The 57671-nt window shown below is 58.6% G+C and carries 50 protein-coding genes, 1 tRNA gene and 1 pseudogene (1 of these 52 running past the window's edge); 24 read left to right on the top strand and 28 right to left on the bottom strand.

Translation table 11 applies throughout. The features are described 5' to 3' along the window. Nucleotides 1-560: the 5' portion of a LysR family transcriptional regulator gene (locus C8N45_RS05365; protein ID WP_108385226.1), read on the bottom strand. The gene continues 364 nt to the left of window position 1, outside the view; only the first 560 of its 924 coding nucleotides appear in the window; its start codon is at nt 558-560; its stop codon lies beyond the left edge, outside the window. A gap of 102 nt (nt 561-662) precedes the next feature. Here C8N45_RS05365 and C8N45_RS05360 point away from each other — a divergent pair, with 102 nt between their 5' ends. Continuing rightward, on the top strand, nt 663-1649 hold the full coding sequence (locus C8N45_RS05360; RefSeq protein ID WP_108385731.1) for a sterol desaturase family protein: 987 nt from the start codon (nt 663-665) through the stop codon (nt 1647-1649). A 468-nt stretch (nt 1650-2117) separates the two neighbouring features. Here C8N45_RS05360 and C8N45_RS05355 read toward each other — a convergent pair whose 3' ends face one another. From C8N45_RS05355 to chvE, 8 genes are all read right to left on the bottom strand, one after another. Continuing rightward, on the bottom strand, nt 2118-3638 hold the full coding sequence (locus C8N45_RS05355) for an aldehyde dehydrogenase (NADP(+)) (RefSeq protein WP_108385225.1): 1521 nt from the start codon (nt 3636-3638) through the stop codon (nt 2118-2120). Nucleotides 3639-3648: 10 nt separating this feature from the next. Then, nucleotides 3649-4566 (bottom strand): dihydrodipicolinate synthase family protein, encoded by a 918-nt coding sequence (locus tag C8N45_RS05350; protein WP_108385224.1) that lies wholly within the window; start codon nt 4564-4566, stop codon nt 3649-3651. Continuing rightward, nucleotides 4563-5546 carry an aldose epimerase family protein gene (locus tag C8N45_RS05345; RefSeq protein WP_108385223.1) on the bottom strand — a complete coding sequence of 328 codons (984 nt, stop codon included), beginning with the start codon at nt 5544-5546 and terminating at the stop codon, nt 4563-4565. Before C8N45_RS05345 ends, C8N45_RS05350 begins: the two co-directional genes overlap by 4 nt. 7 nt (nt 5547-5553) lie before the next feature. Continuing rightward, nucleotides 5554-6477, bottom strand: a complete 924-nt coding sequence (locus tag C8N45_RS05340) for a Gfo/Idh/MocA family protein (protein ID WP_108385222.1) — start codon at nt 6475-6477, stop codon at nt 5554-5556. After that, nucleotides 6477-8219 carry an L-arabinonate dehydratase gene (araD, locus tag C8N45_RS05335; RefSeq protein ID WP_108385221.1) on the bottom strand — a complete coding sequence of 581 codons (1743 nt, stop codon included), beginning with the start codon at nt 8217-8219 and terminating at the stop codon, nt 6477-6479. The genes C8N45_RS05340 and araD overlap by 1 nt, the downstream gene beginning before the upstream one ends. Nucleotides 8220-8223: 4 nt before the next feature. Then, on the bottom strand, nt 8224-9453 hold the full coding sequence (gene mmsB, locus C8N45_RS05330; RefSeq protein ID WP_108385220.1) for a multiple monosaccharide ABC transporter permease: 1230 nt from the start codon (nt 9451-9453) through the stop codon (nt 8224-8226). A gap of 10 nt (nt 9454-9463) precedes the next feature. Beyond that, nucleotides 9464-10984, bottom strand: a complete 1521-nt coding sequence (gene mmsA, locus C8N45_RS05325; RefSeq protein WP_108385219.1) for a multiple monosaccharide ABC transporter ATP-binding protein — start codon at nt 10982-10984, stop codon at nt 9464-9466. Between the two features lie 112 nt (nt 10985-11096). Continuing rightward, entirely contained in the window at nt 11097-12152 is a 1056-nt protein-coding gene (gene chvE / locus C8N45_RS05320) for a multiple monosaccharide ABC transporter substrate-binding protein (protein WP_108385730.1), read from the bottom strand. Between the two features lie 127 nt (nt 12153-12279). Between chvE and C8N45_RS05315 the strand changes: the two genes are divergently transcribed. Continuing rightward, a complete protein-coding gene (locus C8N45_RS05315; protein ID WP_245882561.1) occupies nt 12280-13194 on the top strand; it encodes a LysR family transcriptional regulator in 915 nt (304 codons plus the stop codon). Next, a pseudogene (locus tag C8N45_RS23880) lies at nt 13082-13342 on the top strand (bifunctional hydroxymethylpyrimidine kinase/phosphomethylpyrimidine kinase); the annotation flags it as partial. The gene C8N45_RS05315 and the pseudogene C8N45_RS23880, both read left to right, overlap by 113 nt. Before the next feature lie 527 nt (nt 13343-13869). Here C8N45_RS23880 and C8N45_RS05300 read toward each other — a convergent pair. Next, nucleotides 13870-14778 carry a hypothetical protein gene (locus C8N45_RS05300; protein ID WP_108385217.1) on the bottom strand — a complete coding sequence of 303 codons (909 nt, stop codon included), beginning with the start codon at nt 14776-14778 and terminating at the stop codon, nt 13870-13872. Between the two features lie 224 nt (nt 14779-15002). On the opposite strand from C8N45_RS05300, the gene C8N45_RS05295 reads away from it, so the two are divergent. From C8N45_RS05295 to C8N45_RS05215, 16 genes are all read left to right on the top strand, one after another. After that, a complete protein-coding gene (locus C8N45_RS05295) occupies nt 15003-16478 on the top strand; it encodes an ABC transporter substrate-binding protein (protein WP_108385216.1) in 1476 nt (491 codons plus the stop codon). Between the two features lie 111 nt (nt 16479-16589). Beyond that, nucleotides 16590-17534: an ABC transporter permease gene (locus C8N45_RS05290; RefSeq protein WP_108385729.1), complete on the top strand. Its 945-nt coding sequence runs from the start codon at nt 16590-16592 to the stop codon at nt 17532-17534. Then, nucleotides 17531-18346, top strand: coding sequence for an ABC transporter permease (locus C8N45_RS05285; RefSeq protein ID WP_108385215.1), 816 nt, complete (start codon nt 17531-17533; stop codon nt 18344-18346). Before C8N45_RS05290 ends, C8N45_RS05285 begins: the two co-directional genes overlap by 4 nt. Then, complete coding sequence (locus C8N45_RS05280; RefSeq protein ID WP_108385214.1) at nt 18343-19938, top strand: ABC transporter ATP-binding protein; 1596 nt, start codon at nt 18343-18345, stop codon at nt 19936-19938. Before C8N45_RS05285 ends, C8N45_RS05280 begins: the two co-directional genes overlap by 4 nt. Continuing rightward, nucleotides 19919-21361, top strand: a complete 1443-nt coding sequence (locus tag C8N45_RS05275; protein WP_108385213.1) for an aldehyde dehydrogenase family protein — start codon at nt 19919-19921, stop codon at nt 21359-21361. Before C8N45_RS05280 ends, C8N45_RS05275 begins: the two co-directional genes overlap by 20 nt. A gap of 4 nt (nt 21362-21365) precedes the next feature. After that, on the top strand, nt 21366-22106 hold the full coding sequence (locus C8N45_RS05270; RefSeq protein ID WP_108385728.1) for a glucose 1-dehydrogenase: 741 nt from the start codon (nt 21366-21368) through the stop codon (nt 22104-22106). Next, nucleotides 22090-23106, top strand: a complete 1017-nt coding sequence (locus C8N45_RS05265; protein ID WP_108385212.1) for a P1 family peptidase — start codon at nt 22090-22092, stop codon at nt 23104-23106. Before C8N45_RS05270 ends, C8N45_RS05265 begins: the two co-directional genes overlap by 17 nt. Before the next feature lie 478 nt (nt 23107-23584). Beyond that, the gene (gene acs, locus C8N45_RS05260; protein WP_108385727.1) at nt 23585-25537 is read left to right on the top strand and encodes an acetate--CoA ligase; all 1953 of its coding nucleotides are present in this window, start codon (nt 23585-23587) and stop codon (nt 25535-25537) included. Continuing rightward, the gene (locus tag C8N45_RS05255; protein ID WP_108385726.1) at nt 25537-26223 is read left to right on the top strand and encodes an adenylate kinase; all 687 of its coding nucleotides are present in this window, start codon (nt 25537-25539) and stop codon (nt 26221-26223) included. Before acs ends, C8N45_RS05255 begins: the two co-directional genes overlap by 1 nt. Nucleotides 26224-26287: 64 nt before the next feature. Beyond that, the gene (locus tag C8N45_RS05250) at nt 26288-26569 is read left to right on the top strand and encodes a DUF4212 domain-containing protein (protein WP_108385211.1); all 282 of its coding nucleotides are present in this window, start codon (nt 26288-26290) and stop codon (nt 26567-26569) included. A 3-nt stretch (nt 26570-26572) separates the two neighbouring features. Further along, nucleotides 26573-28372 carry a sodium:solute symporter family protein gene (locus tag C8N45_RS05245; protein WP_108385210.1) on the top strand — a complete coding sequence of 600 codons (1800 nt, stop codon included), beginning with the start codon at nt 26573-26575 and terminating at the stop codon, nt 28370-28372. A gap of 74 nt (nt 28373-28446) precedes the next feature. Beyond that, nucleotides 28447-30273: a DUF294 nucleotidyltransferase-like domain-containing protein gene (locus C8N45_RS05240; protein WP_108385725.1), complete on the top strand. Its 1827-nt coding sequence runs from the start codon at nt 28447-28449 to the stop codon at nt 30271-30273. Between the two features lie 25 nt (nt 30274-30298). Then, nucleotides 30299-30820, top strand: a complete 522-nt coding sequence (locus tag C8N45_RS05235; RefSeq protein ID WP_108385209.1) for a hypothetical protein — start codon at nt 30299-30301, stop codon at nt 30818-30820. 1 nt (nt 30821) lies between these two features. Continuing rightward, nucleotides 30822-32207: a 3'-5' exonuclease gene (locus C8N45_RS05230; RefSeq protein ID WP_108385208.1), complete on the top strand. Its 1386-nt coding sequence runs from the start codon at nt 30822-30824 to the stop codon at nt 32205-32207. 172 nt (nt 32208-32379) lie between these two features. After that, the gene (locus C8N45_RS05225; RefSeq protein ID WP_108385207.1) at nt 32380-33120 is read left to right on the top strand and encodes a class II aldolase and adducin N-terminal domain-containing protein; all 741 of its coding nucleotides are present in this window, start codon (nt 32380-32382) and stop codon (nt 33118-33120) included. 278 nt (nt 33121-33398) lie between these two features. Then, a complete protein-coding gene (locus C8N45_RS05215) occupies nt 33399-34259 on the top strand; it encodes an SDR family oxidoreductase (RefSeq protein ID WP_108385205.1) in 861 nt (286 codons plus the stop codon). On the opposite strand, the gene C8N45_RS05210 is transcribed toward C8N45_RS05215, so the two are convergent. The 7 genes from C8N45_RS05210 to C8N45_RS05180 all read right to left on the bottom strand — a co-directional run bounded on the left by C8N45_RS05210 (nt 34225) and on the right by C8N45_RS05180 (nt 40307). Then, complete coding sequence (locus tag C8N45_RS05210; RefSeq protein ID WP_108385204.1) at nt 34225-34878, bottom strand: androgen-induced gene 1 family protein; 654 nt, start codon at nt 34876-34878, stop codon at nt 34225-34227. The genes C8N45_RS05215 and C8N45_RS05210 overlap by 35 nt on opposite strands. Nucleotides 34879-34943: 65 nt before the next feature. Then, complete coding sequence (gene dxs / locus C8N45_RS05205; protein ID WP_108385203.1) at nt 34944-36860, bottom strand: 1-deoxy-D-xylulose-5-phosphate synthase; 1917 nt, start codon at nt 36858-36860, stop codon at nt 34944-34946. 12 nt (nt 36861-36872) lie between these two features. Continuing rightward, nucleotides 36873-37772: a polyprenyl synthetase family protein gene (locus tag C8N45_RS05200; RefSeq protein WP_108385202.1), complete on the bottom strand. Its 900-nt coding sequence runs from the start codon at nt 37770-37772 to the stop codon at nt 36873-36875. Continuing rightward, nucleotides 37765-37998 (bottom strand): exodeoxyribonuclease VII small subunit, encoded by a 234-nt coding sequence (locus C8N45_RS05195; RefSeq protein WP_108385201.1) that lies wholly within the window; start codon nt 37996-37998, stop codon nt 37765-37767. The genes C8N45_RS05200 and C8N45_RS05195 overlap by 8 nt, the downstream gene beginning before the upstream one ends. Beyond that, on the bottom strand, nt 37995-38918 hold the full coding sequence (locus C8N45_RS05190; protein WP_108385200.1) for a histone deacetylase family protein: 924 nt from the start codon (nt 38916-38918) through the stop codon (nt 37995-37997). The genes C8N45_RS05195 and C8N45_RS05190 overlap by 4 nt, the downstream gene beginning before the upstream one ends. A gap of 184 nt (nt 38919-39102) precedes the next feature. After that, nucleotides 39103-39804, bottom strand: a complete 702-nt coding sequence (locus C8N45_RS05185; protein ID WP_108385199.1) for a response regulator — start codon at nt 39802-39804, stop codon at nt 39103-39105. Further along, a complete protein-coding gene (locus C8N45_RS05180) occupies nt 39801-40307 on the bottom strand; it encodes a MarR family winged helix-turn-helix transcriptional regulator (RefSeq protein WP_108385198.1) in 507 nt (168 codons plus the stop codon). Before C8N45_RS05180 ends, C8N45_RS05185 begins: the two co-directional genes overlap by 4 nt. Nucleotides 40308-40453: 146 nt before the next feature. Between C8N45_RS05180 and C8N45_RS05175 the strand changes: the two genes are divergently transcribed. After that, complete coding sequence (locus tag C8N45_RS05175) at nt 40454-41323, top strand: branched-chain amino acid aminotransferase (RefSeq protein ID WP_108385197.1); 870 nt, start codon at nt 40454-40456, stop codon at nt 41321-41323. A 54-nt stretch (nt 41324-41377) separates the two neighbouring features. Here the strand turns inward: C8N45_RS05175 and C8N45_RS05170 are convergent, their stop codons facing one another. Continuing rightward, complete coding sequence (locus tag C8N45_RS05170) at nt 41378-41566, bottom strand: hypothetical protein (RefSeq protein ID WP_108385196.1); 189 nt, start codon at nt 41564-41566, stop codon at nt 41378-41380. Between the two features lie 220 nt (nt 41567-41786). On the opposite strand from C8N45_RS05170, the gene C8N45_RS05165 reads away from it, so the two are divergent. After that, entirely contained in the window at nt 41787-42410 is a 624-nt protein-coding gene (locus C8N45_RS05165) for a hypothetical protein (protein ID WP_108385195.1), read from the top strand. 1 nt (nt 42411) lies between these two features. Here the strand turns inward: C8N45_RS05165 and C8N45_RS05160 are convergent, their stop codons facing one another. From C8N45_RS05160 to C8N45_RS05120, 9 genes are all read right to left on the bottom strand, one after another. Then, a complete protein-coding gene (locus tag C8N45_RS05160) occupies nt 42412-43332 on the bottom strand; it encodes a DMT family transporter (protein WP_108385194.1) in 921 nt (306 codons plus the stop codon). Nucleotides 43333-43344: 12 nt separating this feature from the next. Next, entirely contained in the window at nt 43345-44493 is a 1149-nt protein-coding gene (locus C8N45_RS05155; RefSeq protein WP_108385193.1) for a PQQ-dependent sugar dehydrogenase, read from the bottom strand. A gap of 1 nt (nt 44494) precedes the next feature. Beyond that, nucleotides 44495-45523, bottom strand: coding sequence for a tRNA epoxyqueuosine(34) reductase QueG (gene queG, locus C8N45_RS05150; RefSeq protein ID WP_108385192.1), 1029 nt, complete (start codon nt 45521-45523; stop codon nt 44495-44497). A gap of 57 nt (nt 45524-45580) precedes the next feature. Continuing rightward, a complete protein-coding gene (fzlA, locus tag C8N45_RS05145; protein WP_108385191.1) occupies nt 45581-46246 on the bottom strand; it encodes an FtsZ-binding protein FzlA in 666 nt (221 codons plus the stop codon). Nucleotides 46247-46314: 68 nt separating this feature from the next. After that, nucleotides 46315-47070: a monofunctional biosynthetic peptidoglycan transglycosylase gene (mtgA, locus tag C8N45_RS05140; protein WP_108385190.1), complete on the bottom strand. Its 756-nt coding sequence runs from the start codon at nt 47068-47070 to the stop codon at nt 46315-46317. A gap of 282 nt (nt 47071-47352) precedes the next feature. After that, nucleotides 47353-51885 (bottom strand): glutamate synthase large subunit, encoded by a 4533-nt coding sequence (gltB, locus tag C8N45_RS05135; RefSeq protein WP_108385189.1) that lies wholly within the window; start codon nt 51883-51885, stop codon nt 47353-47355. Beyond that, nucleotides 51872-52582: a hypothetical protein gene (locus C8N45_RS05130; protein WP_108385188.1), complete on the bottom strand. Its 711-nt coding sequence runs from the start codon at nt 52580-52582 to the stop codon at nt 51872-51874. The genes gltB and C8N45_RS05130 overlap by 14 nt, the downstream gene beginning before the upstream one ends. Beyond that, nucleotides 52579-53250 carry a hypothetical protein gene (locus C8N45_RS05125; protein ID WP_108385187.1) on the bottom strand — a complete coding sequence of 224 codons (672 nt, stop codon included), beginning with the start codon at nt 53248-53250 and terminating at the stop codon, nt 52579-52581. Before C8N45_RS05125 ends, C8N45_RS05130 begins: the two co-directional genes overlap by 4 nt. 73 nt (nt 53251-53323) lie before the next feature. Further along, a complete protein-coding gene (locus C8N45_RS05120; protein ID WP_108385186.1) occupies nt 53324-54751 on the bottom strand; it encodes an NAD(P)-dependent oxidoreductase in 1428 nt (475 codons plus the stop codon). A 217-nt stretch (nt 54752-54968) separates the two neighbouring features. Between C8N45_RS05120 and C8N45_RS05115 the strand changes: the two genes are divergently transcribed. Next, nucleotides 54969-55772 carry an undecaprenyl-diphosphate phosphatase gene (locus C8N45_RS05115; RefSeq protein ID WP_108385185.1) on the top strand — a complete coding sequence of 268 codons (804 nt, stop codon included), beginning with the start codon at nt 54969-54971 and terminating at the stop codon, nt 55770-55772. A 10-nt stretch (nt 55773-55782) separates the two neighbouring features. On the opposite strand, the gene C8N45_RS05110 is transcribed toward C8N45_RS05115, so the two are convergent. Next, on the bottom strand, nt 55783-56763 hold the full coding sequence (locus C8N45_RS05110; protein ID WP_108385184.1) for a complex I NDUFA9 subunit family protein: 981 nt from the start codon (nt 56761-56763) through the stop codon (nt 55783-55785). A gap of 156 nt (nt 56764-56919) precedes the next feature. Here C8N45_RS05110 and C8N45_RS05105 point away from each other — a divergent pair. Next, nucleotides 56920-57006 (top strand) — tRNA-Leu (locus C8N45_RS05105). 164 nt (nt 57007-57170) lie between these two features. After that, nucleotides 57171-57608 carry an Arm DNA-binding domain-containing protein gene (locus C8N45_RS05100; protein ID WP_108385183.1) on the top strand — a complete coding sequence of 146 codons (438 nt, stop codon included), beginning with the start codon at nt 57171-57173 and terminating at the stop codon, nt 57606-57608. The last annotated feature ends 63 nt before the right edge of the window (nt 57609-57671 follow it).

The following is a 57671-nucleotide window of genomic DNA, read 5'->3' as shown; positions in this document are numbered from 1 at the left end:
GCCATTGATACTGTTGCATGTTGGGCCAACGGGTGCGTTGCCGGCAACAAGCAATAGGGCGGTGCAGCAATCAATGGATCGTATTTGACGGCTGGTCGAACATCCTCGGCGACGAACAAGATGACGTCGTATTTACCGTTCAACAGACCGTCCTGCGCTTGATCGTTGTCGCATTCTTCCAATGCAAATCTGACTTCCGTGTCTTTCGGGAGGAAGGCATCAAGGATTTGGGGCAAGAACGCAGGTGCGATGGGCGCGTAGTACCCGATCCGCAGTGTCCCGCTCAGCGCGTGCCTGAGGTCTGTCCCTTCCGCCAACAATGCACGATACTCCTCCAGAAGGCGTTCGCATTTGTGTTTCACCTCGCGGCCACTTGCGTTGGCTTGAATACCGCGGGCACGTTGCCGGGTCACGAGCGTGAGATCAAATTCTGCCTCGACCTGATCTATCGCTGTTGCGACCGCAGAGGCCGCAATATTCAGCTCTGTTGCAGCCTTGGCAATGTTGCCATGGCGCAGTGCTGTGGTGAAATATTCCATTGCTTTGATGGTAAGCGCCATTCAAACCTCTGCTTTTCAGTCTTTAATGATCGCTTAATACTGTTTTTCGAATGAGCGTAAACATGACAGATTTCCCGTATCTGAAGCTCTATGAGGTCTCCTGTGTCCGACGCACCGCTCAAAGGCTGGAACCACACTCCGAATGTGCCGCTCCAGGTCTCGCCATTTTTCCAGTGGCCACCGCGCCCTTTGCGGATGCTGGCATGGGTCTGGGGCTCTTGGTTCTTCATCACCGAGCGGCTGATCATCGTCGCGATTGCCTGCATCTCGTTCTACTGGTTCCAACCTCCGCTCGCGCAAACACAGTCCTTCGCTTTCGGTTGGATCGCAGAGATGTTCATCCGCAACGTGGTCCTGATGACGTGCGTGGCAGGTGGCCTGCATCTCTATTTTTACACTTTCACCAAGCAGGGACAGAAGCTGAAGTACGACCCCCGTCCGTTGATGAAGAACGGGCGCCAGTTCACACTGGGTGGTCAGATCCGGGACAACATGTTCTGGACCATCGCCAGCGGTGTAACCGTATGGACGGCCTATGAAGTCTTGATGTTCTGGGCGCTGGCCAATGGCTATGCCCCGATGCTGACATGGGCAGCGCACCCTGTCTGGTTCGTCGCCTTGTTTCTGCTGATCCCGGTCTGGGAGAGCTTCTACTTCTACTGGATCCACCGCTTCCTGCACATTCCGTTCTTTTACAGACATGTGCACGCATTGCATCATCGTAACATCAACGTCGGCCCTTGGTCCGGCATGGCAATGCACCCGGTCGAACACCTGATCTTTCTCGGTTCGGTTCTGATCCACTTTGTTGTCGCCGCACATCCCGTCCACATTCTGTTCCACCTCCAGTACTATGCCCTGACCGCAGCGACGACCCACACCGGGTTTGAGGGGATGGTGATCAAAGACAGGAACCGGTTGAAGCTGGGCACGTTCCACCACCAAATGCACCACCGATATTTTGAGTGTAACTATGGCTCCCTTGAATTGCCGTGGGACAAGTGGTTTGGGTCTTTCCATGATGGCACTGTCGAGTCCGACGCCAAGATACGCGAACGGCGCAAAAAGTTCACAAATGGCGTAAAGTAAGATGGGCAGGATGACAGGCAAAAGGTCGCTGCAGGAATTGCCCAGCTGTCTGACCTGACCCTATCTTACCGCGTCTGAATGGGTTTCGCTTTCCACGTGAGGTCGCAGCCCACGCGATCCGGGCGTCAGTTTGCAGACTGCATCCGGCGCGACCGGCCAACCCGAAAGGGTGAAAATATATTTGGACGGTTCCAATCGATACAACATGCACTGAGATTTCGATCAGCCCGTGATCCGGTCACCCTGATCTGCCCCCCCGTCGTTACCAACTCACTTCAAGCTTCTATCGCCACGCGCGCAACCATGCCTTCAGCCGATGGGGCGATGACACTGCTGAAATGGCAGCCAGAGGTGAGCCAATTGCCAGACCGCCACCCACTGCAAACAGCTTGGCAATACCGTGCGAACCCATTCAGCGGGGCAGGATCACCAGCGGGCGGTCTAAAAAACAACCAGCCCGCCTGAACATCAGCTGGGCTGAAGATCGTCGGGCAATAGCGCGTCAGGCATGTCCTGATAGCAGACCGGGCGCAGGAAACGACGAATGGCAAGCGTGCCAACCGACGTTGCACCAAAATTCGTTGAGGCCGGATACGGACCGCCATGCACCATGGCGTCCGCCACTTCGACACCTGTAGGGAACCCGTTGACGAGAAGCCTGCCTGCCTTGCGTTCCAGCACGGGGACAAAGGGCTTGGCCACCTCGATATCGGCGTCATCCAGTTGTAGCGTTGCCGTCAATTGGCCGCGCAGACTCTGTGCGACTTCAAGCATTTGCGCGGGCCCCGTCGCTGTCACCAGAATACCCATTGGGCCGAATACCTCCTCGGCGAGCGCCTCATTCGCGAGCCACGCATCGGCAGTCACCTTATAGACCGCGGGGGCGGCATTGCGGCGGTCGCATGTGGCGGTCAGCAATTCCTGTACACCGTTGGCCGATGCGACTTCGGCGACGCCGTGACGGTACGCCTCGGCAATGCCGTCGGTCAGCATCACCGCTTCACCCGCATCCGACAAGGCCGCGATGGCGGCGTCGGTGAATGCCTCGAGCGCGGGACCTTCGGGTGCTACCACGATGCCGGGGTTGGTACAGAACTGACCGACCCCCATGGTCAGCGATCCCGCCCACGCAGTGCCAAGCGCGGCCCCTCGGGCGGTCAATGCCTCTGGTAGAATGAAAACCGGATTGACTGACCCCAGTTCGCCGAAAAAGGGGATCGGCTCTGGCCGTGCGGCGCAAAGATCAAACAACGCACGCCCCGCCCCCAGCGATCCCGTGAAGCCGACGGCACGTATCAGCGGGTGCTCCACCATTGCTCCGCCAAGTTCGTGACTGATCCCCTGGATCAGCGAAAAGGTGCCCGCGGGCATTCCGGCACGCGCGATTGCCGCCGCAATCGCATCAGCTACGATTTCTCCGGTGGCAGGGTGTGCAGGATGGCCCTTGACCACCACAGGACAACCGGCTGCCAACGCCGACGCGGTGTCACCGCCCGCAGTTGAAAAGGCCAGCGGGAAATTCGACGCGCCAAAAACGGCCACAGGGCCGATGGGTCGCTGCACCAGCTTGAGATCAGGTCGGGGGAGGGGCGCGCGGTCGGGCAATGCCACATCGTGACGCCGGTCAAGGTAATCCCCCTTGCGGATATGATCGGCGAACATGCGCAATTGTCCGGTCGTGCGGCCCCGCTCGCCCTGCAGGCGGGCGGCGGGAAGGCCGGTTTCGGCACAACCCAGCCGCGTGATATCATCTCCGCGCGCGTCGATCTCTTCGGCGATGGCCTCAAGAAATGCGGCTCGGTCCGCGCGGCTGGTCCAGCCATAGGTGGCAAATGCCGCTTCGGCGGCTTGGGCCGCGCGGTCGACTTCGCTTGCGCCACCTGACGAAACCGTCAGGGCATCGCCGCTGACGGGTTGCGATGAGAATGTCTGTGAAGATGTGATCCATTCACCTGCAATCAGGTGTTTTCCGTGTGGTTGATATGTCATGCGTGTCCTCTTATTTTCCCCAGCGCAATGCGATGACATCGCGCTCTTTCGCCAGTTGCAGCAGTCGTGTGCGGGTGCGCGCAGACATCGGTTTGAGCGGATGGCGCACATGATCGGATCCGATCACGCCGCCTTCTTTCATCACCACCTTGGCGGCCCGCAGTCCGCACTGGCGGTTTTCGTGGTTGATCAGTGGCAGGCAATCACGCCAGTGGTTCAGCGCCGCGTCGATGTTGCCCGCAAGATATTCGGTGACAATCGGTTTGATCAGTTCGGGTTGCAGCGCGGACGTCATCGTGCCGGTGCAGCCCGCATCCAGATCGGCAAGCAGTGTGACTGCTTCCTCACCGTCAAACGGGCCGATGATGTCCGTGCCCCCCGCTTCGATCAGCGCGGCCAGTTTATCGGCAGCAAAGGGCGTTTCCATCTTGAAGTAGCTGACATTTGCAATTTCCTTGGCCATACGCACCAGCAGGGGCACCGGCAGCGACACGCCTGACAGTGGCGCATCCTGCACCATGATCGGGATCGAGATCGCGTCTGAGACAGCAGCAAATTGTTCAAATATGCCCGCTTCGGACGGGACCAGTCCGACGCCGTGATAAGGCGGCATCATCATCAGCATGGCGGCGCCCATGTCCTGTGCCGCGCGCGCGCGATCGATTACAAGCTGCGTGCTGAAATGACTGACCGTGACAATCACCGGCACACGGCCGGCCACATATTCCAGCGACACACGCGTCAGCCGGTCGCGTTCTGCGTCCGACAGGACGAACTGTTCGGAATAGTTGGCAAGGATGCAGATGGCATCGACGCTCTGGTCGATCATGCAGTCCAGCACGCGGCACATGCCAGCTTCATCAACCGCGCCATCATCGTGGAACGGTGTCGGGGCGACAGGCAGAATGCCTTTCAATGCGTCAGTCATGAAATCTCCTTGCGGATGAGGCGAAAGCGCGCGGTCTGCCGATAAGTTTCACCGGGGCGCAGCGAGATGGATGGATAGGATGGATGATGTGGTGCATCGGGCCAGAACTGGGGTTCAAGCGCGATGCCGGAATAATGCCCGTAGATGTGACCTTCATGGCCCGCGTCAGGTGACGTATTCAGCCGTGCGGCATCATAGACCTGAAGGCCTGGTGCATCAGTTTCGATGACCAGTGCCAGCGCGTCGGTTTCAAGCCGCAAAACCGGACGCAAACCTTCACCATTGAGGCAGAAGTTGTGGTCGATCTGGCTATCGTCCGCGATGCGGGCCGGGGTCCGGAAATCAAACGCCGTGCCAGCAACCGGGGCCGGATCACCCAGTGGTATCGCGGCATCGTCCACCGGCAAATAGTGATCTGCACTGATTTGCATGGTGTGCCCGGTCAGGCCGCCTGACCCGTCCAATGTCCAAAAGCCGTGGAATGCTGGATTGCAGAGCGTGTGCACGTCTGCCGCACCCGTCAAGTCGATCCGCAGCGCGCCGTCATCCTCAATCGTGTATGTCGCCGTCAGATGAAGAGGGCCGGGATAGCCGCTGTCCCCATCGGGCCAGGTCAGCACGAACCGTGCGTAGCTGGGGCCGTGATCGGCAAGGTGCCAGTTTCGGGTCGACAGCCCAGCGGGTCCGCCATGCAGTGCGTTGGCCCCTTCGTTCGGTACAAGCCGAAGCGTGGTATCGCCCAAGGGTGCCCTTGCGCCGGCGATCCGGTTTGCCACCGGCCCCACAATCGCGCCGAAATAGCGCATCGTGTCGCGGTAGGGGGCAATGTCAGGACTGCCAAGGATCAGCGAATGGTCAAACCCGTCCATGCGCAATTCGGTCACCGCCACACCCAGCGTCATCAGCGAGGCGCGCACAGGCCCGTTGGCAATCTGCACGCGGGTGATGTCGGCGGCATCGGGAAGCGGTGGCACATCCATTATGGACTCAGTCCTCGAACGGGTCTGTCGCCACACGGCGACCAAGGGCCAGCGCGTCGGTGACAAGGGTGAGGGGACGCAGGTCCATATCGATCCCGCCGGTCGTGACAAGTTGCGCCATCTGCGCATAAAGACGCGGGTATTCACCGCCCAGCGGCGCGGCTTGGCCCGATACGGTGCCATCCACCTCCATCACCGCGCCGCCGTCGCGCAGTGTGAGCGTGCCGCTGTCGGTGACAGCTTCGATTTCCCATGTCTGGTCACCCTGCTGGCGCCAGTCGAACACAGCAGACACATCTGCCCCGTCGGGGTGATGAAAGGCGATTTCCGCCGCAATCGGCGTCTGACAATTCGACGGCACCTCAAGCGTGGCCCCGGTGACGTGGATTTGCGCGGGCAATATCTCTGTTACGATGGAAAGCGCGTTGATACCGGGGTCAAACACGCCCAGTCCGCCGGGTTCCCAGATCCATGCCTGACCCGGATGCCAGCGGCGCACGTCCTCTTTCCAGGTCACGCGCAATGCGCGCAACATTTTGTCGGAAAGCCAGCTTTTCGCCGCGCCAACCATGTCGGCGTGCCGCGAATGCCATGTGGCATAAAGCGTCAGGCCCGCCGCGCGCGCGGCCGCATCCAGCGCATGACACTCGGCAAGTGTCGCGCCGGGGGGCTTTTCGAGCATGACGTGACGACCGGCTTCAAGTGCCTGCATCGCATAGGCGAACCGCGGCACCGGCGGCAGGCAAAGGGACACGACGCGAATGTCGGGCCGTGCCTGCAGCATCTTGCCCATATCGGTAAAGGCCTCGACCCCATCCACCGATCCGTGACGGCTGACCGTTGCAGCCAGTTCCCATTCGGCGCTGTCCGCAATTGCAGGGACATGCTGATCAACGGCAATCTTGCCTATACCTACCAAAGCGGTTTTCATCAGTGACTATCCTTTCCGACTGCCGCACCGCGGCATCCTTTGAGAAAATCAAGGTCGGCACCGGTGTCGGCCCCCTCGACGTGTTGTTGGTGAAGCCATGCATAGCCGCTATCGGGGCGCACGTGCGCCGGGTGCCATGCGGCGAGGCGTGCTGACATATCCGCATCGCTGATATCGACGTGCAAACGGCGTTCATCCACGTCTACCTCGATGATGTCGCCGCTCTGGATGACGGCAAGGGGGCCGCCTGCTGCCGCCTCCGGCGAGGTGTGCAGGATGACCGTGCCATAGGCCGTGCCCGACATGCGTGCGTCCGAAATGCGGATCATATCGGTGATCCCTTTCCTGAGCACTTTGGGTGGCAGGCCCATATTGCCGACCTCGGCCATGCCCGGATACCCTTTGGGCCCGCAATTCTTGAGAACCATCACACAGGTTTCATCAATGTCCAGCGTGTCGTCATTGATGCGTGCCTTGTAGTCGTCGATATCTTCAAAGACGACGGCACGGCCACGGTGCCGCATCAGATGCGGTGACGCAGCAGAGGGTTTCAGAACCGCGCCATTGGGCGCGAGATTACCGCGCAGCACGACAATGCCGCCCGACTGCGCCAGCGCCTTGTCGGCTGGTAGGATCACGTCCTCATTGTGGTTCTGCACCTGCGCGACTTCATCCCAGATCGGGCCGCCCGATACGGTCAGCGCATCCTTGTGCAGCTTGTCTGCCTCGCCCAGTCGCCGCAGGACCACAGGCAAACCGCCTGCATAATAAAATTCTTCCATCAGGTATTTCCCCGATGGCATCAGGTTGACGATGGTCGGGACGTCGCGCCCGCAACGGTCCCAGTCGTCAAGCGTGACATCGACACCCACCCGCCCCGCAATCGCCAGCAGGTGCACTACCGCGTTGGTCGACCCGCCAATCGCAGCATTGGTGCGGATCGCGTTTTCGAACGCGGGTTTGGTCATGATGTCCGACGGTTTCAGGTCGTCCTTGACCATCTGCACGATCCGGCGGCCGGTCATTTGCGCCATCACGCGGCGGCGGCTGTCGACCGCGGGGATCGCCGCGTTGCCCGACAGCGCCATGCCAAGCGCCTCTGACAGGCTCGCCATTGTGGACGCCGTGCCCATTGTATTGCATGTCCCGGTCGAGCGGGACATGGACGCCTCGGCCTCGAGGAAATCATCCTGTGTCATTTCGCCGGCTTTCACGGCTTCGGAGAATTTCCACAAGTGGGTGCCCGAGCCGACACGTTCGCCCCGGAAATAACCGTTCAGCATCGGCCCCCCGCTCAGCACAATCGACGGCAGGTCGCAGGATGCGGCGGCCATCAGCAAAGACGGTGTCGTCTTGTCGCAACCGACCAGCAGCACGCAGCCATCCATCGGCTGACCGCGAATTGCTTCTTCGGTGGCAAGAGCGGCAAGATTGCGAAACATCATCGCCGTGGGGCGGAAAGTATTCTCAGAGGCCGAAAACACCGGCACTTCCACCGGAAAACCACCGGCCTCATAGATGCCCGCCTTTACCTTCTCGGCCAGTTCACGCAGGTGCCCGTTGCAAGGGGTCAGATCCGACCATGTGTTCAGGATGCCGATGATCGGGCGCCCGTCGAACATGTCATGCGGCCAGCCCTGGTTTTTCATCCAGCCACGGTGATAGATCACATCGCGACTTGATCCTTCGTACCATTCCTGCGACCGCAGGCGGCGAGGCCATTTTGCCGGTTTGAATGTCATCCGATCACCCCTTCTTTTTGTTGTAGACGTCAAAGATGACAGCGGCCAGAAGGACAAGGCCCTTGATCATCTGCTGGTAATCAATGCCGATCCCCATGATCGACATGCCGTTGTTGAGCACCCCCATCAGAAACGCCCCAACGACAGCCCCCACGATCTTTCCTACGCCGCCGGACATGGACGCGCCACCGATAAAGACGGCTGCGATAACGTCGAGTTCAAGCGCGAAACCGGCCTTGGGCGTCGCTGTATTCAGGCGCGCGGCAAAGACCAGACCTGCGATGGCGGCAAGCGCGCCCATGTTCACAAAGGCAAGAAAGGTCAGACGCTCGGTCTTGATGCCGGATAGTTTCGCGGCCTTCTCGTTACCGCCCAACGCATAGACGCGGCGGCCCAGCACCGTGCGTTCAGTGATGAAGGCATAGATGATGGTGAGCACGCCCATCGTGAGCAACACGTTGGGCAGACCCCGGAATGTCGCCAGCTTGTACAGAATGAAGATCAGCGCAAAGGCGATGATCGCCGTGCGCGCCGCAAAGAAAGCGCGGGGCTCGTCCTCAATTCCGTAGGCCTTGTTGCTGGCCCTTTGGCGCAACCCCGACCAGACTACCCAGAACGCGGCGATCAGCCCAGTTGCAAGGGCCAGCATGTTGAAGTTGCGGGCACCCACAAGTTCTTTCATCGCGTCACCACCGGGCAGGATATCGGGGACAAAACCAGTGGCAATGACCTGAAATTCGCGTGGAAACGGACCGACCGACTGCCCTTCGAGCAGCCACAGCGACAGGCCGCGAAAGACCAGCATACCTGCCAGCGTGACGATAAATGACGGAATCTTCCAGTAGGCGATCCAATAGCCCTGTGCACCGCCGATGACCGCGCCCATGATGACACAGGTGACCATCGTCACCCCGATCGACATGTCCCAGTTCACCACCATCACAGCCGCCAGCGCCCCGACAAAGCCCATGACTGACCCCACCGACAGGTCGATATGCCCTGCCACGATGACAATCAGCATCCCCAGCGCCATAATGATGATATAGCTGTTCTGAAGCAGCAGATTGGTCAGGTTGATCGGCTTGAGCAGCGTGCCACCCGTGACGACCTGAAAGAATGCCATGATCGCGATCAGTGCAAACAGCAGCCCGTATTCGCGCAGGTGTGCCGCAAGATAGGTGCCGATTCTGCTGGAACCGCCTTCTTGGTTGGTTGAGTTTTCGGCCACAGACATGACGCGCTCCCTATTCGTTCACAATGAGCGACATGATACGCTCCTGACTGGCTTCAGCGGCGGGCATTTCGCCCACAAAAGCCCCTTCGTTCATCACATAAATCCGGTCGCACATGCCCAGTAGTTCGGGCATTTCGGACGAGATCATGACAACGCCTTTTCCGGCAGCGGCCAGATCATTGATCAGGCCATAGATTTCATATTTCGCACCTACGTCGATTCCGCGCGTCGGTTCATCAAGGATCAGCACCTCGGGCCCTGCAAAAAGCCATTTCGACAGCACGACCTTTTGCTGGTTGCCGCCCGACAGGTTCACGACCTTCTGGAACACACCCGGCGTGCGAATGCCCAAGTCCTTGCGGTATTTCTCTGCTACCTGCGCCTCTGCACGTTTGTTCAGTACCCCGCCTGACGCCACTTCGGGCAGATTGGCCAGCGTGATGTTGCGCGTGATCGTATCGTCGAGGATCAGCCCGAGGCTCTTGCGATCCTCGGTGACATAGGCCAGCCCCGCAGCGATGGCGCGGCTCACGCTGGACACATCCACAGGCTTGCCGTGCATTTCCACGGTGCCCGTGATGTTTTGCCCCCAGCTTTGACCAAAGATCGACATTGCCAGTTCAGTGCGCCCCGCGCCCATCAGGCCTGCGATTCCCACGACTTCGCCAGCGCGCACGTCGAAATTCACATTGCGGACTACCTCACGGTCCGCGTGTTCGGGATGATAGACCGACCAGTCGGCGACCCGCATGATCCGTTCACCGATATCGGGCGTGCGTGCAGGATAGCGGTTTTCCATCGACCGGCCCACCATATCGCGCACGATGCGGTCTTCGGTGATCCCTTCCGATGCGCTAAAACTGCTGACACTATGCCCGTCACGGATTACCGTGACCGTGTCGGCCACGCGGCGGACCTCATTCAGTTTGTGACTGATGATAATCTGGGTCATCCCCTGCGCCTTGAGCTCCAGCATCAGGTCAAGCAGCGCCTGACTATCGCTTTCCGACAAGGCCGATGTTGGTTCGTCAAGGATAAGCAGACGCACGTCCTTGGCCAGTGCTTTGGCGATCTCGACCAGTTGTTGCTTGCCGACACCCAGCTTTTCGACCTGCGTGGTGGGCGCATCGTGCAGGCCGACCTTGCCCAGCAACGTTTCGGTTCTCTGGTTCGTCGCGCGCCAGTCAATCACGCCGCCGCGGGCATTCTCGTTGCCCAGAAACAGGTTTTCGCCGATCGAAAGCAACGGCACCAGCGCCAGTTCCTGATGGATGATAATGATGCCCCGCGCCTCGCTGTCCGCGATATCGCGGAAGGCGGCCAGCGCGCCATCGTAATGGATTTCACCCTCATAGCTGCCAGCAGGATAGACCCCCGACAGCACCTTCATCAGGGTCGATTTGCCGGCGCCGTTTTCCCCGCAGATCGCGTGAATTTCACCGGACCTGACCTTCAACGACACATCGTCAAGCGCCTTGACGCCCGGAAAAGTCTTGGTGATGGAGCGCATTTCCAGCAGCGTATCCTGCATGGCATCGGCCTCGCGGTAAAAGTTATAAGATGGTGGCGGCGGACCGGCCCTGCGACAATGCAGGCCCGCTCCGCCAGTCCAGTGACGATCGGGTCACGCGTGGATCGTGCGCTTACCGGATCTTGTCCATCGTGTAGTAGCCTGTGTCGATCAGGCGCTCTTCCCAGTTGTCGCCGGTGACCTTCAGTGGTTCCAGCAGGTAAGAGGGTACAACGATTACACCGTTATCGTAGGTTTCGGTGTTGTTGATCTCGGGCTCGCCGCCTTCCAGCACGGCCTCGACCATGCCCACGGTCACCCGTGCCAGTTCGCGGGTATCCTTGAAGATCGTCGCATATTGCTCACCGGCAAGTATCGACTTGACCGATGGGATTTCGGCATCCTGACCGGTAACGATTGGCATCGCGGTATCGCCCGATCCATAGCCCACACCCTTGAGTGAGGACAGGATACCGATGGACAGACCATCGTAGGGTGAAAGAACGCCGTGCACCTGTGCGTCCGTGTAATGCGCCGACAAAAGGTTATCCATACGGGCCTGTGCAACCGCGCCGTCCCAACGCAGGGTGCCGACCGTGTCCATACCCATCTGGCCTGACACGACATTCACCTTGCCGCTGTCGATCAGCGGCTGCAAAACCGACATTGCGCCATCGTAGAAGAAATATGCATTGTTATCGTCGGGCGAGCCGCCGAACAGTTCCACGTTCCATGTTTCTGCATCGGGGAAACGCTCTTCAAGGCCGGAAACAAGCGTCTCGGCCTGCTGCACACCAACCTTGAAGTTATCAAAGGTCGCATAGTAGCTGACGTATTCGCTGTCGCGGATCAGGCGGTCATAGGCTATGACTTCGATCCCGGCGAAATGCGCGTTCTCAAGCGCATTCGAAAGTGTCGTGCCGTCAATGGCCGCAATCACCAGCGCATCGACGCCATTCGTGATCATGTTCTCGATCTGTGCCAGCTGGTTAGGGATGTCGTCCTCTGCATATTGCAGAATCGTCTCGTAACCTGCGGCTTCGAACTGCTCGACCATCGATTCACCGTCCGAGATCCAGCGCGCAGATGATTTGGTGGGCATCGCAATGCCGACAAGACCTTCCGCAACGGCACCCGTGGCAAGCGTCGTCGCCAGCGCAGTGCTGACGAGAATGGATTTCAATGTCATTTTTTCCTCCTCCTGAAGCAAGCGCTCAACCCTCCGGCGCAGCCTAAGCATGATTGGTAGACTGGCTTGATATACCAATCCAATGCAAATATGGTCGTTGTGCATAACAAAAATGGTATGTCGCGTCGTGAGCCTGTCCCTCATCCAACGGCTGAAGCCGTCCCACCTGAAACTGATCCGCGCCATCCATGACAGCGGTAAACTGCAACTGGCCGCCGAACAGGTCGGGATGTCGCAACCCGCCGCTTCGCGTCTGTTGTCCGAGATCGAAAGCGATGCAGGCGGCGCGCTTTTCGAACGCCTGCCGCATGGCATGGCGCCAACCCCGATTGGCGCAGCCTTTGTGCGCCATGCGCAGGTCATTCTTGCTGAAGTGGACGCGCTGACCAACGAGATCGACCAGTTGCGCGGAGGGATGGCGGGTGCTGTGCGTGTTGGGGCCGTGACCGGACCCGCCGTCGGCGCACTGGTGCCTGCGCTGATGGAGGTCCGCGCGGATCTGCCCGACATCCACCCGACCATCGAAGTCGCCCCTTCTGTCACCCTGATCCGCGGACTTGAGGAAGGCCGCTTTGATTTCGTTCTGGCCCGCATCACCAGCGGCAACGAAGTCCGCGCCTTTCACGCATTTCCCGGCAGGACGGAGCAGATTTGCCTGCTCGCTCGCAGGACGCATCCGCTTGCCGGACGCAAGATATCACTGGCTGAAACCTTGCCGTACGAATTCGTCATTCAGGAACCCGGCTCGCCGATCCGGACGGCAATGGAAAACGCCTTTCTGTCCAATAGCCTGCAAACACCCGCGAAGGTCACCAACAGTTCATCCTTGCTGGTCGCGCTGAGCATCCTGACAAGGTCGGACGCCATCGCGCCACAAACCTGCGAGGTCGCGCAACTCACCACCCGTGCGGCATCCGAACTGACGATCCTTGACACGCGGGAGGACATCATCGTGCCGTCCTTTCTTGTGCTGCAAGCCCGTCATCGCCAGTTGCCACCGATTGCACAACGATTACTTGACGCCGTGCTGTGCCGCCTTTGATCTAAAGAATACCGCCCCCATAATTCCTGATCCGTTGATGATTGCCAGAGGCGGCACGCCCCTGCTGTGGCCCGACGCAGCCGAAACCCTGCTGGCGCCGCGCTTGCCCTTGGCCACCTTGCTGACGCCCAACCTGCCGCAAGCCGCGCATATTCTGCGCGCGCCCTGCCTGATGCCATCGCTCCCGCTGACCCTTCGTCACCGTCACGGCTGGTGGCGGCAGGGCAGGCCGAATGGCGATGTCCTGTCAGCCGCACCTGCGCCACGTGGGTACAGTGGTCGCCACGCCCCTCAATGGCCTTCTCGTTCTGGAGGATGATCGGGTTGAAAAACCTGCCGATCTGGCCTGACGCAAGTTCGGGTGCTTCGTCGGAGGGCTTCGTGATCGCACGTTGCCCCGCACGTTATTCCTGCATCACCGTATTTCAGGACTACGTGTTCCTCATACATTTCTCACGCGCGTGTTGCCTCGGCTATGCGAAAATCGGAACCCGTCTTGGTATGCAAGCAGCAGCCGATACGCACTACCGCGGGTGGATCAACACCTAAAACGCGGATGACTACCAGAAGGCAATAATCGGGCTTGGCCCTCTTTTGTCGGCTGATCAGGTGCGGAAAATCTGGCGGGTTTGGTCAATGCCCGCGCGTTTCCGCACCTTACCCTTTGGTTGACTGTCAGCTACAGCTTTCGGTCAACTGCACGGTGCCACGGTCGATGCTATCAACCATTATGGCGCAGGTGGTGCCTTCTGCTTCGATCGTTGCGACCTCTCCGAAGCCAAGCGATGTGGTGTCCAATCCGTTGATCGCCAGAATTGCATGGCTTTCATCCGGGGCCAGACGGGATACGAATACACGAATAGCACCATCAGCCAGCTGGATCGTTTCGCCGATCTTGCTACCGGAGGGTGGCGGCAGATCATCGCCGCAAAGGGCTGACAAACCTGCTTGGCGGTCGCCCACCGCGTCCAGCGTGACACGGCAATAGGCATTGGCGGTTTGCACACCGCGCGACTGACCCACAGACAGGCTGATCATATCCAGCCCATTCGCCGCCACCCGCGCACTGACATCAGTCACCCGCGACACAAAGACCCGCACTGCACCGTCCGCCAAGGTCACCGTCTCGCCAATGCCGGGGCTGCCTTCGGCGGGCGGATCAGACATGACGGGTGCTGCCGTGGCGGGGGCTTCTGACACGGTCGGGGCTACGGCAGGTGCCGCACCTGCGGTCGCCGCCATAGTGCGCATTTCGTCTAACCCAGCGGCCAGCGCGTCGGCCTGTTCGGCTGCTGTCTGCGACAGGCTGTCGGCGACTGCGCTGGAAAGGTCCGCCATCGCCGTCGTCATTGTGTCGCCCAGTCCGGCATTCGCCTCTGTCACTGTCGCAAGGCTTGCTTCGACGTTGCCAACCTGCTCTGACAGGCTCGCCACTTCAGCGGCAAGTGCGCTATTGCTGTCAGCCATCGCCAGCATTTCTTGTTCAAGCTTTCTCAGGTCGCCCCCCTGGCTCATCGCCAAGGCTGCAATCGCCGCACCAAAAACCGTGCCCCCTAAACCAAACATGATAGGGTTTTGAGTCATTCTAATCCTCCCGTAAAAAAATAAATTTCTTTCTGCACGCCCACCAAAGGCGCACGATTCTGACCGAGCTTAGCCCATTCTTGTCCGCCAACGATGAGAAAATTGAGACCATGCCAAACAAGAGCCAATGCATGAAGGCGTTGAAGATCATGCAATATCCGTGCAAGCTATGCCGCAAAGCACGTCTGCAATGCAGAACGGGCCAAACAAACAGGGAGAAACCAATGAAAGCCATCAAGCCGCTTTTGACTGCTGGCGCACTGGCACTGACCGCAGGTCTTGCGTCGGCCCAGACAGACATAACTGTCGCAATCCAGTTGGAACCCCCGAACCTTGACCCGACAGGCGGGGCAGCACAAGCGATCGACTCGGTCCTTTATTCCAATGTATTCGAAGGGTTGACACGCTTCGAAGGGGACGGGTCAGTTGTGCCCGGACTGGCCGAAAGCTGGGAAATTTCCGATGATGGCACGGTCTATACCTTCAAGCTGCACGACGGCGTGAACTTTCACGACGGCACCACAATGGACGCTGAGGATGTGAAATTCAGCCTTGACCGCGCCCGCGCAGACGACAGCACAAACGCCCAGAAGGGTCTGTTCGCGGGCATCACGGATGTGACCGTGATTGACCCGTTGACCGTTCAGGTCACGCTGGATGGCCCCAACGGCATGTTCCTGTTCAACATGGCGTGGGGTGATGCGGTCATTGTGGCCCCTGAAAGCATTGAAGATATCGCCTCCAACCCCGTCGGGACCGGCGCATTCACCTTTGCCGACTGGGTACAGGGTGACAGGCTGGAACTGGCGCGCAACGAAAATTACTGGGGCGACGCCCCCGCGCTGGAAAATGCGACATTCCGCTTCATTTCCGACCCGACGGCGGCTTTCGCGGCCGTCATGGCCGAAGATGTGGATGTCTTTGTGGGCTTCCCCGCCCCCGAAAACCTGCCACAATTCGAGGCGGACCCCCGTTTTCAGGTGCTTGTCGGCAATACAGAGGGTGAGACAATCCTCTCTACCAACAACAAGATGCCGCCTTTTGACAACAAACTTGTAAGGCAGGCTGTGGCCCATGCCATCGACAGGCAGGCGATCATCGACGGGGCCATGTTCGGGCTGGGCACGCCGATTGGCACCCACTTTGCCCCACATAACCCCGACTATGTGGATCTGTTGGCAAACTCGCCCTATGATCCAGCCAAAGCCAAGGAATTGCTGGCCGAAGCAGGCTTTGCCGATGGTTTCACCACAACCCTGAAACTGCCGCCCCCATCCTATGCCCGCCGCGGCGGTGAGATTATCGCAAGCCAGCTGCGCGAGGTCGGGATTCAAGCGGAAATCAGCAATCTGGAATGGGCACAGTGGATTGAGGAAGTGTTCAAGGGCAAGGACTTTGGCCTTTCTATCGTCAGCCACACCGAACCCATGGATATCGGGATCTACGCCAATCCCGACTATTACTTCCAATATGACAATCCTGATTTTCAGGCGCTCATGGAAGAGTTGAACGCCACGACAGACCCTGCCGGACGCAGTGATCTGTTGGCAAAGGCCCAGACGATCATCTCGGAAGACTACGTGAACGGCTACCTGTTCGAACTGGCTGTGGCGACGGTCGCCAAGGCGGGCGTGCAGGGGCTTTGGGTCAACCAGCCTACGGCTGCGGTTGATCTGACTGTTGTCAGCTGGGCCGAGTAACCATGGATGGGGCCGCCCGGCGCGGTCCCTGCTGAGGGGGGACAGGATTGCGCAGATCTTTCGGTCTTGGTGCGGTGCGCGGCGGGGTATTGTGATGGTCAGGCATCCGCGATGATCCGCTATGTGCTGGGCCGTTTTCTGTCGCTTGTGTTAAGCCTTGTCGTCGCGTCCATCGTGATATTTGCCGTGATCGAAGTCATTCCCGGCGATCCGGCCTCCTTCATGCTGGGCGTGAATGCCCGCGCTGACACGCTGGCGGCGCTGCGGGCTGAAATGGGGCTCGATCAGCCGTTACCAGTGCGTTATTTTGCATGGGTGACGGGCCTGCTGACGGGCGATTTTGGCAACTCATGGACCTACAAGACACCGGTGGCAGAGCTGGTCAGCGACCGCATTTGGGTTTCACTGCCGCTGGCCATCTATGCGTTGATTTTGTCCACGCTGATTGCCTTTCCGGCGGGGATTTATGCGGCCAGCAGGCGTGGCAGCGCAGGTGACGTGACCATCATGGGGGCGACGCAACTGGGTGTGGCTATCCCCAATTTCTGGTTCGCGATGATCCTTGTGTTGATCTTTGCCATCAATCTGCGCTGGTTCAGCGCGGGCGGCTTTCCCGGCTGGGACAATCCGATGCAGGCGCTCAAGGCGCTGACCCTGCCCGCTATCGCTCTTGCCCTGCCGCAAGCGGCAATCCTTGCGCGGGTGATGCGGTCATCCCTGCTGGATATGCTGGGCGAGGATTTCATCCGCACCGTCCGCGCCAAAGGTCTGTCGCGCAGGCAGGCCCTGTGGCGGCACGCAGTCCGCAACGCGCTGATCCCTGTGCTGACAATCATCGGTCTGCAATTTTCCTTTCTGCTGGCGGGCGGGATTATCATCGAACAGGTGTTTTTCCTGCCCGGCCTTGGCCGCCTGATCTTTCAGTCGATTTCGGCCCGCGACCTGATTGTCGTGGAAAGCGTGGTGATGCTGTTGGTTTTCACCGTGATCGTGGTGAATTTCCTTGTTGACCTCGCCTATGCCGCCGTTGACCCGCGCTTGCGGCGCAAAGCATGAGCCGCGGTCTGATCATCGGGGCGGCGCTGTCGGTCGTTTTTGTTGTGTTGGCGGCGCTGTCGTTCATCTGGACACCCTTTGACATTGAAACACTCAATATCCCGAACAAGCTGAAACCGCCCAGCGGCGCACATTGGCTGGGCACCGATCATTTTGGGCGCGATATCCTGTCGATGATCATGATGGGCGCACGCACGTCGATTGCCGTGGCTTTGCTGGCCGTGGGGATTGGCATGGCGGTCGGTGTACCATTGGGCCTGCTGGCTGCCGCGCGGCACGGGTCCCTGTTGGATGAGCTGATCATGCGGGGCAATGACCTCGTGTTTGCCTTTCCGTCGCTGGTGATTGCGATCCTGATCACTGCGGTTTTCGGCGCCTCTGCGGTCAATGCAATCATCGCAATTGGGATTTTCAACGTGCCGGTCTTTGCCCGTCTGACGCGCGGCGCGGCGCTGCCGCTGTGGGAACGCGACTTCATTCTGGCTGCCCGCGTTTGTGGCAAGTCAGCGGCACGCATTTCGGTCGAACATATCCTGCCCAACATCACCAACCTGATGATCGTGCAGGGGACGATCCAGTTCAGTCTAGGTATTCTGGCAGAGGCGGCCCTGTCCTACATCGGGCTGGGTGCGCAGCCGCCCACGGCCAGTTGGGGACGGATGCTGGCGGATGCGCAAACACTTGTCAGCATTGCGCCGCACACGGCACTTGTGCCCGGTTTTGCCATACTGTTGATGGTGCTGGGGCTGAACCTGCTGGGGGACGGGCTGCGCGACTGGCTTGACCCGCGCATTCGGGTGGCCCGCGTATGAGCCTTCTCGCCATCAAAGATCTATCGGTGCAGATTGGCCAAGCGGAAATTCTGCATGGCATCAACCTGTCGGTGCAGGCGGGAGAGATCGTCGCCATTACAGGCGAAAGCGGGTCGGGGAAATCCATGACAGCGCTTGCAACGATGGGCCTGCTGCCACGCGGGGCACAGACGCAGGGCACCGTGATGCTGGATGGCATCGATATTCTGACAACGCCCGAACCCGCCCTGTGCCAGATGCGTGGCAACAGCATGGGCATGGTCTTTCAGGAGCCGATGACCGCCCTGAATCCGGTGCAGACCATTGGTGCGCAGGTAGCCGAAACGCTGCTGGTTCATCGCAACATGCCCCGCAGAGAGGCGCACCGTCAGGCGGCTGAGGTCTTGCAAAGGGTCGGCCTGACCGTGCCGCCTGACCGTTATCCGCACGAATTGTCCGGCGGACAGCGGCAGCGGGTTGTGATTGCGATGGCGATTGCACTGCGCCCCAAACTGCTGATTGCAGATGAACCGACCACAGCGCTGGATGTGACCACGCAGGCCCGTATTCTGGCGCTGCTGAGAGAGTTGGTCAGCGCCTTTGACATGGGGCTGTTGATCATCACGCACGATCTGGCCGTTGTTGCCGACATCGCTGACCGGATCGTGGTGATGCAAAAGGGCCGCGTGGTCGAGGCGGCCCCAACACAGACATTGCTGGCTGAGATGCGCCACCCATACACCAAGTCCCTGTTTGCCGCATCGACCCATCAGGTCGATCTTCCTGACAGGGCGCCGGCTGCGCCGTTGTTGCGCGTTGCAAACGTTGACCGCGACTACCCGATGCCCCGCGAAAAACTGCTTGGCCCGCGCCCCCGATTTCGGGCTTTGCATGATATCAGTTTTGAGGTGGAGCATGGCGAACGTGTGGGTCTGGTCGGCGAAAGCGGTTGCGGTAAATCCACCCTGACCCGCGCTATTCTGGGGCTGGAAGATGTGCAGGGCGGCCAGATTATGTTGGACGGGCAGCCGGTGTTCACGGGTCGACATCCGAATTTGACTGTGCGGCGCAAGATGCAGGTCGTGTTTCAGGACCCCTACAGCAGTTTTAACCCCCGCCACCGGGTGGACAGGCTGATCACGGAACCGTTTCATCTGCTTGAAAGGCCCCCGACCGGGCCCGCGCGTGATGCGGCGATCACCAAGGCTCTTGCCGATGTCGGTCTGTCACCATCGGATGGGCGCAAATATATTCATGAATTCTCTGGCGGGCAGCGGCAGCGCATTGCGATCGCACGTGCGCTGATCGTGGAACCGGAGTTGATTATCTTTGATGAAGCCGTTTCCGCGCTGGATGTGTCTGTCCGCGCGCAAGTGCTGGACCTGATTGCCGACCTTTGCCGCAAACGCCCGCTTGGCTATCTTTTCATCAGCCATGATCTATCGGTGGTGCGGACCGTGACCGACCGCGTGCTTGTGATGCAGGCGGGCCGGATTGTCGAACAGGGTCCAACAGAGGATGTATTCAACAACCCGCAACACCCCTATACCAAGAGCTTGATTGCCGCCGCCCCACAACTGCCGGATATTACCCATGCCCCTGAAACCGTTTGATATACCACCTGCGCACCATTTGATCGGGGGGACTTGGATTCGCGGCAAGGCCGCGATCCAAGTCACGGACCCGTCGACCTGCGCCCAGATCACAACGATCGCCCGGGGCACGGCCGATGATATCGACGCCGGGGTTACAGCAGCACAGGCAGCACTGGATGGCGACTGGGGCGCGATGACGGCGCTGGAGCGTGGCCGCATCCTGACCAACATCGGACTGGCAGTCTTGGAGCATGTCGAGACCCTTGCGCAGATCGAGGCGACGGATGTCGGCAAGCCGCTGACCCAGGCCCGCGCCGATGCTGTGGCGCTTGCTCGCTATCTGGAATTTTATGGCGGTGCTGCCGACAAGATCATGGGCGAGACGATCCCCTATCTGGATGGCTACACCGTTTATACCTTGCGCGAACCCCATGGTGTGACCGGCCATATTATCCCGTGGAACTACCCGATGCAGATCATTGGCCGCTCAATCGGGGCTGCGTTGGCCATGGGCAATGCCTGCGTGTTGAAGCCAGCCGAGGAGGCCTGCCTGACGGCGCTTGCCTTTGCTGCCATTGCCACCGATGCGGGCCTGCCCCCCGGTGCGCTGAATGTTGTCACTGGCTTGGGCGCAGAGGCGGGTGCCGCGCTGGCGAACCATCCCGGTATCGCGCACATGTCATTCACCGGGTCTGTGCGCACTGGCGCATTGATTCAGGCCGCTGCGGCCCGCAACGTCATCCCTGTCACGCTGGAACTGGGCGGGAAATCCCCCCAACTCGTGTTTGATGATGCCGATCTGGACCGCGCCCTGCCGTTCCTGGTCAATGCGGGTATCCAGAACGCGGGGCAGACATGCTCTGCCTCCAGCCGCATTCTTGTGCAGCGCGGCGTCTATGATCAGGTGCTTGACCGCATGGCAGACGCCTACCGCGCCTTGAAAGTTGGCCCTGCGATGGATGATCTGGCCGTTGGGCCGCTCATTTCAGCCCGTCAAAAAGAGATTGTCACAGGGTATCTGGAGAAAGGGGCTGACCTGAACATGGTTTCGCAGGGAGAAATCGTGACGGATGCCGCCGGGCACTATGTCGCTCCGACTCTGTTTGCGGACGTGCCGCCCGACCATGTGCTGGCCCGCGACGAAATCTTTGGCCCTGTGCAGGTGATTATCCCGTTTGAAACTGAAACGGAGGCCCTGCAAATCGCAAATGGCACCGATTATGGGCTGGTGGCATCCATCTGGACCCGCGACGGTGGCCGCCAGATGCGGCTGGCCAAAGCGCTGAAATCAGGGCAGGTTTTCATCAATAACTACGGCGCTGGCGGGGGTGTGGAACTGCCCTTTGGCGGGGTCGGCAAATCGGGACACGGACGCGAAAAAGGGTTTGAAGCGCTTTACGGATTTTCAACCCTCAAGACTGTTGCAGCATGGCATGGGTGAGGAAATGAGACTGAAAGACAAGGTAGCCATCGTCACAGGCGGTGGTTCGGGCTTTGGCGCGGGCATCGCCCGCAAATTCGCGAGTGAGGGCGCGAAGGTCATGGTGGCCGATATCAACGGTGATGCAGCCGTAGCCATCGCAGCTGAAATCGGGGGCACCGCACAGACCTGCGACGTGGGCAACGCAGACAGTATGCAGGCGATGAAAGAGGCGCTTCTGGCGACTTATGGTCATCTCGATATTCTTGTGAACAACGCCGGCGTCACCCATTTGCCCGCCGCAATGGAGGACGTAAGCGAAGATGATTTCGACCGTGTTTTCCGGGTCAACATGAAGTCGGTCTATCTGGCTGCGCGGGCGTTCGTCCCGCAATTCAAAGCGCGGGGAACAGGGGCCATCCTGAACATTGCCTCGACCGCAGGTGTGTCGCCCCGGCCCCGGTTGAACTGGTACAATGCCTCCAAAGGCTGGATGATCACGGCGACTAAGGCGATGGCGGTCGAATTGGCCCCCAACGGCATTCGCGTCAACGCGTTGAACCCCGTCGCAGGAGAGACCCCGTTGCTGAAGTCATTCATGGGCGAGGATACACCCGAGGTCCGCGCCAAGTTCTTGTCGACAATCCCTCTGGGTCGCTTTTCCACGCCCCAGGATATGGGCAACGCCGCGTGCTTTCTATGCTCGGACGAGGCCAGCATGATTACCGGTGTCGCGATGGAGGTGGACGGTGGTCGCTGCATATAAGCCGGGACCGCGCAATCTGATTACCGATGTGGCTGGCCTGCGGGTTGGCAATGCGCAGGATGATCATATCAAGACCGGAAGCACAGTTTTGGTGGGTGACGCACCGTTCACGGCCAGCGTGCACGTGATGGGCGGTGGGCCGGGGACCAAGGAAACCGATCTGTTGGCCCCTGACAAGACGGTGCAGAAGGTGGACGCGCTTGTGCTGTCGGGCGGGTCCGCCTTTGGACTGGATGCCTGTTCGGGCGTCATGGACGGGCTGCGCGCAATGGGGCGGGGGTTTCCGGTCGGACCGATGCATATCCCGATCGTGCCCGGCGCGATCATCTTTGACCTGATCAATGGCGGGGCCAAGGATTGGGACGAAAACCCTTACCGCGCATTGGGGCGCGCCGCCCTTGATGATGCAGGCGTTGATTTCACCATCGGGACAGCAGGGGCCGGGACAGGCGCCTTGGCCGCCATGCAAAAGGGCGGCTTGGGGTCGGCGTCAGTTGTCTTGCCAAACGGCACAACCGTGGGGGCCCTCGTGGTGGTGAACGCGCTGGGCAGCGTAACAACGCCCGGTGACAGGCATTTCTGGGCGGCACCATTCGAGATTGATGGCGAGTTTGGCGGCGCGGGCCCTGATCCCATGTCAGGTCATGTGTCGCCGCAGATCAGCCGCAAGGCAGAGGCGATGATGCTGCACGCCGCTGAAGGGGCAAACACAACCATCGCGATTGTTGCGACCGATGCGCCGCTCACCAAAACCCAATGCCATCGGCTGGCCGTGACCGCCCATGACGGAATGGCGCGCGCGGTTGTACCTGCCCATAGCCCGCTTGATGGTGATCTGGTGTTCGGTGTCTCAACGACACAAGGCGAGGTTGACCATGCCGCCTTTGCTGACATAGGGGCCGCTGCCGCCGTCTGCCTGAGCCGTGCGATCGCGCGGGGGGTCTATGCCGCGACCCCGGCAAAGGGCGATCTGATCCCGACATATCGGGACACGCTGTAACGCGCTGATGTCGCGACCCCAGCGGGTCATGACAGCGAAGGTTTTGCCAGTCCTGACAGATTTGCCCCTTTTGGGCCGCCCCAAGCGCGGCGGACGCAGGAACAATCGAATCGTCAGGTCACGCCCCGATCAGTGAAAGCTTGCGGCTTTGCGGCGCTGATCAACCATCAAATCATGTTCTCATGACCTTTGGCTCTAAGAAAGTGCGATGTTTTTGTTGTGCGCTAACAGGCACATCGGTTGAAAATCCGGAAACATACAAGCTGTTGTTGCTGCTCGTTATTTATTTTTGCAGCACGCGATAGTTTGCAAGTATTCACCAAACTTAGTAAATTTTTTTTCATAAATAGTGAATTATTCCAGATAGATGCGTTCCTGTTGTTCTGTATGCGATAGAATACATTTACAATTCTGCGGGGGTGGGTTGTCTCGGTTTGCCGACGGTTTTCTCCTGCAATATCGCAAGGAGGATTATGAAATGGCCACCGAAACGATGATACGAACGGCCCCCGATGCGCGAGTGCCTCATGTTAACGCGCAGCAGTACAAGGCGCAGTACGAGGCGTCGATATCTGACCCGGATGCGTTCTGGGCCGCGCAAGGCAAGCGGCTTGATTGGATCAAACCATTCACCACTGTTCAGAATGTCGATTTCAAGCTTGGACAGGTTTCGATCAAATGGTTCGAAGATGGGGTCCTGAATGTCTCTGCCAATTGTATCGACCGCCATCTGGCAACACGTGGTGATCAGACGGCCATTATCTGGGAGCCGGACGACCCGAACGACGCCGCATTGCACATCACCTACAAGGATTTGCATCGCAGCGTCTGCAAGATGGCCAATATTCTTGAAGAATTGGGCGTGCGCAAGGGCGACCGCGTTGTCATCTATTTGCCCATGATCCCGGAAGCCGCATATGCGATGCTGGCCTGCGCGCGGATCGGGGCAATCCATTCCATTGTCTTTGCGGGCTTTTCGCCGGATGCGTTGGGTGCGCGGATCAATGGTTGTGACGCCAAGGTTGTGATCACCGCAGACGAGGCCCCGCGCGGTGGCCGCAAGACCGCGCTGAAGTCTAATACCGATGCCGCGCTTTTGCATTGTAGCGACAAGGTGAAATGCCTTGTGGTCAAACGCACGGGGGGCCAGACTACATGGACCGACCGTGACTATGATTACAATGAAATGGCGCTTGAGGCGGATGACCATTGCGCCCCCGCCGAAATGAACGCCGAAGACCCGTTGTTCATTCTTTACACCTCAGGCTCGACCGGCCAACCCAAAGGTGTTGTGCATACATCCGGCGGTTATCTGACCTATGCGGCCATGACACATGAAATGGTTTTTGATTACCACGAGGGCGATGTTTTCTGGTGTACGGCAGATGTGGGCTGGGTCACCGGCCATAGTTATATCGTCTATGGGCCGCTGGCCAATGGTGCCACGACTATCATGTTCGAAGGTGTTCCAACCTACCCTGATGCGGGCCGGTTCTGGGCTGTGTGTGAAAAGTATAGGGTTAACCAGTTCTATACGGCGCCAACTGCGATCCGCGCTTTGATGGCGGCGGGCAATGACCCTGTGGAAAGGTACGATCTGTCCGACCTGCGCGTTCTTGGCACCGTCGGAGAGCCGATCAACCCGGAGGCATGGCACTGGTACAATGATGTCGTCGGCAAGGGCAAATGCCCCATTGTCGATACATGGTGGCAGACCGAAACCGGCGGTCATTTGCTGACCCCCCTACCGGGTGCGACCGAGTTGAAGCCCGGCTCTGCCCAGCAGCCGTTCTTCGGGATCGTGCCCAAGGTTCTTGACCCCCAAACCGGGGAAGAAATCACCACCACCGAAGCCGAAGGCGTGCTGGTACTGGCCAGCAGTTGGCCCGGCCAAATGCGTACTGTCTGGGGCGACCATGACAGGTTCGAAAAGACCTATTTCAGCGACTACGAGGGCTATTACTTCACCGGTGACGGCTGCCGTCGTGACGCCGATGGCGATTATTGGATCACAGGCCGTGTCGATGATGTCATCAATGTATCAGGCCACCGAATGGGCACAGCAGAAGTCGAAAGCGCGCTGGTTGCCCATGCCAAAGTCGCCGAGGCTGCCGTCGTCGGATACCCGCACGATATCAAGGGCCAGGGCATTTATGCCTATGTGACCTTGATGAATGGAGAGACCCCGTCGCCTGAATTGCGCAAGGAGCTTGAGACGTGGGTCCGCACGGAAATCGGACCAATTGCAAAACCGGACCTTATCCAATGGGCACCCGGCCTGCCGAAAACCCGTTCGGGCAAGATCATGCGCCGGATCTTGCGCAAGATTGCCGAGGATGACTTCGGATCGCTGGGCGACACATCAACTCTGGCTGATCCGTCGGTGGTTGATGACCTGATTGAAAACCGCATGAACCGGGAGACTGCATGATGGACGGCGCGCGAACACCACAAACCCCACCTGTTCTGATCCTGCTGGGCCCGCCGGGTGCGGGCAAGGGGACACAGGCGCGTATGCTGGAAAAAGAGTTTGGCCTTGTGCAACTTTCCACCGGTGATCTGTTGCGTGCGGCCGTTGCAGCAGGGTCGGACGCAGGCCAGGCCGCCAAGGCCGTGATGGAAGCGGGCGGGTTGGTTAGTGACGATATCGTGCTGGCAATCCTGCGCGACAGGCTCGCGGCGGGCGATTGCGCCAAGGGCGTGATCCTTGACGGTTTCCCCCGCACGACGGCGCAGGCCGAAGCGCTGGATGAGATGCTGGCCGAAGCCGGACAGCGGATCAATGCGGCGATCCTGCTCGAAGTGGACGACGTCAAGATGGTCGTGCGCATTGCCGGGCGGTTCACATGCAGGGCCTGTGGAGAAGGGTATCACGATACATTCAAGGCGCCCAAGGTTGCCGACACCTGCGATTGCTGTGGCGCACAGGCGATGAACCGCCGTGCAGACGACAACCCCAAAACAGTGATGTCGCGCCTTGATGCATATCACGAACAGACCGCCCCACTGATCGCATATTACACCGACAAGGGTGTGTTGCGTCGCGTGGACGCAATGCAAGAGATCGCCGCGATCCAAGGCGCGATTGGCGCGCTGGCCAGGACTGTCGTGGCCTGAAAAATACCTGCGGACGGACCCCGTCCGCATCTGAAATAGCCAATAAAACAAGGAGGAACGCCAAATGGCGGAACGACTAACACATGGCAAGGTTGCCGAAGACGGCGCAGGTTACTGGGCCGCAAATGTCAGGATCATCGTTATCAGCCTGATCATTTGGGCACTGGTGTCGTTCGGGTTCGGTATTTTGCTGCGGCCAATGCTGGCTGGTATCGAGGTGGGCGGCACGGACCTAGGGTTCTGGTTTGCACAACAAGGGTCGATAATCGTCTTCCTCGCGCTGATCTTTTTCTACGCATGGCGGATGAACAAGCTCGACCGTGAATACGGCGTCGAGGAGGAATAAAAGATGGACCAGTTTACACTCAACCTGCTGTTTGTGGGCGCATCCTTTGCGCTTTACATCGGCATCGCGGTCTGGGCCCGGGCGGGCACGACCTCTGAATTCTATGCGGCTGGCCGGGGTGTGCACCCTGTCACCAACGGCATGGCCACTGCGGCAGACTGGATGTCTGCGGCGTCCTTCATCTCTATGGCGGGTCTGATCGCCTTTACAGGTTATGACAACTCGACCTATTTGATGGGCTGGACGGGTGGATATGTGCTGCTGGCATTGCTGCTGGCGCCTTACCTGCGCAAGTTCGGCAAATTCACCGTGTCCGAGTTTATCGGCGACCGTTTCTACTCCCCAACTGCACGCCTCGTCGCTGTGATCTGTCTTATTGTTGCGTCCACGACGTATGTGATTGGTCAGATGACAGGGGTGGGCGTGGCTTTTGGCCGGTTCCTTGAAATTTCGAACACGGCGGGTCTGCTGATCGGGGCCTGTGTCGTTTTTGCCTATGCGGTTTTTGGCGGCATGAAGGGCGTGACCTACACGCAAGTCGCCCAATATGTCGTGTTGATCATGGCCTATACCATTCCTGCCGTGTTCATTTCGCTGCAGCTGACAGGGACCCCAATTCCTGCACTTGGTTTGTTCAGCGAAACATCTGTCACAGGTGGCGAAGGCAGCGTGTATCTGCTGACCAAGCTTGACCAGATCGTGACTGACCTTGGCTTTGCCAGCTACACAGAGGCGCACAAGGACAACCTGAATATGGTTCTGTTCACCCTGTCTTTGATGATTGGTACTGCTGGCTTGCCGCACGTCATCATGCGCTTTTTCACGGTGCCAAAGGTGTCTGACGCGCGCTGGTCGGCCGGTTGGGCGTTGGTGTTCATTGCGCTGCTTTACCTCACTGCGCCAGCGGTTGGTGCGATGGCCCGCCTGAACATTACAAACCTGATGTGGCCAAATGGCACGGATGGCGATGCAGTTGCTGTGCAGACCATTGAAACGGCCCCTGAATATGACTGGATGCAGACTTGGCAAAAAACCGGCCTGTTGGATTGGGAAGACAAGAACGGCGACGGCCTGATCCAGTATTATAACGACGGGTCCGATGCGATGGCTGAAAAGGCTGCGGCAAATGGTTGGGAAGGTAATGAGTTGACCAACTTCAACCGTGATATTCTGGTGCTTGCCAATCCGGAGATTGCCAATCTGCCGGGCTGGGTGATCGGTCTGGTCGCAGCAGGTGGCCTTGCAGCGGCACTTTCTACGGCGGCGGGTTTGCTTCTGGCGATTTCCTCTGCTGTCAGCCACGATTTGCTCAAAGGCCAGCTGACACCCAACATGTCCGAAAAGGCCGAGTTGATGTCAGCCCGGATCGCCATGGCCATTGCCATCGCAGTGGCCACGTTCCTGGGTCTGAACCCACCGGGATTTGCGGCGCAGACTGTGGCGCTGGCCTTTGGTCTGGCGGCGGCGTCGATCTTCCCGGCATTGATGATGGGGATCTTTTCCAAGCGTGTGAATAACATCGGCGCTGTGGCAGGGATGCTGTCGGGCCTGATCTTTACCTTGCTCTACATCTTCTTGCACAAGGGCTGGTTCTTTGTCGCGGGTACCAATTCGTTTCCTGATACGGTTGACGGGTCCTTGTTCGGAATCCAGTCCACCGCAATTGGTGCGGTGGGTGCTGTGATCAACTTTGCGGTTGCTTACGTTGTCTCGATGCGGACTGCGGACACTCCGCAAGAGATCAAGGATCTGGTTGAAAGCGTCCGTATTCCTGCCGGTGCAGGCGGTGCTGTCGATCACTGATATGAAATCGGGGCCAGCAGCCATTTTGTTGCTGGCCCTTACCTTACGCCAATATGATTTGCGGGGACTGCACCATGACTGACACCGCATTTTCCTTTCTGCGGCATTTGCATCCATACGACGACCTGCCTGAGGGGGCGTTTGATGCGTTGCGCCAGAATGCGGTCGTTCGCACCTATCCCGCAGGTGCGCCAGTATACAAATTGGGTGCACCCCTTGACGGGCTGTACATCATAGAAAGCGGCGAGATCGCCGTGCATGATGAAAACAACCACCTGATTTCCCTGCTGCAGCGCGAAAATTCATTTGGTGAACGCGGACTGCTGAAGGATGGGCGCGCTGTCACCTCTGCCGAAGCGCGACAGGACAGTCGCCTGATCTGTGTTCCGCCACAGCTGTTTCACAAGCTGCGCGCAGACCATGAAAGCTACCGCAAGTTTTTTGACCGGACCCGTGCAAGCGGCAGTGCGGACGCGCTTGCCGGCTTTGATCTGACCCGCGTGCAGGTTGAAACGCTGATGGTGGCAGGCCCTGTCACCTGCGCCCCCACGATGAACATTCAGGACGCCGCCCGGAAAATGCGCGACGCCCGTATTTCCTGCCTCTGCGTGGTCGAAAATGACGAACTGATCGGTATCGTCACCATTCGCGACCTGTCAGGCAAGGCGCTGGCGCAAGGCCTTGCCAATGACACCCCTGTCAGTGCGGTCATGACACAGCACCCAAGGGTCTTGTCGCCCGCTTCCATTGGGTCTGACGTGTTGCATATGATGATGGAATACCGGCTTGGGCACCTGCCCATTGTGGCCGCAGGCAAGCTGGTCGGTATTGTCACGCAAACGGATCTGACCCGATTTCAGGCGTCAAACACCGCAGGTTTTGTCGCAGATGCGGCGCGGGCCGAAACCATCGACGCGCTGGCCGCTGTCACCAAACGCATTCCCAACCTGTTGGTGCAGCTTGTCGCGGCGGGCAATAGACATGACGTGGTGACACGGATGATCACGGATATCGCCGATGTAGTCACCCGCCGCCTGCTGGCGATGGCCGAGGATAAATTTGGCACGCCGCCTGCACGCTATGTCTGGCTTGCCTGTGGGTCGCAGGGGCGGCAGGAACAAACAGGTGTGTCCGATCAGGATAACGGCATGATCCTTGATGAAAACCTGAGCGAACGCGACCTTGCCTATTTCGAACGCTTTGCGCAGTTCGTCTCTGACGGGCTGGATGCCTGCGGCTACGTCTATTGCCCCGGCGATATGATGGCGACCAACCCGCGCTGGCGGCAGCCGCTGTCAATCTGGCGGGACTATTTCCAGCATTGGATCAAAAGCCCCGGCAAAGAGGCGCAGATGCTGGCCTCTGTCATGTTCGACTTGCGGCCCATCGGCGGCGATTCCAGCCTGTTTGACGGGTTGCAAGCCGAAACGCTGGCGGCGGCGCAGGCCAATTCGATCTTTACCGCGCATATGGCCACGAACGCGCTCACACATGTCACCCCGCTGGGTCTGCTCAAGGGGCTGGCGACAATCCGTAGTGGCGAACATCGCAACACGGTTGATATGAAGCTCAGCGGGGTCGTGCCGGTGGTGGATTTGGGGCGGATGTACGCATTGCAGGGCAAACTTGATCCGGTCAACACCCGCGCGCGGCTTCAAGCGGCTATCGCGGCAGGGGTCATCAGCGAAAGCGGTGGGCGGGATTTGCTGGATGCCTATGATCTGGTGGCCCAAACGCGGCTGGACCATCAGGCGCGCCAGATCAAATCGGGCAAGGCGCCTGATAATTATCTGCGGCCGTCAGATTTGTCCGCCTTTGAACGGAGCCACTTGCGTGATGCGTTTGTCGTCATCAAAACGATGCAATCTGCACTGATGCAAGGACGCGGCGTTCTGGGCTAGGATAGCGAAATAGGGAGGAGGGCTCATGTTTTTCGAACTGATCGGCACGATTGTCGCCGGTGCAGTGGCTGCACTGCTTGTGTGGGCGCTGAACCGTACGCTGAAAGGACGACTGCCCAAATGGCTCATCCCCGCAGCGGCAGGGGCGGCGATGCTGGCGGCAACAATTTCAAGCGAATACAGCTGGTACGGGCGTACGGTCGCCACCATGCCCGCAGGCCTGGCAGTGGCTCAAACAATTGAAGAGACCGCGCTTTACCGCCCATGGACCCATGCGCGCCCTTTCGTTTCGCGGTTTGTCGCTGTTGACCGGATCAGCACGCGCACCCATCCTGACCAACCCGGACTGCGGCTTGTCGATCTGGTGTTCTACGGGCGCTGGACCCGCACGGCCAAAGTGCCGATGCTGTTTGACTGTGCCGGAAACCTGCGCGCCGACGTGGTTGACGGGGTCGCATTCGGCGATGGCGGCGCGGTCTTGAACGCGCAGTGGTTCGCTCTGGATGCAACCGACCCCCTGCTCAGGACGGCATGCGCGGAGAATTGACATGTCACACCTCAGCCTGCGATTGCGCATCTTCCTGTTTTTCGGCCTGATTGGCCTTGGAAGTATCGCCGTCGTGCTGGCGGCCCTTTTGCTGGGCTATCGCCAACTGGGCAGTCCCGACGCCCTTTCATCTTTTGTGACCGTGGGGATCGTTGCTGCCTTTGGCATTCTGGCCCTTGCTACTTTTGTCTGGCGGCTTTTCGATGAAAACGTCAGCAAACCGATTGAGAGTCTGGCCGCGCAACTCCGGGTGCGTGCGGAGTCCGGGGTTGAGACCGAATTTGACGAAAAAGCCGCTCGATACCTTGGCGACCTTGCCCCCGCCGCCTGTGCGACCAGCAATAAATTGCGCAAAGCGGCGCAGGCCACAGCCGAAACCGTCGCTCTGAAAACTGAAAGGCTGGAACGCCAGCGGGCGCAACTCCTGCGTATCCTGTCTGACATTCCAGTCGCGGTCATTGTCGCGACGCAGGATGACCAGATTGTGCTTTATGACGGGCAGGCTGCTGATTTGATGGAAAACGAGGCACCCGCGAGATTGAACGGATCAGTCTGCGATTATCTTGACAAAGGGACCCTGCACGCAACGCTTGTCAGGATGAAAGACCAGGATCACAGGCGCGGCCCGATCACGATCAAGGGTAAATCAGGGGCCATCTATTCCGGTCACATCCGCATCTTTGACGATGACAACGGCTATATGGTGATGCTTGAACCGCTGGACCCGGACGCGGCACGGCCGTTGGTTTATGATTTCGACCTGTTCAACCAGACACCTAGGGCAGACATCCGTGAAGCAGCCCTAAGAGACCTGACATTTGTGGTGTTCGACAGTGAAACGACAGGGCTTGATCCGCAAAGTGACGCTGTTGTCCAACTTGGCGCGGTCCGCATCGTGAACAGGCGGATCATAACCGCAGAGACGTTCGACGTACTGGTCAACCCCGGCAGGCCGATCCCGGCCCAGTCAACCCGGGTTCATGGGATCGACGACACGATGGTTGCACACGCAAGTGACTTTGCGGCGGTACGCAAGAGCTTTCAGACCTATGTCGGTGATGCGGTTCTCATCGCGCATAATGCACCCTTTGACATGGCTTTCCTCAACCGTGACGGTGCCGCATTTCACAACCCGGTAATGGACACGGTTCACCTGTCAGCAATTGTCTTTGGCGGGTCTGCGGTACACACACTCGATGCGCTATGTGAAAGGCTGGATGTCGATATCCCGGACCATATGCGCCACACAGCGCTTGGTGACGCAATGGCAACAGCCAAAGTTTTCGTTGCCATGTTGCCCATACTTGAAGCCCGCGGCCTGCTCACCTTCCGCCAGCTACAGGCCGAGGCCACAAAACATAGCAGAATTTTGAAAGTGGAAACTTGATCGTCATTTGCCCAATCGGCCAGCTCAATAGATGCCGCCGGACGCAAAGACGCAATCCTGACAGCGGTGACGTCACAGTAGTGGCAGGCATTCCTGTTCCCTTTCCCGCTTGGTTTTGTGGGCTGTTTCCTGTCTGATGCGATTTGAAAACAGGACGTGAAAGGGGAAATACATGCGTGCAAATATGGATAATTGGCAGGAAAGGGTTGATCTTGCGGCAGCATTTCGCTGGACGGCGCGGCTCAATATGCACGAAGCGGTCGCCAACCATTTCAGTCTTGCCATAAATGACGACGGCACCCGTTTTCTGATGAACCCCAACCAGATGCATTTCAGCCGGATTAAGGCCAGCGACATGATCGTGGTTGACGCCAACGACCCGGAAACCCTGTCGGGGCCGAACGCGCCTGACCCCACGGCGTGGGGGCTGCACGGCGGTATTCACCGGCATGTACCGCATGCGCGCTGCGCGATGCATGTGCATTCGGTTTTTGCGACAGTCCTTGCGTCACTGAAAGACAGTAACCTGCCCCCCATCGACCAGACCTGCTGCACTTTTTTCAACCGATACGTGATTGACGACGGGTACGGCGGGTTGGCATTTGAAAGTGAGGGCGAACGCTGTGCCGCTCTATTCGGCGATCCCAAGCAAAAGGTCATGATCATGGGCAACCATGGGGTTCTGATCATCGGTGAAACCGTCGCCGAGACATTCAACCGTCTGTATTATTTCGAACGGGCCTGTGAAACCTATATCCGCGCGCTACAAACCGGTCAGCCGCTGCGTGTCCTGCCCGATGATATTGCCGAAAAAACCGCGCAGGAAATCGAAAGCTATCCAGAAATGGATCTGCGCTATCTGGCGGAGCTGAAAGCGATCCTTGATGACGAGGGGTCGAACTACAAACATTAGGGCATCCGTCAGCGCGATCGCCAAAACTGATTTTTTGCCTCCGGCGGGGTTATTTTTGGCCATAAGAAATTGACCCCCTTCCACCGTTTGGGATGAAAGGGGGCTTCTCCTGGCACGGCCATCGGCGTCCCCGCCTGTGCCGCCATGAAATCTTGACGCAGGATGGTTAAGAAAACCTTATCGCTTCTTATGGCCAAAAATATCCCCGCCGGAGGCTCCGACATATCAATAAACTGTTGGGCCTTGCACTATGCGGCAAGCTGCGGCACCAGAAAGCCATGACAAATACACTTCTTTCTTTTGGGCATGGCTACAGCGCGCGCGCCCTGTCGCGCATCCTGTTGCCACAGGACTGGCGCATCATCGGGACCACCCGATCCGAAGACCGCGCGCCGCGCCTGATGAATGCTGGCATCGAACCGCGCATTTGGCCGGGCGCTGATATGATCCCGGCGCTGGATGCCGCGACGCATCTGCTCATTTCCGCAGCGCCGGATGCCGCCGGTGATCCGGTCCTTGCTGCGCTGCACGACGAAATTTCAAAGCGCGCAGGTCAATTCGCCTGGGTTGGGTATCTGTCCACAACAGGGGTTTACGGCGACCACCAAGGCCAATGGGTCGATGAACAAACCCCTTTGACCCCCAGCACCAAACGCGGCATGGCCCGTGTCGATGCCGAGGCCGCATGGGGCGCAATTCCCGGTCTGCCGTTGCATATCTTCCGCCTTGCCGGGATTTACGGACCCGGACGCGGCCCATTTGCCAAGGTCAGGGCGGGCACCGCGCGCCGTATCATCAAACCGAACCAGATTTTCAGCCGCACACATGTCGCAGATATCGCCCGGGTTCTGGCGGCCTCTATCGCGCGGCCCAATCCCGGCGCAGTCTATAACGTCTGTGACAATGACCCCGCACCGCCCGAAGATGTGATTGCATATGCCGCAAACCTGTTGGGACTGCCTGTGCCCGCGGCCGAGGATTTTGAAACTGCTGATATGACCCCAATGGCACGCAGCTTCTATGCCGAAAGCAAGAAAGTGCGCAATGACCGGATCAAGGACGAACTCGGGGTGGACCTCTTGTTCCCTGACTACAAAAGCGGGCTCAGGGCACTGCTGGCACAGGAAGACGACGCCTGATTGCCCAGGAAATCGTTGCAAAAACAAGGAGCAGGACCAGTCCGGTCGCCATGTTCGTGCCATAGAAGATCATGCGTGGCACCAATTCGAGATCATTGAGGAATGGATAGGGCAATCCACTGGTAACGGTCCCCGCCGGGCCCGTGTTGGAAGGCTGCACGACCAGTTCGGCCCAAGCTACATAGACCAGAATGACACCCAGGACCCAGCCTATTGCAGGCATTATCCTGCGAAAACTGCGATGGATGAAAAGCGCGTCGATGATTTGCAATAAGGGGCCCAACCCATGCAAATAAAGTTCTAACCACCAGGCCGCCAGCATCCCGTCACGGGTTACAGACGAAGGGTCCGCAAGGAACAGCCGCCAGTACAGGAACACCACCATCGTGTTGATCACAGCCGTCATCGACACGAAACCGTCCCAGCGGCGCAGGGATCGTCCTTCTTGCAGTGCCATCATCCGGCTTGCCGCAAAGAATGACATGAACAGCGCCCAGATCGTCAGAAAGCGGAACGGCCCGCCAATGTTGTCGTTCCAGTCGCCAAAGAACAGGGTCCGCAGGCAGTATCCCCCCGCAAGAAGGAACACGATCCAGCGATAGATTGGCACTGCTGTCATGGAAAAATGTACCTCTGGGCAATGCCAGCCTTTGCCCTAATGTCAGAGTATCGTTGCATCACACCCTAAGCCGTCTTTGACCCAAGACGGGCCACGCCCAGCACATCCAGCAACTTGGCTTCGATATGTTCGGCATTCAGGCCCGCGATATCGTACATCGCTTTTGGCCCCGCCTGGTCAATAAAGATATCCGGCAGCACCATCGACCGATATTTCAACCCGTGATCAAAAACGCCCTCTTCCGCCAGCAATTGCGCCACATGGGAGCCGAAGCCACCAACGGCCCCTTCCTCGACACAGATCAGCGCCTCGTGGTCCGCAGCCAGTTGCAGGATCAGGTCACGGTCAAGCGGCTTGGCAAAGCGCGCATCGGCCACGGTAGGATTGATCCCCTTGGCAGCAAGTGTCTCGCAGGCGGTCATCACTTCTTGCAGTCGGGTGCCAAACGACAGGATCGCGACTTGCGACCCTTCCCTGATCATGCGGCCCTTGCCGATTTCCAACGGCGCGGCGTCAGCGGGAATTTCGACGCCGACCCCTTCGCCGCGCGGAAAGCGGAAAGCAATCGGACCTTCGTCATGCGCCGCAGCTGTTGCCACCATGCGCACTAACTCCGCCTCGTCCGCGGCGGCCATGACAACAAAGCCGGGCAAGTTGGCCAGAAACCCCACGTCAAAGGCCCCGGCGTGGGTCGCCCCGTCGGCGCCAACCAGTCCGGCGCGATCAATCGCAAAACGCACCGGCAACCGCTGGATTGCCACGTCATGCACGACCTGATCATAGCCACGTTGCAGGAAGGTCGAATAAAGCGCGCAGAACGGGCGCATTCCGCCAGCGGCAAGCCCAGCCGAGAAAGTGACCGCGTGCTGTTCGGCGATACCGACATCAAAGCAGCGGCTGGCGTAACGCTCCATGAATTTCGACAGGCCTGTTCCGTCTGGCATGGCTGCGGTAATTGCGCAAATCTTCGGGTCTTTGGCCGCATGTTTCAGCAGGCTTTCGGCAAAGACAGATGTATAGGACGGCGCATTGCTGGGGGACTTTTTCTGCTCTCCGGTTACCATGTCGAACTTGGCGGTCGCATGGCCCTTGTCGCTGGCCCGCTCTGCGGGGGCATAGCCTTTACCCTTTTTGGTGATCGCATGAATCAGGATGGGCCCATCGGCGCGCGCCTTGACGGTGCGCAGGACGGACAAGAGCTGCTCCATGTCGTGGCCATCAATGGGGCCCAGATATGAAAAGCCAAGTTCTTCGAACAGGGTGCCCCCGACAGTCATATGCTTGAGCACATCCTTCGCGCGCTTGGCCCCTTCGCGGAACGGTTCGGGCAACAGCGACATCGCACCCTTCGCCGCTGCCTTGAATTCCTGAAACGGTTCTTCGGCATAAAGGCGCGAGAGATATGACGACATCGCCCCTGTGGGCGGCGCAATCGACATTTCATTGTCGTTGAGGATCACGATCAACCGTTTGCCAAGATGGCCCGCATTGTTCATCGCCTCATAGGCCATGCCCGCAGACAGGGCACCGTCGCCGATGACAGCAATCGCGTCGCCACCTTCGCCGCCCAAGTCGCGGGCCACGGCAAACCCAAGCCCGGCCGAGATCGACGTGCTGGAATGGGCGGCGCCGAACGGATCATAGGGGCTTTCGGACCGTTTGGTAAAACCGCTGAGCCCCCCTTCGGTGCGCAATGTTCTGATCCGGTCGCGGCGACCCGTCAGTATTTTGTGGGGATAGCACTGGTGCGATACATCCCAGATGATCTTGTCCTTTGGGGCATCGAAAACAGCATGCAGTGCGACCGTCATTTCGATCACTCCCAACCCGGCACCCAGATGACCACCTGTCACCGATACGGCCGATATTGTTTCGGCGCGCAATTCATCGGCCAGTTGTCGCAAGTCGCGGTCTGACAGGCCCTTCATGTCCTCGGGCGTATGGACCCGATCAAGAAGCGGGGTATGTGGCTGGTCTGACATGGCGACCCTTTCCTAATGCGTCCGCGCAATTACAAAGCGGGCAGCGTCCTTTAACGTATCTGCGTTTCCGCCGTAAACCGATAAAGCATCGCAGGCCTCTTGTACCAGATCGCCTGCGCGGCTTTTCGCCCCATCCAGACCCAGCAATGAAACAAAGGTGGCTTTGCCTGCGGCAGCGTCCTTGCCAACGGCCTTGCCGACCACGGTGGCATCACCGGTTTCATCCAGCACATCATCGGCAATCTGAAAGGCAAGGCCCAGCGCTTGCCCATAAATCGACAAAGGGCCGCGCTCGGCTTCGGCCATGCGCGCGCCAACAAGGGCCGACCATGAAATCAGCGCGCCTGTCTTTCCGGCCTGCAAAGCAATGATGTCATCCAGACCCAGCGGTGCATTTGCCGTTTCCGCGGCGATATCCGCTGCCTGCCCGCCAACCATGCCGCGCACGCCGGATGCGTTGGCCAGGGTCATCGCAAGGTTCAGCCGGGCGCGGGCCGAACATTCGGCCTGACAGACCAATTCAAAGGCCAGCGCCTGCAAGGCATCCCCCGCCAGGACCGCTGTCGCCTCGTCCCACTTGCGATGCACGGTGGGCTGTCCCCGGCGCAAATCATCATCATCCATGCAGGGCAAGTCATCATGCACCAGCGAATAGGCATGCAAACATTCGATTGCCGCAGCCGCACCCACGGCAGCAGCAGGATTGATGTCATGCAGGCGGGCTGATTCGAGCGCCAAAAAGGCACGCAAAGATTTCCCGCCAGCCACCGCATAATGCATTGCAGCCGCAACGGGACTATCAAGACCCGACAAGGCAAAGCCAATCCGCGCCTGTGTCACCTGCCCCGCATGCGCCAGCGCATCGGACAAGGGACGACGGTCAAGCGCCGTGATCCGGGGCAGTTCAGCCATCAAGCGGGGCTGTGCCAGTTGGTTCACCACCATCGCCCAGTGTAATCTTAGCGACCTTCTCTTCGGCTTCTTTCAACTTGGCCTCGCACCGCGCCTTCAGCGCCGCGCCACGCTCATACAGCGCAATCGAGGCATCAAGCGCCACATCGCCGCGTTCAAGCTGGCCAACAACGGTTTCCAACTCCTTGATGGCTTCTTCAAAGCTCATCTCATTCACATCGCTCATCGGCCACGCTCCTCCAGGACTTTGACATGGGCAGCGGCAGACGCGCCCAGCGCGGCCAAGTCATAACCACCTTCAAGGCTGGATACCACCCGGCCCTGACAGTGTTTGTCTGCGAGATCACACAAGCGTTCCGTCACCCAGCCAAAATCTTCGGTCTGCAATTCCATACCCGCCAGTGGATCAGCCGCATGTGCATCGAATCCCGCCGAAATGATCAGAAGTTGCGGAGAAAACGCATCAATACGGGGCAAGACCAAGCGCTCCATCGCATCGCGAAACCCCTTTGACCCGGTCCCGCCGGGCAGGGGCACATTCAGCACATTATCAACACCAACTTCATGGGCAGCCCCGGTACCGGGATAAAGCGGGGACTGATGGGTCGAACAAAACAGGATGCGCGGATCATCCTCAACCAAGTCCTGCGTGCCGTTGCCGTGGTGTACATCAAAGTCAACGATCGCGACGCGGTCCAATCCATGATGATCAAGGGCGTGCTTGGCACCAACTGCGACACTGCCAAAGAAACAAAAACCCATGGCGGTCTGGCGTTCGGCGTGGTGACCGGGTGGACGGACGGCTGCAAAGGCATTGGCCACTTCGCCGCCCATGACCATATCGACAGCACGCACCACAGCGCCAGCGGCGCGGTAAGCTGCGGTCAGTGATCCGGGCGACATATGGGTATCGGCATCCAGCGACCGCACACCGGAAGAAGGAGACGCCGCACGCATCGCATCGACATGAGCCTGCGGATGGGCGCGCAACAGATCATCATCCGCCACCATCGGGGCCTTGACCTGGACGAGGGGCATGCCCTCCAAAGCATCCAGTACAGCACCCAGACGGGCGACCTGCTCGGGATGGCCCGGCGGTGTCACGTGAGACAGGCAATCCTCATGCGAAATCAAAGCTGTTGTCATGTGGTCATTCCACCCCTCTTGCGAAAATCATCAGTTTCTTGTGGCCCCAAATATCCCCGCCGGAGGCATCGCATACACCACAACAGGCGCAGCACAGCATCATTCGCCCAAAGGATGCAATACATGACCGAAATGGCGTGCGCCCGCAGGGCGTTCAATCAGGTCAAGGGCTTTGAGGTCACAGCTACTCCGGGGCCAACATATAGCCTGCACCGCGCACGGTCTGCAAATAGCGAGGTTGCTTGGGGTCGGCTTCGATCTTGCGGCGCAGGCGCGTGATCTGAACATCGACTGCGCGCTCTTGTGTTTGCGCACCGGCACGGCTCAGTTCCTCGACCAGTTTGCTGCGGGTGACAGCCTCTCCGGGGACACTGGAAAAGATCCGCATCAACTGACTTTCCGTTGCAGTCAGCCGGACCAACTGGTCGCCTTGCCACATCTCTCCACGCTCGATGTCATAACGCACCGGGCCAAGGTTCAGCACCTTTGGCATAACAACAGCCGGTTCAGCCGCAGGCACGCGGCGCAAAATCGCGTTGATGCGCAGCAAAAGCTCTTTGGGTTCAAACGGCTTGGACAGGTAGTCATCTGCGCCCGCCTCAAGGCCGGTGATTCGGTCATCGGTATCGCCTTTGGCCGTCAGCAGCAAAATTGGCGTCATTATGGTCTGGCGCAGGTCGCGGCAAAGGGTCATGCCATCCTCGCCGGGCATCATCACGTCCAGAACGATCATGTCAAATTCCAGCCCCGACAGGACCCGTCGCGCATGGGCGGCGTCACGGGCGGTGGTGACCAGAAACCCCGAGCGCATCAAAAACTTCTGGAGCAAACCACGAATGCGTTCATCATCATCAACAATCAACAGGTGGGCATCATCAGCATTCATTCTGTCTTATCCTTCATCGCCTCATAGTGCTGGCGCGTCTCTTCATCCATCATTGCCTCAAGCACCTGTCGAAACCCGGCAACCGCGTTGGGGCCTGCGGCCCTGTAGGCGCTACGCATCCGGTCGCGTTGTGCGTCCGACAATTCGCGCTCCAATGCCGTGCCGGCCGGGGTTAGATACAGATGCCGCTCGCGTTTATCCTGCGTGCCGACCGTGTTCGTCACCAAACCGTCCTCGATCAAGGTACGCAACACACGATTAAGCGACTGCTTTGTAACACCCAGAATGGACAGCAGATTATTGACCGTGGTGCCCTGATTGCGGTGGATGAAATGGATGGCACGGTGGTGGGCGCGGCCATAGCCCTTGTCTGCCAGAATACGGTCCGGGTCGGCAGTAAAGCCGCGATAGGCAAAGAACATCGCCTCAATCCCTTTTCGCAACTGTTCGTCCGTCAGAAACAGCAGGCTTTGGCCCGTCTGTGGCTGCGATCCTTCTGGCATCGATACCTCCCCGATATTTCAGATCACAATACGTCAGCTTTGTTGACATTCCAAGAATCAACTGTTAGCGATTTTCATGAATTGCGCAAGATTATGTCCGAAACGGACCTATTGACGTAACAAATGCAAATTAGTAGGAGGCTCTGATGGTTGCTGCATATGATGACAGAGATGGCAAAATCTGGATGGACGGTAAACTGGTCGAGTGGCGCGACGCAAAAGTGCATATTCTGACCCACGCGATGCATTATGCCTCTTCTGTGTTTGAAGGCGAGCGGTGCTACGGTGGCAAAATCTTCAAAAGCCGCGAACATTCCGAGCGTTTGATCAAATCCGGCAAGTTGATTGATTTTGATATCCCCTACAGCGTCGATGAAATCGAAGCCGCAAAAGAAGCCGCCTTGCAGGCCAATGGCCTGAAAGACGCGTACGTCCGTGCCGTTGCGTGGCGTGGGTCGGGCACCGATATGGGTGTCGCAGCCGCTGCGAACCCGGTGCATCTGGCGGTCGCTGTCTGGGAGTGGGGCAATTATTACGGTGACGCCAAGATGAAAGGCGCCAAGCTTGATATCGCGAAATGGAAGCGCCCCAGCCCCGAAACCGCCCCCAGTCAGGCCAAAGCCGCCGGGCTTTACATGATTGCAACCATGTCAAAACACGCAGCCGAAGCAAAGGGTTGTTCCGACGCGATGATGTTTGACTACCGTGGTTACGTTGCCGAGGCCACCGGCGCGAACATCTTTTTCGTCAAGGATGGCGAAGTGCATACCCCCATCGCCGATGCGTTTCTGAACGGGCTGACCCGCCAGACGGTGATCGGAATGCTGCGTGACAAGGGGATCACCGTCAACGAACGCATCATCATGCCTCAAGAGGTTGAAGGGTTCGAACAATGCTGGCTGACAGGGACCGCCGCCGAAGTCACGCCCGTCGGTCAGATCGGCGATTACAACTTCGAAGTGGGCGCCATTACCCGCGAAATCGCGCAAGACTATGAAAAGCTCGTCCGCGCGTAGTGTAATTCAGCGAGGGGCAGCGCGCTGCCCCTCTAATCGCTTGATCGCGGCGTTTTAAGGCTGTTCCGCGTTCAGCTTTCTTTCAACTTTCGCGAATTTCTGGAGCCGTTGGCCTGCTTGCCTGTGCCGACGCTGCAATTCCAGACTTGCACGCTTTGGCAGCTTTCCCCGCTCAATCGCGATGGCACGCACCAGCCTTTCGTTGGTCACATCAATCGGTCGGTCGAGTACATGTTTGGTCATGATGTCCTCCTGCTTTGGAGGGCGACCATAACATATGAAAGGTGATTCGTCCGTTCACTTCTCGTTCAGTTCCCGGACGGCTGCATGCAAGCGAAAAAAGTTGTTTTTGCTTCTACTTTTAGACATGTCCTTTGTTCTAACGACAAAGCCTCGTCAGATCGCTGCCACAGTTCCGCCCAAATCTGACGAGACATTGTTACACTAGCCTGAAAGTGGACCGATGACTGATCTGACTTACCAACAATTTCCGAATTCGGAACAAAACAGATCTGATCTGACCGCGCTCAAGCGTATTCTCAAGACAGCACCACAGGACCTGTGGCTCGACACCGCACGGCGCGCCACGTCGAAGATGCATAACCCTCTGATTCACTGGATGCTGGCCCAGCCCGAATGTGATTTTTCAGTTGCGGTTCACGCTTTTTATCGCAGCAATCCGGTGCTGCGCATCGGGCAGGGCCGTCCGCTGCCCCCGCGACCCGACCACACAGAGATTTTTGCGCAAACCCTGTTGAACTGGGACAAGGGGTTCTATCGCAATCACGCCATCGCAGTCGGTCCGGAGGACATCACGTCCCGTGCCACAAAACGGATCAGACAAAAACTGATGGCGTGGCCCAAGGGTGCCTTGCCCTTCAAGGTGCCCAGCCGGTTTCTGTCCCCCAGCGGCGGTGCGCCCATTGATCTGCCTGCGCACCTGAACCCCAACGACGCTGCACATCTTTGGCCGCTCTACAATCGACTGGGTCTGCGGGTGCCCGCCGCCGCACCCGGATTGCCACGTCGATTGGCACGCGCCAAGGATTTGCTCGACCTGGTATCATTCCGCACCCGGCGGGCCTAGGCTAGCTGCCGACGTTACCGGTGGCCTTGCGTTGCCGCGCCCGCTTCAGCCCCAGATGCCGCTCGCGCATGATAATCAGGACCCCTGCTGAAATCACCAGACCAGCGCCTATCAGCATGGTGCCGGTGGGCACTTCATCAAAGATAAAATAGCCGATCAGCAGGGCCAGTAACATGGATGTATAGTCAAACGGGGCCAGCAGGGACGCATCGCCAAAGCGGTAGCTGCTGGTCAGGAATATCTGGCCCAAGCCCCCCAAAAGCCCTGCCATGATCAGCATCAAAGCCACCCACCACGCTGGCACGACCCATCCCCATGGTAGTGTGAACAGGGCCAAGATCGAAGAGGTGATCGTAAACCAGAATACGATCGCTGCCGTATCCTCTGTCTGTACCAGCTTGCGCACGAATACCTGCGCCAAGGCGGCCATGACCGCGCCCATCAGCACCACGATCGCGCCCAGCGTTTCGGACACATTCAGTGCTGTTCCAACCGACAATCGTGGCGACAAGACAATCAAGACACCAACCATCCCCAACGCCACGGCAGACAGGCGAAAGGCACGCACCTCTTCACCCAGAAACATCGCCGCGAAAACGACCACCAGCAAAGGTGCCGCATAGCCGATCGCGGTCACTTCCGGCAGGGGCAGCAACCCAAGTCCGGTGAACCCCAGCCCCATCGCCGACGTCCCGACCAATCCGCGCCAGAAATGGCCCATCGGATTACTGGTTTTCCAGCCATGGCGCAGCTCGCCCCGGATCGCCAGCCAGCCAAGAATAATCGGCAAGGCAAAGAAGGACCGAAAAAACACCGCCTGCCCCGGTGGAACCGTCTCGGAACCCGCCTTGACCAGACTGGCCATCGCCATGAACATGCAGACCGAAATCACCTTGAACAGGATACCCCGTAACGGCTGCATATGTGGTTTTCCTTATCCCGGCGTCACACGCAGTACGCTGCCGGAATCCAGCAAGACAAGCAAGCGGCCATCATCCAGAACCTCGACGTCGCGCACACGGCCAACGTTGGTCAAAAGCCGTTCTTCGCCCACAACCTTGCCATCCGCCAGTTTCAGCCGCACCAGCGCACCGGGGTTCAGCGATCCGATGAACAAATCCCCCTGCCACTCCGTATATGGACCATCATAGAACCCCATGCCCCCAGGGGCGATGACCGGGTCCCAATAATAGACCGGCTCTTCGAAACCCGGCGCACGAGGTTGGCCACGGCCGACATCGCTGCCACGATAGTTGATCCCGTAGCTGACCACAGGCCAGCCATAGTTCAGACCCGGCTTGGGCTGGTTCAACTCATCACCACCACGCGGGCCATGCTCGATCGTCCAAAGCCCACCGGGACCAATCGCGGCCCCCTGCATGTTCCGGTGGCCCAGTGACCAGACCAGATCATTGCCACTCTGCCCCACAAAGGGGTTATCGGCAGGCACAGTGCCGTCCGCATTGACGCGGATCACCTTGCCATGCGTGGTTGTGGCATCCTGCACCAGCGTTCCACCGTCACCTGCACCGCGATCACCTGTCGTGATAAAGACTGTGCCATCGGGCATCGGCACAATGCGGCTGCCAAAGTGGCGGCCATTGCGGGCCGGATTGTCCTGCACAAAGATATCCTGCACACCGCTCAGGGTTCCATCCGCAGCCAAAGTGCCCCGTGCGGCGGCTGTTACAGCGCCACCGCGCACAGGCTTGGCATAGGTCCAGAATACGGTGCGGTCTTGCGCAAAACCTGGCGAAACGGCCACATCCAGCAGCCCGCCCTGCCCGTCATCTGCCACCGGGGGGACCCCCGTCAGTGGCGCACTTACGCTGCCGTCAGGGTTGATGACACGCAATTGGCCGGACCGCTCAGTCACCAAAAACTGGCCATTGCCAATCGGCGCAATACCCCACGGGCTGTCGAGCCCGCTGGCAAAGGTTTCAACCGTGACGGGGGTCGCAGGGAGCGCAGGCGCGCGCGTCTGTTCGGGAAATGCAGGGGCAAAATCAGCGTTGGGCCGACCTTGATCTACTTGCGCCATGGCCATTGCAGGTAACGTCAGTAAAACGAAAATACGTAGCATGTTACGCCTCCTTCAGTCGCAAGATAGCCCAACGCGCCGCATCGGCCACCGCAGGATCAGGATCATCAACCAATGGTGATAGCGCGGCAATCAAGGTAGGGTCACCAGAATTGCCAATCGCATAGGCCACATTGCGCACAAAGCGATTGCGGCCGATCCGTTTGATCGGTGATCCCGAAAAGCGGGCACGAAAACCCGCGTCATCCAACGCCGCCAGCGCAGCCAATGGCGGGGCAACCAGATCAGGACGCGCGTCATACCGCGCATCGCGGCCTTGTTGGGCAAATTTGTTCCACGGGCAGACCGCAAGACAATCATCGCAACCGTAAATCCGATTGCCCATCAGAGCGCGTAATTCAAGATCAACCGGGCCTTTATGTTCGATCGTCAGATAGGAAATACAGCGGCGGGCATCCAACCGGTAAGGGGCGGGAAATGCAGCGGTCGGGCAAATATCCAGACAGGCGGTACAGGACCCACAGTGGCTTTGCTCTGGCCGATCCGGCTCCAGATCAACAGTGGTAAAGATTGCGCCCAAAAAGAACCAGGACCCCAGATCGCGACCCAACAGGTTGGTATGTTTGCCCTGCCAACCCAATCCTGCGGCCTGTGCCAGAGGCTTTTCCATCACAGGAGCAGTATCGACAAACACTTTGATCTGCGCGTCCGGCACCTGTTCAATCAGCCATCGGCCCACACGCTTGAGCCGCTTTTTCACCACATCATGATAGTCGCGGCCTTGGGCATAGACACTGACCGCCGCGCGGTCGTGACATTCAAGCACGGCCAACGGGTCATGGTCCGGCGTATAAGGCTCTGCCAGCATCACCACAGATTTCGCTTCCGGCCATAGGGTGGCCGGAGAGCCCCGCCAATGCATGCGCTCGGCCATCCATGCCATCTGGCCATGCATCCCGGCATCCACGAATGCCGCCAGCCTCTCCGCCAATTCCGGCACGCTCTCAGGGCGGCAAACCCCCACCTTTGCAAACCCTGCGTCCAACGCAAATTCCGTCAGGCGGGCCTTCATGCTTCTTGTGGCCAGAAATATCCCGGGGGAGGCCCGCAGGGTCGGGGGCTGGCCCCCTTAAAAGTCAAGGTCGGCATAATGCTGTGCTGGTTGAAATCCGGGCACTTCATCCGCCAGCAAGGACCGGAAAGCAGGGCGCGATTTGATCTTGGCGTACCAGTCTTTGACCACCTCATGACGGTTCCAATCCACGTCACTGGTATAATCCAGACAAGACAATTGGGCGGCGGCAGCAAAGTCAGCCAGCGTCATATCATTGCCCGCCAGCCAACGGCGTTCATCCAACAGCTGTGCCATGTAGTCCAAATGATATTTGATGGCCTTGGCGCCAGCCTTGACGTTGGTGCTATCGGGATAGCCGGTGCCCATGACCTTGCGAAAAACCCGTTCACCGGTCAGCTTTTTCGTGACCTCGTGATAGAATTTGTCATCAAACCAGCCTACCAGACGGCGCGCCTCATAGCGCATATGTGCGTCACGGGGCAACAACGCCGGTGTCGGAAATTTCTCTTCCAGAAACTCGCAGATCGCCGTGCTGTCGGCCATCGTGCGTCCATCCATTTTGAGTACAGGCACCTTGCCCGCCGGATTGCGGCGCAGGAAATCCGTATCTGCGACCCAATAGCGCTCCTCAACCAGTTCCACCTCAAGCTTCTTTTCGGCCAGCGCCAAGCGGACTTTGCGCGAGAACGGTGACAATGGATAATGATACAAGGTGTTCATGATGGGCCCACTACATCAGTTTCCCTCTAAATGCCGGAACAGTGCGCGCGGATCAATGGGTCCTGTCCCTAGGCTTCAAAACAAGCTGCGCGGCCGTCCGCCCTGATCGTTTCGGCACCGCTGATGATCTGGCGGGTCCGGTTGCGCACAAACTGAGAGGGGTTGGATGCCGACCTGTTCTTGGGGGCTGGCAAAATCGCGGCAAGGCGTGCGGCCTGCGTCGCAGAAAGATCAATCGCATTGATTCCGAAATAATGGCGGGCGGCGGCCTGTACGCCAAACACCCCTTCGTCAAACTCGGCCACATTCAGGTACAGTTCCAGTATGCGGCGCTTGGTCCAGACCGCTTCGGCCAGCGGGGTCCAGACTGCCTCGATCGCCTTGCGAGACCAACTGCGCCCGTGCCACAGATAGACATTTTTGATGACCTGTTGCGAAATTGTGGACGCGCCGCCGCGCCCCCGCTCAATCGCGGCCCGGATCGCTTTCACATCCAGTCCCCAATGCAGACAAAAGTTCGCATCCTCTGCCGCAACGGCAGAGCGGGCCATCACCGGTGCAATCCGGTCCATCGGCACCCAAACCTGTTTGACCGCGCCCAGCCTGCGCCCTTCGGCATACATATAAGGCGTCGTCGGCGGCGCGATCAGCGCATAAAGCAGCGTTGCCAGCAGTACAAAGCCTAATGCAGCGAACCCCGCACCCCAGACCAAACGGCGCACAAACCGCCAGAACCGGCCCAATAGACCCGCTTTCTTTGCATTCTTTGCGCTTTTCCTGGTGGCCGTTTTTTTGGCCGATTTTTTTTTGCTACGCTCTGCCATCTACCCCATAAGCCACGCAGAGGGTTAACGGGTCAAGAAGATCAGCACCGAATTAGGCATGTTCGTGCCAGCGTTGCTTTTTGATCTAGGGGTGCGACAACCGGCACCCTGAAATCACGCTGCCTATCAATAGAATCGTGCCGGGTAGAAAGGTTGTCTCGACTTGCGATGCAAGCCGACAGGCCGGGGGCTTTGCCCCCGGACCCCCAGGATATTTCTAGCCATAAGAAGCTGTATCTTGTCAAAAGGGGGCGGTGAATGCCGCCCCACCTTTATAGGTCTTCATTCCGCAGGAATGGCCTGTTCTTCCACGCTGAGCGGATGCGGTAAATGGACCAGCATTTCCTTGGGACAGATTTGCAGGAAGTTATGCTTTTCAATGTCCCAATGCTGCAAGATATCGGCAGCTTTCACACTGCCGGTTTCCGCTTGATGCCGTTCGATCAGGTCTTTGAGCTGCATCATCCAGTGATCGACAGTGACCGGGCAAGTCACAAGAGTTTCCATGTTGACCATCGCCGCTGACGCCTCGTCAGGGTCATAAAGATAGGCCATGCCCCCTGTCATACCTGCACCGAAGTTTGCGCCAACCCCGCCAAGGATCACGGCAACACCGCCCGTCATATATTCGCAGCCGTTTGTACCACAGCCTTCGATCACAACCTTCGCGCCGGAGTTGCGGACTGCGAAACGCTCGCCCGCGCGGCCTGCGGCGAACAGATAGCCGTCGGTGGCCCCGTAAAGGACCGTGTTTCCGATGATCGTGTTCTCGGATGCGACCAGGGGGCTGACCATCGGGGGGCGCACCACGATGGTGCCCCCGGAAAGACCCTTGCCCACATAATCATTTGCATCACCCGACACTTCCAGTTTGAGTCCAGGTGCCGCAAAAGCCCCGAGCGATTGCCCGGCAGACCCGCGCAGCTTCACCGTCAGGTGGTCGGGCTGCAGATCGTTGCGCATGCCGAAATTACGCACAATATGCGACGAAGTACGCGTGCCGATGGTGCGCAATGTGTTCTGTACAGCGTAGTCCAACTGCATCTTTTCGCCATCATTCAGGAAACGCGCCGCATCCTGAACGATCTGTGCATCCAGTGTGTCGTTCACCGGGTTGCGTGGCCGCTTGCGGTCATAGGTGATCTTGTGTGCCCCATCGACGGTGATCAGCATGGGGTTCAGGTCAAGATCATCCAGATGTGCAGACCCGCGCGAGACCTGCGTCAGCAAGTCAGCGCGCCCGATGACATCATCAAGCGAACGTGCGCCGATGTTGGCCAGAATTTCGCGCACTTCGGTCGCATAGAAAGTGATCAGATTGACCACCTTGTCCGCATTGCCGGTGAATTTTTCACGCAGCGCCTCATCCTGTGTACAAACGCCGACGGGGCAGGTGTTCGACTGGCACTGGCGCACCATGATACAGCCCATCGCGATCAGGGCGGCGGTGCCGATGCCGTATTCTTCGGCACCCATCATCGCGGCCATGACAATGTCACGCCCTGTGCGCAGACCACCATCGGTCCGCAGCGTGATCCGTTCCCGCAGGTTATTCATCGCGAGCACCTGATGTGCTTCGGTCAGGCCCATTTCCCATGGCAGACCTGCATATTTGATCGAGGTCGCGGGGCTGGCACCGGTACCGCCATTGTGGCCCGAAATCAGGATCACGTCCGCCTTGGCCTTGGCCACACCTGCCGCAATCGTGCCGACACCCGAAGACGACACCAGCTTGACCGTCACCTTGCAACGCGGGTTGATCTGCTTGAGGTCATAGATCAGTTGGGCCAGATCCTCGATCGAGTAGATATCGTGGTGCGGCGGTGGTGAGATCAGGGTCACGCCCTTGGTCGAATGACGCAGGCGGGCGATCAGGTCGGTGACCTTCATGCCGGGCAACTGGCCCCCTTCGCCGGGCTTGGCACCTTGGGCGACCTTGATCTCGAGCTCTTCACAGGCGTTCAGATATTCGGCTGTGACACCAAAACGACCCGAGGCCACCTGCTTGATCTTGGCAGAGGGGTTATCGCCGTTGGGTTCGGGGTGAAAATGCGCGGGGTCTTCGCCGCCTTCACCGCTGTCCGACTTTGCGCCAATCCGGTTCATTGCCACGTTCAGGGTCTTGTGCGCCTCTGGCGACAGGGCACCAAGAGACATGCCGGGTGTCACGAAACGCTTGCGGATCGCGGTGATGCTTTCAACCTCTTCAATCGGGACAGGCTCGCCCAATGGTTTGATCGCGAGCAGATCACGCAGGTGGATCGGCGGGTTCGACTGCATCGATTTCGAAAACTGCTGCCACATGGCATAGGACGCCGTGTTGCAGGCAGCCTGCAGCATATGCATGGTCTGCGCTTCCCACGCGTGCTTTTCGCCGGTCCGGCGGGCTTTGTAGAAACCACCGATTGGCAACACGTCAGAGCCACCTTTCCAGCCGCGCGCGTGCACTTCTTCAAGCTTGGTCTGGATGCCTGTCGTGCCGATACCGGAAATGCGCGAATGCATCCCGGGGAAATATTCGGCCACAACGGCCCGGGACAGGCCCACAGCCTCGAAGTTCAGCCCGCCGCGGTAGGACGACAGGACCGAAATGCCCATCTTTGACATGATCTTGAGCAGACCCGCGTCAATGGCGGCCCGGTAGCGGCGCATCGCATCAGTCAGATTGCCGTCGATCAGGCCGCGACGCACCCGGTCCGCAATGGAATCCTGCGCCAGATAGGCGTTGACCGTGGTTGCGCCACAGCCGATCAGCACCGCAAAATAATGCGGGTCGATACACTCAGCCGAGCGTACATTGACCGAACAGAACGTCCGCAGGCCTTGCTTGGTCAGGCCCGAATGAACGGCAGAGGTGGCAAGGATCATTGGCATGCCGACCTTGGTTTCCGACTGGTTTTCATCGGTCAGCACCAGATGGCCAGCGCCCGAACGCACCGCGTCCTCAGCCTCGGAACGGATACGCTCGAGCCCTTCGCGCAAGGCGCCCGGACCGTGGGCAAAGGTACAGTCAATGATCGCCACGCTGTCACCAAAGACACGCAGCATTTCATCATATTCCGCGTTACCGACAAACGGGCTGTTCAGCAGCAAGATCTCGGTCTGTGAAGAATCTTCGTCCAGCACGTTCTTGAGGTTGCCGAACCGCGTTTTCAGCGACATCACGCGGCTTTCGCGCAGGCTGTCGATGGGCGGGTTCGTGACCTGCGAAAAGTTCTGCCGGAAGAAATGCGAAAGCGGGCGGTAGGTCTTTGAAAGAACCGCTGACGGGGTATCATCGCCCATAGAGGCAATCATTTCCTTGCCGTCTTCGGCCATGGGTGCAAGCACCTGCTCAAGCTCTTCGATGGAATAGCCTGCGGCCGCCTGCCGTTTGCGCAGTTCGTCACCTTCAAACATTGCCGTTTCCGGAATATCGACAAGCTGATCGTTGAGCGCGACAACCTTGCCCACCCATTCACCGAACGGCTGTGCCGCGGCAAGCTTATCTTTCAGTTCCTTGTCGTGGTATAGTTTGCCCGCTTGCATATCGACGGCAATCATCTGGCCGGGGCCAAGGGCGCCTTTTTCGACGACGGCGGATTCGTCCACGGGGACCATACCCACTTCGGACCCGGCCACCAGCAGACCGTCACCTGTCACGACATAGCGCAGCGGGCGCAGACCGTTGCGGTCCAAGCCACCGCAGACCCAACGACCGTCTGTCATGGCAAGGGCCGCAGGACCGTCCCAAGGTTCCATTACGGCGTTGCAATAGCCGTACATGTCCTGCCACGCTTCGGGCATTTCGACGGCCTGCTTTGACCATGCCTCTGGCACCAGCATGGTCTTTGCCATCGGTGCATTGCGGCCAGCGCGCACCAGCACTTCAAACACGGAATCCAGCGCCGAGGAATCCGATGCGCCCGACGGGATAATCGGTTTGATATCCTCGGCCTTGTCGCCAAATGCGCCAGAGGCCATGCGGATTTCATGGCTTTTCATCCAGTTCACATTGCCCTTGAGCGTGTTGATTTCGCCATTGTGGGCCAACATGCGGAACGGCTGTGCCAGCGCCCATTGCGGGAAGGTGTTTGTCGAATAACGCTGGTGGTAGATCGCAAAGTTCGATTCAAACCGTTCGTCCATCAGGTCAGGATAGAATTCGGCTACCTGTTCGGCCAGCATCATGCCCTTGTAGATCAATGACCGGCATGACAGTGAACAGACATAAAGCTGGGCAATCTGCGCGGCAGCCGCAGCCTTTTCGATGCGGCGGCGAATGATATAGAGCTCGCGTTCGAACTTTTCTTCGTCCACGTCCTTTTCGCAACGGATCAGGATCTGTTCGATCTCGGGGCGGGTGGCGTTGGCCTTTTCGCCCAGCACATCGACATTCACCGGCACGTGACGCCATCCATAAATGTAGTGACCCATCCGCAAGACTTCGGATTCCACGATTGTGCGGCAGCGTTCCTGCGCGCCAAAATCAGTGCGTGGCAGGAAAATCTGGCCAACGGCGATCAGGCTGTCACGGTCGGGTTCGTGGCCAGTGCGGCGCACCTGATCATGAAAGAAGGGCACAGGGATTTGCACGTGAATGCCTGCGCCATCGCCGGTCTTGCCGTCGGCATCAACAGCGCCACGGTGCCAAACAGCCTTGAGCGCGTTGATGCCTTTTTCGACGACGCCGCGTGACGGGGCACCATCAATCGCCACAACAAGACCAACGCCGCATGACGCATGTTCATCGACATCGCGGTACAGGCTGTTTTCGGCCATCCATTTGCGCTTTGCTTCTTCAGCAGCGACCCAGGATTGATCAAAGGTTGTCATGTGTATTCTCCTTCAAGATATCGCTTTGAGAAATCGCAACGCCGCAGCCGTACTTGGGTCGCGCGCTTAGAAACCCGGATTCGCCGGGAAAGATAAATTCAACGGGACCATCATCACTATCAAAGCTTTCCGTGCCGACACGGGTGACGCCGGTCCCAGACAGGAAAATCCGCCAATCACGGTGGATGAATTCATTGCCCTTCGCCGCCCAGATTTCATTGCCGCTTTCGTCATAGGCGGTGATGTCATAGGTGGTTTCGTCCAAAGTGACGCCATCAATCACAATCTGACGCCCTGTCAGCGTGTCCTGACCGACATAGCGGGTTGTGCCGATCTGGTCGGACAAGGTGCGGAAGTCGTAATCGTCCACGCCCTTGGCGATCAGGTCAGACAGCGACGCACGCTCAACCGGGTTTGGTTCCAGCGTCTCTGCATGGCCGGTGCGGGCATGAAAACTGTTCAGCCACTGGGTTTCGCGGTCGATTTCACCTGCGTAGACAAGCCCCTCTTCAGTGATGCCCACGCGGCGCTGGTGGCCTTCGGGGTCGGCCTCGCAGACGAAGTGGTGATCCACCTGACAGCTTTTGCTTTGCACCGTCAGAAACGCATCGCACCCTTGCGGCAGCCCAAAAGTGGACGGGCCATCCTGTGCATGGGCGGCACCCGCCATAAAGACCAAGGCGAACACATATTTCATGGCTGAAAACTGGCCTCTTCTACGTTGCATTCATACTTGGGGCGCGCCGAGAAAAAGCCCGGCTCACCGGGGTAAGTGAATTCGACAGGGGACAGATCAATGATGTTGTCAGGGGTGGCCACATCCCATGCCTCGCCGAAAAAGAACAGGCGATGCTTTTCGCTGACAAACTGACGGCCGGCACCATTTTCGATCACATTGCCTTCACCATCCAGCGTCCGGCCCTGAAATTCTGTATTCAGCAAGGTTTCGCCATCGATCACGGTCGTCTCGCCAGTCAACTGGTCATAGCCCACGTTGCGTTCGATGCCTTCTTCCGTCTCGATAATGAAATCCCATGTGTCGATCTGGTTGGTGAATAGCTCGGTCAGCGACGCAGGGTCATCTGCCGGAAAGCGCAGGCGTTCTGCGCCATCCGGCTTGAAGCTTTCCAGCCACTGGAACTCGCGATCTACCTTCTGGACACTGAAAACCCCGGCCTGACTGATCAGGGCGACCCACTGATCGCCTGGCTCATCGGCTTCGCAGGTCCATACGTTGATCATCACGCATCCCTTTTGCTGCACGGTCAGTGTGCCTGTGCAGCCTTCGGGAGCGGCAAATGTCTGCTGCGCCACTGCGGGCGTGGCCAAAGCGATGGCGGCAAGGACTGTCAAAGATTTCATCATGTCGGCATCCTGTTCGTCGGTGTTGGGGTGGTGGGCATTCGAAGGGGCGCGCGATCATCGCGCCCGTCCATGCTCACTCTGCTGCAACGGTAGCGGTCTGCCCCAGGTAGTCCAGTATTGCAGTGGCTGAATCCCGCCCGTCACGGATTGCCCAGACCACAAGCGATGCGCCGCGCACGATGTCACCGGCGGCATAGACACCTTCGATGCTGGTCTCGCCCGTGTTGAACGCGGCCTTGACCGTGCCCCAGCGCGTGACTTCAAGCCCGTCCGTGCCCCACAGCTTCGGCAGGTCCTCCGGCTCAAAGCCAAGCGCCTTGATGACCAGATCAGCCTCTTCGACGTAATCAGCGCCTTCGATCAGTTCGGGCGACTGGCGACCTGTCGCATCAGGGGCACCAAGGCGCATTTTCTGCACCTTCACGCCCGTGACCGGATCGCCCGCAAACCCGTTTGGAGCTGCCAGCCAGACAAATTCAACGCCCTCTTCTTCGGCGTTCTGCACTTCGCGCTGTGATCCGGGCATATTGGCGCGGTCACGGCGGTACAGGCATTTGACGCTGGTCGCACCCTGACGAATGGCCGTGCGCACGCAGTCCATCGCGGTATCACCGCCGCCGATCACAACGACGCGCTTGCCGTCGGCATTCAACTCGCCGCTTTCGAATTCAGGCACATCATCGCCGAAAGACTTGCGGTTGCTGGCCGTCAGATAATCAATCGCGCTGACGATCCCGTCTGCCCCCGATTCCGGCAGGTCGCGTGTCTTGTAAACACCCGTGGCAATGAGCACCGCGTCGTGTTTGCCGCGGATCGCGTCAAAAGACAGGTCCTCGCCCACGTCGCAATTCAGGACAAACTGCACGCCGCCGTCCTCGAGCTGGTCCATGCGCTTCATCACGACATCCTTTTCCAGCTTGAAGCCGGGGATGCCGTAGGTCAGCAAGCCGCCGCCACGATCATAGCGGTCGTAGACAGTCACTTGGACGCCCTGACGGCGCAACATGTCGGCAGCAGCCAGCCCGCCCGGGCCTGCGCCAATGATGCCAACGCTTTCGGACCGTTCGGTATGCGGGCGGATCGGCTTGACCCAACCTTCTTCAAAGGCTGTATCCGTAATATATTTTTCGACCGATCCAATTGTCACAGTGCCATGGCCGGACTGTTCGATCACGCAGTTTCCCTCGCACAGGCGATCCTGCGGGCAGATACGCCCACAGATTTCGGGAAAGGTGTTCGTGGCCTGACTGATTTCATAGGCTTCCTGCAAGCGGCCCTCGGCGGTCAGGCGCAGCCAGTCGGGAATATTGTTGTGCAGCGGACAATGTGTCTGACAATAAGGGACACCGCACTGCGAACAGCGACTTGCCTGCTCTGCGGCTTTCTCGGTTGCATATTCGCTATAGATTTCGCCAAAGTCCTCTTTGCGCAGGTTCGGCGGGCGCTTTTCGGGCATATCCCGTTGCACCGTTGTGAACTTCAGCATTTTTTGACCAGACATGGCTTACACTCCATTATGAGAAGGCGAACTGCCTTTTAGAACAGGTACGAACAGATGAAAAGTCAGCAACATTGACCTTTATGGCAAAAAATTTCGATTGGATTTGATTTGCTTCCGCGAAAACATTAATTTTAGGTCCGCTTTGTGACCCATTTCGGCACTTCCCCACGATTCTGAAGTGGTTAGTTTAGCGAAATCGAATCGAAAGACAGCCTGTATGACAACTTTCAACCTGCTCCTGATCGCATTGATCCAAGGCGTGACCGAGTTCCTACCCATCTCTTCTTCTGGGCATCTGATTTTACTGCCCTCGCTGACGGGCCTTGCCGATCAAGGTCAGATCATCGACGTGGCGGCCCATGTGGGCACATTGATGGCCGTCATCCTGTATTTCTGGTCGGATGTGCGCAAGGCGGCTTATGGCACACTACGTCTTTTGCGCGGCAAGGTCGATACGCAGGGGGCGTTTCTGGCGCTGTGCCTGCTGATCGCGACGATCCCTGTGGTGCTTTTCGGGTTGTTCCTGAAACTGACCGGTCTGTCAGATGCGATGCGGGGCATCGCGGTGATTGGCTGGGCGATGATTATCTTTGGCATTGTGCTCTATTGGGCCGACCAGAAGGGGCCAATGGTCAAGCCAGCCGAAGCCTGGTCACTCAAAGACGCGTTGAAAATGGGGCTCTGGCAGGCTGTCGCCCTGATCCCCGGGACGTCGCGGTCAGGGATCACAATTACGGCTGGTCGGATGCTGGGCTACCAGCGGACGGACGCTGCACGTCTGTCGATGCTGATGTCGATCCCTACTATTATCGCATCGGCGGCTATCCTGAGCCTTGATGTGGTCGGGGCAGCGGATGCGAGTGCATTGCGCGACATCGGGATTGTTGTCGCCATGTCTTTTGCGGCCGCCTTGCTGGCGCTGACCTTGATGATGCGCCTGTTGCGGGCGGTCAGCTATACCCCTTACGTGATCTACCGGATCGCGCTGGGCATCGTCCTGCTTTGGATTGCCTACACCTAGGGTCAGGACCCTAGGCTTTCAGGTTCTTGGCCGATTCCTTGATCGCGTCGAACTGACCTGACGGACGGAAACGCCACAAATAATCCGGCAGGATCGATTCCATTGGGGTCGGTTTGATCCCCAGCGCGTCAAACCCCTGCGCATCCGCAGCCACAACATTATCAATCGCAAGGTTGATCACCTGATCTTTGGTGATCGGCCCCTTGACCAGCCCCAGCGTCGCCGCGCGCAGCAATCCGAAAGCAGAGGCCATCAGACGGGCGGCCCAGAAGGGGATGTTGATGATCAGTCGCCTGCGACGAATGATATCCAGCATCAACTGCATCAACTCGCGGAAACTGTGCTGTTCAGGACCACCAAGTTCATAGATGCCCGGTGCAGCCTTGCCCAAAACGGCCATTTCCGCAGCAGCAGCTACATCATCCACATAGACCGGCTGGAATTTCGTATCTGCACCAACAACAGGCAAAACGGGGCCAAAACGGCTCATCCCGGCAAACCGGTTAAAGAATTCATCCTCAGGCCCGAAAATGATCGATGGACGCAGGATGACCGCATCGGGCATATGGGCCAACACAGCTGCTTCGCCCACAGCTTTGGTTTTCGCATACTCGCTGGGCGCATCCGCATCCGCGCCGATGGCCGAGACATGCACCATGCGGGCAACACCCATCTGTGCGGCAATGCGGGCAATGCGCTCTGCACCCATGGCCTGAACGGCAGCGAACGTGTTCTTGCCGATACTGTCCAATACGCCCACGCAGTTGACCACCACATCAGCCCCTTCGGTCACGGCAGCCACACTTGCATCATCGCGTATATTGCAGAAAACCGGTTCGACCTGACCGACAACGCCGTAGGGTTTGACGAACATGGCTTCGTTGGTGTTGCGCACCGCAACCCGTATCCGCCACCCCTGCTTGGCCAGACGGCGCACAATATAGCGCCCGACAAAACCGGATCCGCCGAAGATTGTAACAAGATGGGACATCAGACAGCCTCTTTCTCAGGTTTCGCCACATGTACCCCCCTCGAATTAGGCAGACAAGGCGCAATCCAAGGGATGATGCAAGAGTCTTGTGAATTTTACGATAATTGTCGTTGACAGCAGAGATAGACGCGCTTAAGTCCCGCCCACACGACACCTGCCCAGGTGGCGGAATTGGTAGACGCGCCAGCTTCAGGTGCTGGTGTCTGTATGGACGTGGAGGTTCGAGTCCTCTCCTGGGCACCATTTATCATCAACATAGATGAACATATTGACCTGTAAACATTGATGTTTTGGGTGATTTATCGTATCGTTGTGACCATAGCTGAACATACGATACCCCCAGAAAACAGGCCGTATGGGGGTATCATTGGGGGTATTACCCCCACAGTGAGAGGTCGATACCCCCAATGGCACTTTCGGACGTTAAGATCAGGAAAGCAGAGATTCGGGACAAACCCTATAAGCTGTCAGACGGCGGTGGTTTGTTCGTGCTGGTAAAGCCAAACGGCTCAAAGATTTGGCAACAAAAGTACCGGCACTTCGGAAAAGAGCGGTTGCTGTCGCATGGGCTCTATCCCGACGTGACGTTGGCTCAAGCGCGCAAGAAGCGTGATGAAGCTCGGGCGCAGATGGCAAACGGTGATGATCCCGCTGTGCAGAAGCGTCTCAACCAGATCGAAGCTGAGACACAATCGCGCAGAACCTTTCGCCTCGTTGCTGAAGAGTACCTGCAAATGGCGCGTGATCGAGAGCTTGCTGAAACCACATTGCGGAAGAAGATCTGGCACGTCGAGACTTTGGCAGCCCCCCTTCTGTCTGACGTCAGCGCCTATGGGTCCAAATAGCTGTATTTGCTAAGGGAGGGTTTGTTGCTCATCGTAGCCACTGAGGAGTGGACGATGAGAAAG

Source organism: Yoonia sediminilitoris (genome assembly GCF_003058085.1).
Lineage (GTDB): Bacteria > Pseudomonadota > Alphaproteobacteria > Rhodobacterales > Rhodobacteraceae > Yoonia > Yoonia sediminilitoris.
The sequence above is the reverse complement of the archived record's forward strand: the minus strand, read 5'-3'. Positions and strand labels throughout refer to the sequence as shown.

What these genes read in the sequence shown, in the direction of transcription:
- C8N45_RS05355 (WP_108385225.1), bottom strand. Translation starts at nt 3,638, where the DNA reads ATGACATATCAACCACACGGAAAACACCTGATTGCAGGTGAATGGATC.
- C8N45_RS05350 (WP_108385224.1), bottom strand. Translation starts at nt 4,566, where the DNA reads ATGACTGACGCATTGAAAGGCATTCTGCCTGTCGCCCCGACACCGTTC.
- C8N45_RS05345 (WP_108385223.1), bottom strand. Translation starts at nt 5,546, where the DNA reads ATGGATGTGCCACCGCTTCCCGATGCCGCCGACATCACCCGCGTGCAG.
- C8N45_RS05340 (WP_108385222.1), bottom strand. Translation starts at nt 6,477, where the DNA reads ATGAAAACCGCTTTGGTAGGTATAGGCAAGATTGCCGTTGATCAGCAT.
- araD (WP_108385221.1), bottom strand. Translation starts at nt 8,219, where the DNA reads ATGACATTCAAACCGGCAAAATGGCCTCGCCGCCTGCGGTCGCAGGAA.
- mmsB (WP_108385220.1), bottom strand. Translation starts at nt 9,453, where the DNA reads ATGTCTGTGGCCGAAAACTCAACCAACCAAGAAGGCGGTTCCAGCAGA.
- mmsA (WP_108385219.1), bottom strand. Translation starts at nt 10,984, where the DNA reads ATGCAGGATACGCTGCTGGAAATGCGCTCCATCACCAAGACTTTTCCG.
- chvE (WP_108385730.1), bottom strand. Translation starts at nt 12,152, where the DNA reads ATGACATTGAAATCCATTCTCGTCAGCACTGCGCTGGCGACGACGCTT.
- C8N45_RS05300 (WP_108385217.1), bottom strand. Translation starts at nt 14,778, where the DNA reads ATGACTCAAAACCCTATCATGTTTGGTTTAGGGGGCACGGTTTTTGGT.
- C8N45_RS05295 (WP_108385216.1), top strand. Translation starts at nt 15,003, where the DNA reads ATGAAAGCCATCAAGCCGCTTTTGACTGCTGGCGCACTGGCACTGACC.
- C8N45_RS05290 (WP_108385729.1), top strand. Translation starts at nt 16,590, where the DNA reads ATGATCCGCTATGTGCTGGGCCGTTTTCTGTCGCTTGTGTTAAGCCTT.
- C8N45_RS05285 (WP_108385215.1), top strand. Translation starts at nt 17,531, where the DNA reads ATGAGCCGCGGTCTGATCATCGGGGCGGCGCTGTCGGTCGTTTTTGTT.
- C8N45_RS05280 (WP_108385214.1), top strand. Translation starts at nt 18,343, where the DNA reads ATGAGCCTTCTCGCCATCAAAGATCTATCGGTGCAGATTGGCCAAGCG.
- C8N45_RS05275 (WP_108385213.1), top strand. Translation starts at nt 19,919, where the DNA reads ATGCCCCTGAAACCGTTTGATATACCACCTGCGCACCATTTGATCGGG.
- C8N45_RS05270 (WP_108385728.1), top strand. Translation starts at nt 21,366, where the DNA reads ATGAGACTGAAAGACAAGGTAGCCATCGTCACAGGCGGTGGTTCGGGC.
- acs (WP_108385727.1), top strand. Translation starts at nt 23,585, where the DNA reads ATGGCCACCGAAACGATGATACGAACGGCCCCCGATGCGCGAGTGCCT.
- C8N45_RS05255 (WP_108385726.1), top strand. Translation starts at nt 25,537, where the DNA reads ATGGACGGCGCGCGAACACCACAAACCCCACCTGTTCTGATCCTGCTG.
- C8N45_RS05250 (WP_108385211.1), top strand. Translation starts at nt 26,288, where the DNA reads ATGGCGGAACGACTAACACATGGCAAGGTTGCCGAAGACGGCGCAGGT.
- C8N45_RS05245 (WP_108385210.1), top strand. Translation starts at nt 26,573, where the DNA reads ATGGACCAGTTTACACTCAACCTGCTGTTTGTGGGCGCATCCTTTGCG.
- C8N45_RS05240 (WP_108385725.1), top strand. Translation starts at nt 28,447, where the DNA reads ATGACTGACACCGCATTTTCCTTTCTGCGGCATTTGCATCCATACGAC.
- C8N45_RS05235 (WP_108385209.1), top strand. Translation starts at nt 30,299, where the DNA reads ATGTTTTTCGAACTGATCGGCACGATTGTCGCCGGTGCAGTGGCTGCA.
- C8N45_RS05230 (WP_108385208.1), top strand. Translation starts at nt 30,822, where the DNA reads ATGTCACACCTCAGCCTGCGATTGCGCATCTTCCTGTTTTTCGGCCTG.
- C8N45_RS05225 (WP_108385207.1), top strand. Translation starts at nt 32,380, where the DNA reads ATGCGTGCAAATATGGATAATTGGCAGGAAAGGGTTGATCTTGCGGCA.
- C8N45_RS05215 (WP_108385205.1), top strand. Translation starts at nt 33,399, where the DNA reads ATGACAAATACACTTCTTTCTTTTGGGCATGGCTACAGCGCGCGCGCC.
- C8N45_RS05210 (WP_108385204.1), bottom strand. Translation starts at nt 34,878, where the DNA reads ATGACAGCAGTGCCAATCTATCGCTGGATCGTGTTCCTTCTTGCGGGG.
- dxs (WP_108385203.1), bottom strand. Translation starts at nt 36,860, where the DNA reads ATGTCAGACCAGCCACATACCCCGCTTCTTGATCGGGTCCATACGCCC.
- C8N45_RS05200 (WP_108385202.1), bottom strand. Translation starts at nt 37,772, where the DNA reads ATGGCTGAACTGCCCCGGATCACGGCGCTTGACCGTCGTCCCTTGTCC.
- C8N45_RS05195 (WP_108385201.1), bottom strand. Translation starts at nt 37,998, where the DNA reads ATGAGCGATGTGAATGAGATGAGCTTTGAAGAAGCCATCAAGGAGTTG.
- C8N45_RS05190 (WP_108385200.1), bottom strand. Translation starts at nt 38,918, where the DNA reads ATGACAACAGCTTTGATTTCGCATGAGGATTGCCTGTCTCACGTGACA.
- C8N45_RS05185 (WP_108385199.1), bottom strand. Translation starts at nt 39,804, where the DNA reads ATGAATGCTGATGATGCCCACCTGTTGATTGTTGATGATGATGAACGC.
- C8N45_RS05180 (WP_108385198.1), bottom strand. Translation starts at nt 40,307, where the DNA reads ATGCCAGAAGGATCGCAGCCACAGACGGGCCAAAGCCTGCTGTTTCTG.
- C8N45_RS05175 (WP_108385197.1), top strand. Translation starts at nt 40,454, where the DNA reads ATGGTTGCTGCATATGATGACAGAGATGGCAAAATCTGGATGGACGGT.
- C8N45_RS05170 (WP_108385196.1), bottom strand. Translation starts at nt 41,566, where the DNA reads ATGACCAAACATGTACTCGACCGACCGATTGATGTGACCAACGAAAGG.
- C8N45_RS05165 (WP_108385195.1), top strand. Translation starts at nt 41,787, where the DNA reads ATGACTGATCTGACTTACCAACAATTTCCGAATTCGGAACAAAACAGA.
- C8N45_RS05160 (WP_108385194.1), bottom strand. Translation starts at nt 43,332, where the DNA reads ATGCAGCCGTTACGGGGTATCCTGTTCAAGGTGATTTCGGTCTGCATG.
- C8N45_RS05155 (WP_108385193.1), bottom strand. Translation starts at nt 44,493, where the DNA reads ATGCTACGTATTTTCGTTTTACTGACGTTACCTGCAATGGCCATGGCG.
- queG (WP_108385192.1), bottom strand. Translation starts at nt 45,523, where the DNA reads ATGAAGGCCCGCCTGACGGAATTTGCGTTGGACGCAGGGTTTGCAAAG.
- fzlA (WP_108385191.1), bottom strand. Translation starts at nt 46,246, where the DNA reads ATGAACACCTTGTATCATTATCCATTGTCACCGTTCTCGCGCAAAGTC.
- mtgA (WP_108385190.1), bottom strand. Translation starts at nt 47,070, where the DNA reads ATGGCAGAGCGTAGCAAAAAAAAATCGGCCAAAAAAACGGCCACCAGG.
- gltB (WP_108385189.1), bottom strand. Translation starts at nt 51,885, where the DNA reads ATGACAACCTTTGATCAATCCTGGGTCGCTGCTGAAGAAGCAAAGCGC.
- C8N45_RS05130 (WP_108385188.1), bottom strand. Translation starts at nt 52,582, where the DNA reads ATGAAATATGTGTTCGCCTTGGTCTTTATGGCGGGTGCCGCCCATGCA.
- C8N45_RS05125 (WP_108385187.1), bottom strand. Translation starts at nt 53,250, where the DNA reads ATGATGAAATCTTTGACAGTCCTTGCCGCCATCGCTTTGGCCACGCCC.
- C8N45_RS05120 (WP_108385186.1), bottom strand. Translation starts at nt 54,751, where the DNA reads ATGTCTGGTCAAAAAATGCTGAAGTTCACAACGGTGCAACGGGATATG.
- C8N45_RS05115 (WP_108385185.1), top strand. Translation starts at nt 54,969, where the DNA reads ATGACAACTTTCAACCTGCTCCTGATCGCATTGATCCAAGGCGTGACC.
- C8N45_RS05110 (WP_108385184.1), bottom strand. Translation starts at nt 56,763, where the DNA reads ATGTCCCATCTTGTTACAATCTTCGGCGGATCCGGTTTTGTCGGGCGC.
- C8N45_RS05100 (WP_108385183.1), top strand. Translation starts at nt 57,171, where the DNA reads ATGGCACTTTCGGACGTTAAGATCAGGAAAGCAGAGATTCGGGACAAA.